The organism is Streptomyces sp. NPDC002209 (assembly GCF_042890265.1).
Classification (GTDB): Bacteria; Actinomycetota; Actinomycetes; order Streptomycetales; family Streptomycetaceae; genus Streptomyces.
In genome coordinates this window covers 794,149-842,501 of sequence record NZ_JBIARX010000001.1, presented here as the reverse complement: position 1 = coordinate 842,501, position 48,353 = coordinate 794,149, and the positions used below count along the sequence as shown (strand labels likewise).

Genomic DNA, 48,353 nt, shown 5'->3' with positions numbered 1-48,353 from the left:
TCGCCGTGACCTACACCCCCGGCGACCCCCCCCGGTCCCCGCCCCCCCCCCGGCGTGCTTTATCGCCCGTTCCCCCGCGCCGCGGGCCCCCGGGCCCCACGGCGATTTCGTTTCCGAGACCCATCGAGGAACACCGAGGAGCGCAGCCGTGCCCGAGGGGCATACGATCCACCGCCTCGCCCAGGACCACACCGAGCGCTTCGCCGGGCGGCCGGTCCGGGTGAGCAGCCCGCAGGGCCGCTTCGCCGAGAGCGCCGCCCTGCTCGACGGGCGCGAGCTGGAGAGCGCCGAGGCGCACGGCAAGCACCTGTTCCTGGAACTCGGCGACGCCTGGATCCACATCCACCTCGGCCTGTTCGGCAAGCTCGGCTTCGGCCCCGCCCCGGCGCCCCCGGCCACCGACACGGTCCGGCTGCGGCTGCTCAATGCGCAGCACTGGGCCGATCTGCGCGGCCCCACCGCCTGCGCACTGATCGGCGAGACCGAGAAGAAGGCGATACACGAGCGGCTCGGCCCCGACCCGCTGCGCCCGGCCGACGACCCGGACCGCGCCTGGAAGCGGATCTCCCGCTCCCGCACCACCGTCGCCGCCCTGCTCATGGACCAGAAGGTGATCGCGGGCGTCGGCAACGTCTACCGCGCCGAGGTCCTGTTCCGGCACGGCATCGACCCGTACCGGCTGGGCAAGGACCTCGCGCGCGGCGAGTGGGACGCCATGTGGGCGGACCTGGCGGTGCTGATGCGCGAGGGCGTACGGAACAACCGGATCGACACCGTCCGCGACGAGCACCTGCCCGAGGCCATGGGCCGCCCGCCGCGCGTGGACGACCACGGCGGCGAGGTGTACGTCTACCGCCGGGCGAACATGCCCTGCCACATCTGCGGGGCCGAGGTCCGCACCGCCGACCTGGCGGCGCGCAACCTCTTCTGGTGCCCGGGGTGCCAGACCCGCTAGCGCCCAGCCGGGCTGACGGGGCGGGCCCGCGGGCACACCGGCGCCGCCCGGGGCCCGGTTCCGCCGCCCGGCCGCAGTACCCGCGCCCGTGTCAGAACCCGTGCGGGAGCCAGGGAGCCACGTCGCCCGCGAAGGCCCGGGAGGCCTCCGCCAGCGCGCCCGGGCGCAGTTCGCGGACGAGGCCGGCCGCCGCCAGGGCGGTCAGTGCGACCCCGCCCAGGTACGCCGAGCCCAGCTCGCGCACCGACAGCTCCAGCTCCGCCGGCTCGTCCGAGCGGGTGCACGTGACGGGGCCCCCGGCCTCGGCCGTCAGGCGCCACCGGCCCTCGTTCCACGGGCAGAACGCGTCCTCGACCTGCATCACCACGTCCAGCCCGGTCCCGTACGCCCGCGCCCGCAGCGCCGCGGGCAGGTCCACCAGCCGTACGTGCAGGGCGTCGCGCTGCCGGGCCTGGATCCGCCGGATGTCACTGACCAGGTGCAGCACCGGATCGTCCACGGGCCGCCCGTACGCCTGCACCCGCCACGTCAGGTCGATGCCGAAGAAGTACCGCCACAGCGCCGCGTACGCAGCCGGCTCCAGCGCCTCCACCTGAAGGACGCTGACCGTGCCATCCGAACCGCTCTGGTCCCAGTCGGGCTTGACCCGGTAGCGCGCGTACCCGAGGACCTCGCCGTCCGCCCCCTCCGCGACCACGCACTTCAGCGGCGACGCGCCGCCCCGCATGGTCGGCGGGTCCAGCAGGCCCTGCCGCTCCCAGCCCGGCTGCCGGGCCGGCATCCCGGGCCGGCCCGCGACGAGCCCGGCGTACACCCGCTCGCAGTCGGGCAGCGCCTTCTGCGGATCGACGAGCCGCAGCCGTACGCCGTCCGTCCCCGCCGGCACGGAGAGCCGTACCCGCGTCGTGTCGATGTCCACGGCCATCGAATACGTCGCGGTGCCGTAGCCGAAACGCCCGTAGATCGCCGGATCCGAGGCCGTCAGCACGGCGATCGGTTCGCCACCCGCCCGGATGTCGTCCAATTGGCGGCGCATCATCGAGGTCAGCACCCCGCGCCGGCGGTGGGTGGGGGAGACGCCCACCGTCGTGACCCCGGCGGCCGGAACCAGTGCACCGCCCGGCACCGAGAGGCGGAAGGAAAAGGCCCCGGCCGAGCCCACACAGGTCTCGCCGTCCCAGACCCCGAGCGAACGTTCCGTCTCGATCAGCGACCTGTAGAGCTTGCGCTCCGCGGGGGAATCCGGCACCCCGCCGAACGCCAGTTCCAGGTGGTCGTACCAGACATCCCACTCATCAGCCAGCAATACGCGCATCTCAAGAGCCATACGGCCATCCTTACCAGGGCATTCCGTCACAGTCGAAGGGTTTTCGACCGGCCGGAGCCCCCGGGTCCGGGGGTCCCCCTGCGCATGCACAGCCAGGATGGATAGGGTCCCGAAGCAATGGCCGGAGCACGCGTGGAGACGCTCATGGCCCGGATGCGCATGCTGTCGCACCGGGCTCGCACCGCCCTGCGCAAATCCGCCGTCGACTACTTCCGCGGAGACGCCTCCGACTGGCTCGCCTTCGCCGGGCTGCTCGTGACCGTCCCCGCCATCGCCTGCGGCACGATCATGCTGCCGGTCTGGTTCTCGCCCTCCGCCCTCGTCCTGCCGATCGTCGCGGGCGGCCTGCTGCTGCGCCCCGCGAGCCTGCTCGCCCTGTACGCGGCCTCCGCCGCCGCCCTCATCGTCGAGGCCCTGGTCCTCGGGCCGTACACGCTCGGCCCCGCCCGGGTCACCCCCGGCACGGTCCTGGTCGTGGCCGCCTGCGGATTCTTCGGACTGGTCATCGCCCAGTTCCGCAGCCGCGTCGGCGTGCCCTGGCGGCGCGGCGGCACCATGCTCTTCGACCTGCGCGAACGCATCCGGGTCCAGAGCAAGCTGCCCGCCCTGCCGCGCGGCTGGCACCGCGAGATGGCCCTGCGCCCGGCCGGCGGCCAGTCGTTCTCCGGCGACTTCGTCGTCGCCGCCCGCACGAACGGCGGCCGGACCCTCGAGGTCGTCCTGACCGACGTTTCCGGCAAGGGCATGGAGGCCGGTTCCCGCGCGCTGCTCCTGTCCGGCGCGTTCGGCGGGCTGCTCGGCGCCCTGCCCCCGCACGGCTTCCTGCCGGCCGCCAACGGCTACCTGCTCCGCCAGGACTGGGACGAGGGCTTCGCCACCTCTATCCACCTCGTCCTGGACCTGGAGACCGGCGACTACGAACTGCTCTCCGCCGGCCACCTGCCCGCCCTCCAGCTCTCCGCGGGCACGGGCCGCTGGCAGGAGAAGTCCGGCGAGGGCCCGCTGCTCGGCGTCTACGACGGCGCCGAGTTCGAACCCGCCCGCGGCAACCTGCGCCGCGGCGACGTCCTCATGCTCTTCACCGACGGCCTCGTCGAGACCGCCGACCGCGACATCAGCGAGGGCATCGACCGCCTCACCGGCGAAGCCGACCGCTACGTCGCCGCCGGCTGGGACGGCGCGGCCTGGCACCTGATCGAAAAGGTCGCCAAGGACGTCAACGACGACCGCGCGCTGCTCCTGATCCGCCGCTCGCCCTGAGCACCGGTCGACCGGCAGGACCTTCCCGGGGGTGGGGTTTTCCCCACCAGTGATCCGCCTGGCTGCGCCATGTCCGCCCCCGTGCCTCCGTCCGTAGCGTCGGGACCACGATCACCGACGGACACGGAAGGCGGCACACCATGGGGCTCCGGCGGAGCAGGCGGCAGCGCGAGACGGGGCGGACGGCGTCCGGCACGGAGTCCGGCACGGCGTACGAGACGCCGGCCGGGACGGCGTACGGGACGCCGTACGACAGCGCCGCCGCCGTCGAGCTGCGCGGCGTACGGCGCCAGTACGGGCGGGGGGCCGCCACCGTGCACGCCCTGCGCGGGATCGACCTCGCCCTGCCGCGCGGCAGCTTCACCGCCGTGATGGGGCCCTCCGGCTCCGGCAAGTCCACCTTCCTGCAGTGCGCGGCCGGGCTCGACCTGCCCACCGCCGGCTCCGTCCGCCTCGGCGGCACCGAGATCACCGGCATGAACGAGAACGAGCTCACCGAGCTGCGCCGCAGCCGCCTCGGCTTCGTCTTCCAGGCCTTCAACCTGCTGCCCTCCCTCACCGTGGAGCAGAACGTGCTCCTCCCGATGCGGCTCGCCGGCGGCGGATCCTCGCGGCAGGACCGGGAGCGGGCCGCCGACCTGCTCGCCCGCGTCGGCCTCGAGGGCAAGGGCCGGCGCCGCCCCGCCGAGCTCTCCGGCGGCCAGCAGCAGCGCGTCGCCATCGCACGGGCCCTGGTCACCCGGCCCGACGTCGTCTTCGCCGACGAGCCCACCGGCGCCCTCGACACCACCACCGCCGCAGAGGTCCTCGGGCTGCTCCGGGCCGCCGTCGACTCCATGGGCGCCACCATCGTCATGGTCACCCACGACCCGGCTGCCGCCGCCCACGCCGACCAGGTGCTCTTCCTCGCCGACGGGCTGATCGCGGACCGGCTGCCGCACAGCTCCGCCGCGACCATCGCCGACCGGATGACCGTCCTCACCGCCCCGGCGTACGCGGGAGCGGCCGCCTGATGCTGCTCCGCCCCAACGGCCTGGCCCGGGCAGCGGTCCGCTTCCGCCCCGCCGCCTTCGCCGGCACCTTCATCGCCCTGCTCATGACCGTCGCCATCGTCTCCGCATGCGGGATCCTCCTGGAGAGCGGGGCCCGGGCGAGCATCCCGCCGACCCGGTACGCGCAGGCCCCCGTGGTCGTCGCCGCCGACCAGCAGATCCGCTGGCAGGCGGGCAGCGGCGAAGGCGCCTACGAGGAATCCGTGCGGGTCCCGGAGCGGGCCCGGGTCGACGCCGCCCTGCTGGAGCGGCTGGCTCCGCTCGGCCGGGCCGTCCCCGACGTGGTCTTCCCCGTACGGGGCGACGCGGGCTCCGCGGAGGCCTCGGGCTGGGGGGCATCGGCCTTCACCGGTGCGGCGCTCGCGGCCGGCCGGGCCCCGGAGGCCGTCGGGGAGGTCGTGCTGGGTACGGGCACGGGGTTCGCGGGGGACCGGGTGGCGCTCGACACCCCCGTCGGGAAGCGGGAGTTCCGCGTCGTGGGACGGGCCGGAGGCACCGGAGTCTGGTTCTCCGACGCCGAGGCCCGCGCCCTGTCCGGACACCCCGGAGCGCTCGACGCCGTCGTCCTGTTCGACGCCGACCCGGAGCGGGTGCGGGCCGCCGTCGAGGGCCGCGCCCAGGTGCTGACCGGCGCCGCCCGCGCCGTGGACCCGCGGCTCGCGGGCGCCAGGGAACTGCTGATGGGCCTCGGCGGCTCCTTCGGAGGCACCGCCACCCTCGTCGCCGTCTTCACCGCGGCCGGTACGGTCGCACTCTCCGTCGGGCAGCGCTCCCGTGAGTTCGCCCTGCTGCGCGCCGTCGGAGCCACCCCGCGGCAGATCCGCCGCATCGTCGCCACCGAAGCCCTGCTCGTCGCGCCCGCCGCGGGGGTGCTGGGCTGCGTACCCGGCATCGGCCTCGCCGCCTGGTGGTTCGGGCAGCTCCAGGCCAAGGGCGCCATCCCGGGCGGTGTCGAGCTCGCCGTTTCCTGGATCCCGCTCGTCTCCGCCGCCGGCACCGGCCTCGTCACCGCGCTGCTCGCGGGCTGGGCCGCCGCCCGCCGGCCCGCCCGGATCCGGCCCGGCCAGGCGCTGGCCGCAGCCGCCGTGGAACGCCTCCGGCCGGGCTGGATCCGCACGCCCCTGGGCATCGCCGCGCTGGCCGGCGGGGCCGCCTGCGCGGGCCTGGCCGCCACCTCCGGCGGGGACGACGCCGCCAACGCCGCCCTCGGCGTGGTCATGCTCTTCATGCTGGCCGTGGCCCTGCTCGGGCCGCTGATCGCCCGCGCCTGCGCCGCCGTACTCGGCCTCCCGCTGCGCGCCGGCGGCGCCTCCGGCTCGCTCGCCGCCGCCAACTCTTGGGCCCACGCCCGCCGGCTGGCCTCCGCGATCACGCCGATCGTGCTCGCCATGGCCTTCTCCTCGACCCTGGTCTTCCTGCACACCAGTGAGGAACGGGCCGTCCGGCAGCAGCAGGAGGCCGGACTGCTCGCCGACCACGTGATCACCGACCCGCCGAGCGACGCGCGCGGGGGAGTCGCGGTCACCCGCACCTCGGTCCTCGCGATGTTCGGCAAGGGGCCCGAGCGGCGGTTCCAGTCCGTCTCGGCGCAGGGCGTCGCGGGCGACGTCACCACCGTCCAGGACCTCGGCGTACGCGAGGGCAGCCTCGCCGCGCTGCGCCCCGGCGCGGTCGCCGTGGACCGCAGCCTCGCGGAGTCCGCCCGCCTCGGGGTCGGCGACCGCGTCGAACTCCGCCTCCCCGACGGGTCCCCGGCGACCTCCGAGATCGTGGCCGTCTACACCCGGGGTCTCGGCCTCGGCCAGGTCACCCTCCCGGCAGCCGACCTCACCGGCCACACCACCGCCGGGCGCGCCACCGAGCTGCTGATCCGCGGCCCGGTCCCGGCGGCCCTGGGGGCCGCGATGTCCACCGCGGAGTGGACCACCGCCCAGAACACGGACCGCGAGGTCAACGCCTGGGCCAACACCGTCATGGCGGCCGTACTCGGCGGCTTCGCGGCCGTCGCCGCCGCCAACACCCTGGTGATGACCGTCCTCGACCGCCGCCACGAGCTGCGGATGCTGCGCCTCGTCGGCTCCACCCGCCGCCAGGTGTTCCGCATGCTGCGCTGGGAGGCCCTCCTGATCGGCGGCGCGGGCGTCACCCTCGGCAGCGCGATCGCCCTGGCCACGCTGTTCCCGCTGACCAAGGCCCTGACCGGGGCGCCCCCGCACATCCCGCCGATGCTCTACGCCTCCTTCGCGGCGGCCGCCCTGACCCTGGGCCTGACCGCCACCACCCTCCCGGCCCGCTGGGCCCTCCGCCGAGGCGGCACCCCCTAGTCGAACCGGATGTGCCGGACACCGACGAGCACGCGCCGCAGCCTCCCGCGGAGCGGCCCGTCGGTGTCCGGGGCGGCCCGCAGCCCGGTCATGGCCGCGATCCGGCTCGCCACCTGGGACACCGTGAGGTGGTCGGTGACCAGGTGGTCGGCGAACTCCGGCCCGCGCAGCGCCTCCAGACATCCGTCGAGCCTGGCCACCGCGAAGCTCTCCCGTTTCAGCCCGCGCCCGAGCCCGCGCTCACGGAGCCTGCGCAGTACGGTCGCCCGCTCGGCCATCAGCGCGAAGTGCCGTACGTCGTGGCCCGCTGCGCGCAGCCGCCCGACCGTCTCGGCGAAGTACCGCGGCTCGGTCACCGTCATCGGCACCAGGACGGGCCCCGCGTGCCGTTCGGCGGCCAGGTCCAGCACCTCGAACACGCCCTGCCGCCACGCCGGCAGGTCCTGGAAGTCCCCGCGCAGCTCCGGCGGCATCATGCGGTGCAGCCCGAACCCGAGGTGCTCCGGATCGCACACGACGCTGCCGGGCAGCCGCCGGTGCAGCTCGTACGCGGTCTGCGTCTTCCCGCCCCCGAAGGGCCCGTTGAGCCAGATGATCACCGGCCCGTCGCCTTCCAGGGGCTGATCCCGAGCTTCCCGGTGTTCCCGAGGTCGACGGAGTGGCGGAGCTCCAGCTCCACCCGGGGCGCACCGGCCCGCGGGGTCACGTCCAGCACCCACCCCTCGGCGGCGGGCACGGCGGAGTCGGTCACCAGGTTCCGCCACACCATGCCGAGGGAGGCGGTCTGGCCGGGGCGGAGCTCGATCCGCTGCGGGGCACCCTCCGCGCCGCTCGGCGCGCCGGTGATCCCGTCCGCTCCGTGGACGACGGTCACCTCGACCGGTGCCCGCTTGCGGTCCAGCAGCCGGATCTCCGGATAGCCCTCGAGTACGTACGGCTGCGTACCGCAGTTGACCAGCTGGATGTCGGCGACGCGCAGCCCCATGGCGGCGTCCCCGGCCCCTTCGAGCAGCCGCACCCCGCCCTCGGGGCACGCGGACGCCCCGGCCGGGGGAGGGGAGTCCGTGACGGTGGGAGGGGAGGCCGTGACGGTGGGAGGGGAGGCCGTGACGGTGGGCGCGGGGGGCCTCGGCGCACTGGGCCCGGGCGCGGCGGCAGGCGCGGGTGGCACATCACACCCCGCCACCGCTCCCGCCACGACCACCACTCCGGCAACCCCCACCGCCCACCGAGTCATCCCACGACCCTACGCCCCCCCCAACTCCCGCCCCGCGGGCTCAAGGCCCGGCCGCGCCGTCCTGTTCCAGCCCCGCCGACGTTTGGGGCGGGCGGAGCTCCGTGCAGCCGGGAAGCCGGGCCAATCACCCCCGATTGGCCGGTCCGCCGCGCCCGGCGGATCCCTACCGTGCCCCCATGGACCGCACGCTCGCCGCCGACCTCGCCCGCCTCCCCGACCTCCTGGAGGCCACCCGCCGCACCGCCGCCGAGTCCCTCGGAGCCCTGGACGCCCGTCCCGTCGTACCGCCCGCCGGGCCTCCGCGGGACCCAGAACCCCTGCCGGAGCGCGCCGCCGGGGCGGACGCGGCCCTCGCCGCCTTCCGGGACCGGTGGGAGCCCCGCCTCTCCGCCTCCGCCGGCCCCCGCTACCTCGGCTTCGTCACCGGCGGCGCCACCCCCGCCGCCCTCGCCGGGGACTGGCTGACCGCCGTCCACGACCAGAACTCCAACTCCGCCCTGGACGGCGCCGGCCAGGACCTCGAACGCGAGACCGTCACCTGGCTCCGCGACCTCTTCGGCCTCTCCGACGCCCACACCGGCACCTTCGTCAGCGGCGCCACCATGTCCAACACCACCGGCCTCGCGATCGCCCGCGAGTGGCTCGGCGAACGCCTCGGCGTCTCCCCGTCCGAGGACGGCGCGGCAGCCCTCGGCCCCGTCCGCGTGCTCTCCGCAGCCCCGCACTCCTCCATCGCCAAGGCCCTCTCCGTCCTCGGCCTCGGCCGCAGCTCCCTCATCGCCGTCCCCACCCTCCCCGGCCGCGAGGCCGTCGACCCCGCCGCCCTCGACCGAGCCCTCGCCGACACCCCCGGCCCGGCCGTCGTCGTCGCCAACGCCGGCACCGTCAACACCGTGGACTTCGACGACCTCCGCGCCATCGCCGCCCTCCGCGAACGCCACGCGTTCTGGCTCCACACCGACGCCGCCTTCGGCGCCTTCGCCGCGCTCTCCCCGGAGCACGCCCACCTCGCCGACGGCCTCGACGCCTCCGACTCCCTCTGCATCGACCTGCACAAGTGGCTGAACGTCCCCTACGACAGCGCCGTCCAGTTCACCCGCCGCCAAGACCTCCAGGCCCGCGTCTTCCAGAACGCCGCCGCCTACCTCGGACCCCTCGGCGACCGCCCCGACCTGGTCCACCTCACCCCCGAGAACTCGCACCGGCTGCGCGCCCTCGCGGCCTGGTTCACCCTCCGCGCCTACGGCCGCGAGGGCCACCGCGAGGTCGTCGAGCGGGACATCGCCTGCGCCCGGTCCCTCGGCGCCGCACTCGAGCAGGACCCGGCCTTCCGCCTCCTCGCCCCGGTCCGCCTGAACGTCGTCTGCTTCACCCTCGCCGAGGACCCCACCCCGGCCCGCCTGACCGCCGTCCGGGAGGCGGTGCAGGAGGAGGTCTTCGTCACCCCGACCGTCTACGCGGGAACTCCCGCCCTGCGCGCAGCGTTCTCCAACTGGCGCACCACGCAGGCGGATGTACGCCGGGCCGCACAGGCCCTGCGTACGGCGGCGAAGGGGACGGTATGACGCAACGGCAGCAGCAACCGCTGACCCTGCTCGAGGTCGAGGCCTTGGCGCGCTCCGCGCACGAGGGCCAGACCGACAAGGCCGGCCGGCCGTACGCCGAGCACCTCGCGGCCGTCGCGGAGGGAGTCCGCGCCCGTGGCGGCAGCGCGGAGCAGCAGGCGGCGGCCTGGCTGCACGACTCCGTCGAGGACGACGCGCTCAGCCGGGAGTGGCTGGATTCCGCCGCCCTGCCCCAGCCGGTGAAGGACATGGTCCTTGCGGTCACCAAGCGCCCCGGCGAACCGGTGGAGGAGTACGCGGCCCGGATCCTCGCCACCCCGGGCGCCCTCCTGGTCAAGGAGGCCGACCTGGCGCACAACGCAGACCCCGTACGGCTCTCCGTACTGGACGGCCCCACCCGCGAACGGCTGTCCGCGAAGTACGCATATGTCCGCTCCCTCCTCGGTCTCGCGGCGCCGTGACACCGGCCCTGCGCCCGAAATATGCCCGGTGCACGAGCGGTTGGCGGGAAAGCGGCGACGCCGATTCGCCACGGGGCGGATAGCCGGGGCCCGTTGGTGGGAGGATGGTCCATGTGGGGGCGCGCGCGGCCGTGCGCCCCGGGCCGACCAGGGGACGACCGAAGGTGTGATCAGTAGTGGCCATTTCGCTGTCAGTGGTGGTTCTGTTGGCGGTCATCCTGGTGGTGCTCGTCCGCGGGAACCACATCAAGGCCGGCCCCGCGATCGTCGCGGTCCTCTTCGGCTTCTTCCTGGCGTCCAGCTCCATCGCCCCGGACGTCAACCGCTTCCTCAACTCCCTCGCCGACACCATCGCGGGAATCAAGCTCTAGGGGGAGCTCAGGGAGTGCCGGCCGCCCGCCGGTACTCCAGGTCCGCGTTCACCTGGCCGCCCGGCGTCATGACGTTGAGGGTGGCCGAATTCTCGTTGGCGATCGCCTTCTCCACCCGGGGCACGAGCCAACCTCCCCTCACCCCCGTCAAGGGCGAGGAACGGCCCCGGGAAGCCTGCGAGATGCCATGCGGCATATCGGGCGATAGGATGAAAACCGCCATCGACCTCATGTGTCCACGTGGGGCGACAGGAGCACGGCGTAACGGATCGAGACCTTCCCCTCGGCGTCCCGTGCGACCACTGCCGCGGGTATCGGAGCCGTCACGCCCCACCCGGCCGCACCGTCAGCGTCCAAGGCAGGTTGAATGATGAACCGGACACGTCGTCTTGCAGCACTCGCGCTCTTGGCGGCCCCCGCCCTCGCGCTGGGACCCGCCGTCGCCGCACACGCCTCGACCACCGCCGCGACGTGCAAGGTCGAAACGGATTCGGCCGGCAAGTACCACCTGTGGGGTGAGGGATTCCCCGGCGGCACGACGGTGACCTACTCCGGATCCACCTCGGGTTCCGTCCCCATCGACAAGTCGGGAAGGTTCGACCTCGGCGGTCTCAGCGGGAGCAAGTACGTCGTCAAGACAGCCGATGGCGCCACCGTCACCTGCACCGTGCTCCAACACTGACCCCACGCCGTCCGGGGCCGGGCGCAAGCCCCTCCTCCGCGTCCTCAAGAGGCGGTCGCGCCGCCATCGGCATGCGGCTGAGGATCTCGGCTGCGCTGCGAAGAACCTGCCCCGCAGATCTTCCGGGCTGCGCGAGCCAAGCGCGGGACCGGTCTGGCTGGCTGCACTCCGCGGGCCTACGCTTCGACCACGGGTTCAGGTGGCAGGGGGGGGACATTGTCGGGTCAGCTGTTCACGCTGATGGGCGTGCTCGTCGGTGCACTGGCCTCATACCTGGGCGCAACTCTGATGGAGAGATCGCGGTGGCGGCGGCAGCTTGCCACTCGGTGGGACGAGCGCCGCTTGGAGTCGTACATCCGGTATGCCGACGCCATCAAGAGGTTCGTTTCCGTGGCAGGCCGACTCGCGGCGGCGAAAGGACTCTTTGACCTTCCTCAGCCCCTCGGTGCAGAGGCTGGTCTGGAGTTGTTGGCCGAGGCGGAGCTGGAGCGTGGGTACGCGTTCGAAACCGTGCTTCTGATGGGAGACGCCGAGACGGTGTCGGCGGCCAGAGCTCTGCAGCGCCAGGCATGGGTGCTCGAGCAATTCGCTCGTGACCAGCGCTCGGGAACCGCAGAAGACTGGACGCGGGCGTTTCGCGAGTTCCAGGATCGGCGTGATGCGTTCTATGTCGCAGCGCGAAAGAGCCTGGGTGTCTCTGCGGAGTTTCGACTTCGCAGTGAGGACCCGGTCTTCCGCTCCCCTGATCCGCGGCGGCAGTCGTGAACGCGAGCGCGCCCGGCCTGCCGGCGCGCCCGGGAAGAGGGCCGTCTCCATCCCCGGGGATGATCTTCGGCACACGGGGAACACCCTGGCCGCGTCAACCGGAGCCGGTACCCGCAAGTTGATGGCCCGGACGGGGCGCGGCACCGCCCGTGCGGCGCTGATCCACCAGCACTCCAGCGCCGACCGGGACCGACTGATCGCCGACGCGCTGCGAGAGGGAGAGGGCCACGCAGGGGGCACGCAGGGCTGATCACGGACCCTGGGAACGACTAAGGGCCAGGCGGAGGAAAAATCCTCCGACCTGGCCCTTCGTACTTCAGAGCGGGCGACGGGAATCGAACCCGCGTAGCTAGTTTGGAAGACTAGGGCTCTACCATTGAGCTACGCCCGCAACGCGTGCGCCGCAGGTCCGGGGACCGCGGCACGGACAGCATCCTAGCGGGTCGGGCCGGGGGAGTGCACACCGCATTACGCGCCCGCGGTGCGCGTCCGGAATCGTTCGCTCAAAACCCCGCGCATCAGAGGGTCTCCGGCCATGTACCCTACGTGTCGCACCGACGGGGTGTGGCGCAGCTTGGTAGCGCGTCCGCTTTGGGAGCGGAAGGTCGTCGGTTCGAATCCGGCCACCCCGACCACCAGCACCGCCATCAGCAAGATCGCGTTGTGGGCTGATTGCCGCTTGCGGTTACTATGCAAGCTGCGTGCCCGTGTGTCTGATCTACCGGGCCGAATCCGCCGAACCGCTGAATCGCAGCGCGGACGCAGAACCCCAAGCAGTCAGCCACAAGGAGACCGAACCGTGAAGAGCGCCGTGGAGACCCTGAACCCGACTCGGGTTCGGCTCACTGTTGAGGTGCCCTTCGAGGAGCTCAAGGACAGCCTCGACGCGGCGTACAAGAAGATCAACCAGCAGGTCACGGTGAAGGGCTTCCGCAAGGGCAAGATCCCCGCCCGGGTCATCGACCAGCGCTTCGGTCGCGGTGCGGTGCTGGAGGAGGCCGTCAACGACGCCCTCCCGAAGTTCTACACCGAGGCCGTCAACGAGGCCGACCTGAACCCGCTGGGCCAGCCCGAGGTCGACATCACGGAGCTGAAGGACGGCGAGCTGCTGGCCTTCACCGCCGAGGTCGACGTCCGCCCCGAGATCGAGATCCCGGACTACTCCGGCATCGAGGTCGAGGTCGACGCGGTCGAGGTCTCCGACGAGGACGTCGAGAAGTCGGTCGAGCAGCTGCGCGGCCGCTTCGCGTCCACCAAGGACGTCGAGCGCGCGGCCGAGGACGGCGACGTCGTCACCATCGACCTCGAGGCCAAGGTCGACGGCGAGGTGCTGCCGGACGGCGTCGCCTCCGACGTCTCCTACACCATCGGCTCGGGCGAGCTCCTCGACGGCATCGACGACGCCGTCAAGGGCCTGGAGGCCGGTGGCGAGGCCACCTTCACCTCCCAGCTGAAGGGCGGCTCCGCCGAGGGCAAGGACGCCGAGGTCACCGTCAAGGTCACCAAGGTCTCCGCCAAGGAGCTCCCGGAGCTGGACGACGAGTTCGCGCAGATGGCGAGCGAGTTCGACACCCTCGAGGACCTCAAGGCGGACAGCCGCAAGCGCCTCGAGAACATGAAGCAGTACGACCAGGCCACGCAGGCCCAGGAGCGCGTCCTGGAGAAGCTGCTGGAGCTCGTCGAGGTCCCGATCCCCGAGAAGCTGCTCGAGGACGAGGTCAACACCCGCAAGCACAACCTGGAGCACCACCAGCTCGGCCAGATGGGTCTGACCATCGAGAAGTACCTGGAGTTCCAGGGCAAGACGGTCGAGGAGTTCGACGCCGAGACCAAGGACCAGGCGATCAAGGGCATCAAGACCCAGTTCGTCCTGGACGCGCTCGTCAACAAGGAGAAGCTGGGCGTCGACCAGGAGGAGCTCACCGAGCACCTCATGCGCCGTGCGGCTTCCTCCGGCATGTCCCCCGACCAGTTCGCCCAGGCCGTCGTCGAGGGTGGCCAGGTGCCGATGCTCGTCGGCGAGGTCGCCCGCGGCAAGGCCCTCGCGGTCGTCGTCGAGGCCGCCAAGGTCGTCGACACCAACGGTGAGGTCGTCGACCTCTCCGACGACGAGGACGAGGTCGAGACGGCCGCCGAGACCGTCGAGGCCGCTGTCGAGGGTGACGCCCCCGAGGCCCAGGCCGACGAGGCCAAGTAACACCCTGGGCGCCGCCCCGCGCGGCGCCCGCTGAGCAGCACCCCGAAGGGCCCGTACGCAGCCGTGTACGGGCCCTTCGCGCACTCCCCGCCCCCGGGCTCCGCAGGGCCTTCGCCCGGTCCCCGAAGGGTCCACGGAGCTTGCGCTCCGAGCGAACAGTTCGGGAAGCGGGATGGCGTTGTCCGACCTGCGCGTTAGGGTCCATGAATACGAGGGCACGGGAGTACCCGGAAGCGGCGGCCACCGCCGCCCCGACCGGTCCGCGCCCCAGAACGAGACGCTGAGACGGCATGTGGCCGTCGGAGACGAGCAGGTGGATACGTGACGAATCTGAAGCCTTACGCCGCGGGTGAGCCGTCCATCGGTGGCGGCCTCGGCGACCATGTCTACAACCGGCTGCTCGGCGAGCGCATCATCTTCCTCGGCCAGCAGGTCGACGACGACATCGCCAACAAGATCACGGCGCAGCTCCTCCTCCTGGCCGCGGAGCCGGAGAAGGACATCTACCTGTACATCAACAGCCCGGGCGGCTCGGTGACGGCCGGCATGGCGGTGTACGACACCATGCAGTACATCCCGAACGACGTCGTCACCATCGGCATGGGCATGGCGGCCTCCATGGGCCAGTTCCTGCTCACCGGCGGTGCCCCGGGCAAGCGTTTCGCGCTCCCGAACACCGACATCCTGATGCACCAGGGTTCCGCCGGCATCGGTGGCACCGCCTCGGACATCAAGATCCAGGCCCAGTACCTGCTGCGCACGAAGCAGCGCATGGCCGAGATCACCGCCCACCACTCCGGCCAGACCGTGGAGGCGATCATCCGCGACGGCGACCGCGACCGCTGGTTCACCGCGGAGGAGGCCAAGGACTACGGCCTCATCGACGAGATCATCTCCGCCGCGTCGCTGGTCCCGGGCGGCGGCGGCACCGGGGCCTGATCCCGGCCCCGGCGCGCGGGGCCTCCCACGAGGCCCCGTACGCCCGCCCGCACCCGGCAAGCCCGAGCCCGCAGAACGCCACCAGGATGGTGAACACCCAGATGCACATGAACAACCTCTCTCCCGCGAGCGGCCTCTACACCGGCGCGCAGGTGGACAACCGCTACGTCGTCCCGCGCTTCGTCGAGCGCACCTCGCAGGGCGTGCGCGAGTACGACCCGTACGCGAAGCTCTTCGAGGAGCGCGTGATCTTCCTCGGCGTGCAGATCGACGACGCCTCCGCCAACGACGTCATGGCGCAGCTGCTGTGCCTGGAGTCGATGGACCCGGACCGCGACATCTCGATCTACATCAACAGCCCCGGCGGCTCCTTCACCGCGCTGACGGCCATCTACGACACGATGCAGTTCGTGAAGCCGGACATCCAGACGGTCTGCATGGGCCAGGCGGCCTCCGCCGCCGCGGTCCTGCTGGCGGCCGGCACGCCCGGCAAGCGCATGGCGCTGCCGAACGCCCGCGTGCTGATCCACCAGCCGTCCGGCGGCACCGGCCGCGAGCAGCTCTCCGACCTGGAGATCGCGGCCAACGAGATCCTGCGCATGCGCGACCAGCTGGAGACCATGCTGGCCAAGCACTCGACCACGCCGATCGAGAAGATCCGCGAGGACATCGAGCGCGACAAGATCCTGACGGCCGAGGACGCGCTCGCGTACGGCCTGATCGACCAGATCGTCTCGACCCGCAAGAACTCCCACTGATCCTTGCCGCCAGTTGGCGTGGGCACGTCGTCACATTCGGCGATGTGAACCACGTCAAGGGGGCCCCGTACGGGGCCCCCGGCAAGGTACCGTCGGATATGAGGCACCAGGAGCGCTGAACCAGGCGTCTCCCAGGCGAAGGGGAAGCACCTCGTGGCACGCATCGGTGACGGCGGCGACCTGCTCAAGTGCTCGTTCTGCGGAAAGAGCCAGAAGCAGGTGAAGAAGCTCATCGCAGGACCCGGTGTGTACATCTGCGACGAGTGCATCGACCTCTGCAACGAGATCATCGAGGAGGAGCTCGCCGAGACCTCCGAGGTCCGGTGGGAGGAACTCCCCAAGCCTCGTGAGATCTACGAGTTCCTGGAGAGCTACGTCGTCGGCCAGGAGCCGGCGAAGAAGGCCCTCTCGGTGGCGGTGTACAACCACTACAAGCGGGTCCAGGCCGGCGAGAACGGCGGCGCGCAGGGCCGGGACGACGCGATCGAGCTCGCGAAGTCCAACATCCTGCTGCTGGGCCCCACGGGCTCGGGCAAGACGCTCCTCGCCCAGACGCTCGCGCGCATGCTGAACGTCCCGTTCGCCATCGCCGACGCGACGGCGCTGACGGAGGCCGGGTACGTCGGCGAGGACGTCGAGAACATCCTGCTCAAGCTGATCCAGGCGGCCGACTACGACGTCAAGAAGGCCGAGACCGGGATCATCTACATCGACGAGATCGACAAGGTCGCCCGCAAGAGCGAGAACCCGTCGATCACGCGCGACGTGAGCGGCGAGGGCGTGCAGCAGGCCCTGCTGAAGATCCTCGAGGGCACGACGGCCTCGGTCCCGCCGCAGGGCGGCCGCAAGCACCCGCACCAGGAGTTCATCCAGATCGACACGACGAACGTGCTCTTCATCGTGGGCGGCGCCTTCGCCGGCCTCGAGAAGATCATCGAGTCGCGTGCGGGAGCCAAGGGCATCGGCTTCGGGGCGACGATCCGCTCGAAGCGCGAGATCGAGGCGAGCGACCAGTTCCAGGAGGTCATGCCGGAGGACCTGGTGAAGTTCGGGATGATCCCGGAGTTCATCGGCCGTCTGCCCGTGATCACCTCGGTCCACAACCTGGACCGCGAGGCGCTGCTGCAGATCCTGGTGGAGCCGCGGAACGCGCTGGTGAAGCAGTACCAGCGGCTGTTCGAACTCGACGGCGTCGAGCTGGACTTCGAGCGCGAGGCGCTGGAGGCCATCGCGGACCAGGCGATCCTGCGCCAGACGGGCGCGCGCGGCCTGCGCGCCATCATGGAAGAGGTCCTGATGTCGGTGATGTACGAGGTCCCGTCCCGCAAGGACGTGGCCCGCGTGGTCATCACCTCGGACGTGGTCCGCTCGAACGTGAACCCGACGCTGGTCCCCCGCATCGTCCCGAAGGACCAGGGCCCGCAGGAGAAGTCGGCCTAGCCGTCACGACGCACGCGAAGGGGCGCCCCGGACATCCGGGGCGCCCCTTCTGCGTGGTCCTGCGCCTGTTACTTCTTGACGCGGGAGGCCTTGTAGACCTTGGCCGCCAGGTCGGCGGTCTGCTCCAGGGTGGCGCCGGGCTTGCCGGCCAGGAGGGACGCGGCGTCGGACGCGCTGACCATGCCCAGGGTGCTGTAGTCACCCCAGATGCAGATCGGCACGGTGAACTCCTTCGGCCCCTTGGTCGCCGTGGAGGCCGTGAGGCTGATCTTCATCGCCTGGCACTTCAGCACGGCGCCGCTGAACCCGGACGGGGTGATCGCCTTCGGGCTGTCGAGCAACTCGACCGAGGCGGACTTGTCGTCGCCCGCCTTGAGCTTGGCGATGGCGAAGTAGGCGTCCACCGTCTTCTCGGGGTCCGCGAGGTCGCCGTAGATGCCCTGGAAGCTGAGGCTCTTCGTCGCCAACGGGTTCGCCGGGTCACCGGACTTGTAGTTCATCCCCACCTTGGTGGGGTTCTTGATGCCGATCCCCTCCAGCTCGGTTCGGTCCTTGTCGCTGAGCGTGTTCGACCCCTTGTAAGCGGGGTCCTTCTTGTAGTCGTCCACGCTCTCCGGGACCACCAGCTTGTAGCCCTTGGTGTCCGCGGCCACCGAGCCGGAGGCGCCGCCGCCCTGCGTGAAGTACCAGCCCGCGCCCGCGATCACGGCGACCGCGACGACCACCGCGATGATCACGCCGGCCTTGGACTTCTTCGGCTGCTGCACGCCGTACGGCGGCTGCGGGGGCATGCCCGGCTGCTGGTAGCCGTAGCCCGGCTGGGGCTGCTGCTGGGGGTAGCCCTGCGGGGGGATGCCCGGCGGCGGGGGCTGCTGCGGGTAGCCGTAGCCGGGCTGCGGCGCGGGCTGCCCGTACGGTCCCGGCTGCGGGCCCCCGTACGGCCCCGGCTGCTGCGGCGGCTGGGCCCCGTACGGTCCCGGCTGGTTGTAACTCATGCCCGCGTCCCCCTTCAGGAATCCTTTATCTGTTTCAGACATCCTGACGGAAGCCGAAGCCGCACACGGCGCCGGGCCCCTTGATTACCGGTTTCATGACTGGACTGTTACGGCCCTAAACTGTGCCTCGTGACCGAGAACACGCAGACACCCAGCAGCCCCGACTCCGAACTGCCGACCGCGTACGCTCCGGCCGAGGTAGAGGGGAAGCTCTACGAGCGCTGGGTAGAGCGTGGGTACTTCACGGCCGATGCCGCGAGCGAGAAGCCCGCTTACACGATCGTCATCCCGCCGCCGAACGTCACCGGCTCCCTGCACCTGGGGCACGCCTTCCAGCACACGCTCATGGACGCCCTGACCCGCCGCAAGCGCATGCAGGGCCACGAGTCCCTCTGGCTGCCGGGTATGGACCACGCCGGCATCGCCACCCAGAACAAGGTCGAGCAGCAGCTCGCCGAGGAGGGCAAGTCCCGCCACGACCTGGGCCGCGAGGAGTTCGTCGAGCGCGTCTGGCAGTGGAAGGAAGAGTACGGCGGCAAGATCCTCGGCCAGATGCGCCGCCTCGGCGACGGCGTCGACTGGTCGCGCGAGCGGTTCACCATGGACGAGGGCCTCTCCAAGGCCGTCCAGACGATCTTCAAGAAGCTCTACGACGACGAGCTGATCTACCGCGCCGAGCGCATCATCAACTGGTGCCCCCGCTGCCTGACGGCCATCTCCGACATCGAGGTGGAGTACCAGGAGGACGCGGGCGAGCTCGTCTCGATCAAGTACGGCGAGGGCGAGGACTCCCTCGTCGTCGCCACCACGCGCGCCGAGACGATGCTCGGTGACACCGCCGTGGCCGTCCACCCGGACGACGAGCGGTACGCGCACCTCATCGGCAAGCAGATCAAGCTGCCGCTGACCGACCGGAGCATCCCGGTCGTCGCCGACACGCACGTCGACCCGGAGTTCGGCACCGGTGCCGTCAAGGTGACCCCGGCGCACGACCCGAACGACTTCGCCATCGGGCAGCGCCACGGCCTGCCCAACATGACGATCATGGACGAGCACGGCGTCATCACCGTCCACGGCCCCTTCCTCGGCCTGGACCGCTTCGAGGCCCGTTCCGCGGTCGTCGGGGCGCTGCGCGAGCAGGGCCGGATCGTCGCCGAGAAGCGCCCCTACCTGCACTCCGTCGGGCACTGCTCCCGCTGCTCCACCACCGTCGAGCCGCGCCTGTCGCTGCAGTGGTGGGTCAAGGTCGAGACCCTCGCCAAGGCCGCCGGCGACGCGGTCCGCGACGACCGGGTCACGATCCACCCGAAGGAGATGGAGAAGCGCTACTTCGACTGGGTCGACAACCTCAACGACTGGTGCATCTCGCGCCAGCTGTGGTGGGGCCACCGGATCCCGGTCTGGTACGGCCCGGACGGCGAGATCGTCTGCCTCGGCCCGGACGACGAGGCGCCCACCGGCGAGGGCTGGCACCAGGACACGGACGTCCTGGACACCTGGTTCTCCTCCGGCCTGTGGCCGTTCTCCACGCTCGGCTGGCCGGAGAAGACCCCGGACCTGGCGAAGTTCTACTCCACCGACGTCCTGGTCACCGGCCACGACATCATCTTCTTCTGGGTCGCCCGGATGATGATGTTCGGCCTGTACGCCATGGACGGCGAGGTCCCCTTCAAGACCATCGCGCTGACCGGCCTGGTCCGCGACGAGCGCGGCAAGAAGATGTCGAAGTCCTTCGGCAACGTCGTCGACCCGCTGGACTGGATGGACAAGTACGGCTCCGACGCCGTCCGCTTCACCCTGGCCAAGGGCGCCAACCCCGGTACCGACGTGCCGATCGGCGAGGACTGGGTCCAGGCGTCCAGCAAGTTCGCCAACAAGATCTGGAACGCCACGCGCTTCGCGCTGATGAACGGCGCCACCATCGAGGGCGACCTGCCGCCGGTCGAGCAGCTGTCGGCCACCGACCGCTGGATCCTCTCCCGCCTGAACAAGACGGTGGCCCAGGTCGACGCGTACTACGAGGACTTCCAGTTCTCGAAGCTCAGCGAGGCGCTCTACCACTTCGCGTGGGACGAGGTCTTCGACTGGTACGTGGAGCTGTCGAAGACGACGTTCTTCGCGGGCGGCGAGCAGGCCAAGGTCTCCGGCCGCGTGCTCGGCGAGGTCATCGACGTCATGCTGCGGCTGCTGCACCCGGTGGTCCCCTTCGTCACCGAGACGCTGTGGACCACGCTGACCGGCCGCGAGTCGCTCGTCATCGCCGAGTGGCCCAAGGACAGCGGCTTCCGCGACGAGGCCGCCGAGGCGGAGATCGAGCGCGTCCAGGCCGTCGTCACCGAGGTCCGCCGCTTCCGCAAGGAGCAGGGCCTCCAGGACGGCCAGAAGGTCCCGGCCCGTCTGGACCTGACCGGTACGCCGCTGGCCGCGCACGAGGCGGCCATGCGCCAGCTGCTGCGCCTCCAGCCGGAGGGCGAGGCCTTCACGGCCACGGCCACCCTGCCGGTCGCCGGCGCCAGCGTCGCGCTCGACCTGTCGGGCACGATCGACGTGGCCGCCGAGCGCAAGCGCCTCTCCAAGGACCTCGCGGCCGCGGAGAAGGAGAAGCAGCAGGCCGAGGCGAAGCTCGGGAACGAGGCCTTCCTGGCCAAGGCCCCCGACAACGTCGTGGACAAGATCAAGGGCCGGCTGGCCAAGGCCGAGGCGGACATCGCCCGGATCCAGGCCCAGTTGGACGCGCTGCCCGCCGCGTAACACGTACAAACGGTGAACCACACGTACATACGGTGAACCTTCGGCCCCCGAGTGCATCGCTCGGGGGCCGACGCGTAGGGTGACAGCGGCCCCAGGGGTTCCGTGCATCCGGCAGGGGCCGTTGTCGGCCGGCTGTCGACCGAGGGGGGTCTCGGAATGTTGGGTCGTGACGTGCCGGGCCGCCCGGTCTTAGGCCGCGGGTTCAAGCGCCGCAATCTGCTCCTCGGAGCGGCGGCCACCGCGGCCACGGGCGGCGCCCTCGCCGGAGTGGCGGCCTTCAGCACCTCGCGCGCGCCCGCCGCCGGACTCCAGAAGGACCTGCTGTCGCGGGATCCCAAGGCCTCCGAAGCGGCCCGGTCCGTGTACCGGTTACTGGCCGGGCTGGAGGCGGACGCCCGGGCCGGCCGACGCCGCGGCACCCTCATCGGGCAGCACGCCGAGCTCCACAACGAGCGGTACAACCCGGAGTACGGCGACCACACCGGTCCGAAACCGCCCGGCTACTACTACCGCAAACCCCAGGACATCACGGGGAAGTTGCCGGCCTTCCTCGAACTGGACCTGGGCCCCGGCTACCAGCAGGACAGCTGGGGCGTGGGCGAGGCCCGGGACTACTCGCGCGCCGCCTGGCCCGCCCGCCGCGAGTTCTGGACCTACACCAACGACGTCGTCGACCTCGCCATGGGCGTCTGGCACGGACTGCCCCGCAAGGACGACGGCTCGTACAACCCGACCGGCACCGAACGCCTTTGGAACGGCGCCAAGACCGTGCTGCCGGCCAACGGGGGAGCGCCCGCGGGCCTGGTCGGGATGTCGTTCCACCAGCCGTGGCCGGGCAGCCCGGTCAAGAGCTACGAGCAGACACTGCGCCGCAACGCCCCCTCGGCGAAGGACCCGGGCTGGATCGACCGACTGCTCACCCCCGGTTCCGCCGAGCACGCGGCGCTCCTGCTCGACCTGTCGTTCCTCGCGGACCACCTCGGCTACCTGGCCGCGTACGACGTGCCCGTACTGCTGCGCCCGTACCACGAGATGAACTCGCTCGGCGGGGAGCAGAGCTTCTGGTGGGCGGGGCTGAAACCCCAGCAGTACACGGCCCTCTGGGCGTTGCTCTACCACTACCTGGTGGGCTCCCGCGGACTGCACAACCTGATCTTCGTGTGGGCCCCCACGGCCTGGGACGGCACCCACGGCAGCGAACCCTGGGACTTCTACCCGGGCGGCGAGTACGTGGACGTGGTCGGGGTCGACGACTACAGCGGAACGCCGGACCGGCCCTTCGACCCGGCCGCCTGGACCTCGACGTGGCACCGCGGCCTCGAGGACTACGGCAAGCCGCGGATCCTCGCCGAATCCTTCCACGTGCCACTGGGCGCGGCGCAGCGCACGACGCTCGACCAGGCCCCCTGGGTGCTGTGGACGGTGTGGGGCGACGGCCTCACCGCGAAGAACGCGAACGCCGATGTGCAGCACACGTACGACGACCCCAAAACGATCACCGGCGGCCGGGAATCCGGCCCCGCGGGAGTGCAATGGCTCGCCTTGCACGACGGTTCATCCGAAGAGGAGTGAAGTTGAGCGCGTCAACGCCACGTGGCCACCGCGTGGCCGCCTTCGTGGCCATGGGATGGGCAGGGATCCTGCTGCTCTGGGCCGTGTACAACTGCTTCTGGCAGGTCGGCGTCGCCGACTTCCTCCAGGGCATCGTGTACTACGGCACGGGCGACGGCTCCGGAACCGCAGAGACGTTCAACCTCAACTGGGGTGTCGTCTACGTGGCGGGCGGGCTGCTGGTCCTGCGCGGGAACACCCTCGGCCGGGGCATCGTCATCGGCGGTGCGGCCATCGAGGGTTACAACCGGGTGCGGAGCCTGTCGGGTGCGCTCTTCGACGAGAAGCAGGCCGAGTACTTCACCACGACCGTCCAGGGCGGGCTGAAGCTGGCGACGTTCGCCGCCGGGGTGCTGGTCACCGGCACCCTCATCGTCCTGCTGCTGCGGGACTTCGCCGCGTACGAACCGTGGCAGCCGCCGGTGAACCCGTGGACCCAGCAGGCCAACGAGGCCCGTCAGGCGCAGCAGCAGTCGCAGCAGGTGCCGCAGCAGCAATCGCCGCAGCCGCCGCACGGGTTCGGCGCTCCGCCGGCCTATCCGGCGCAGCCCGGGCCGCAGTTGCCGCAGACGGGCTATGCCCAGCCCCAGCCGCAGCCGCCGCAGCAGCCCTACCCGCCCGCCCGGCAGCCCCAACCCGGTTACGGGCCCGGTCCGTACGGCAGCCAGCCCGCCTGGCCTCAACAGCCCCAGCAGCCCCAGCCGCCTCAGCAGCCCCGGCAGTCGCCGCCGCAGCAACAGCAGTAGCAGGAACCCCGAAGGACCTCCTCCATGACCCTCGCCCCCGTACAAGACGTCGCGCCCACGTCGCGGCGCGATGCGCGACTGGTACAGCGCCTGGCCGACTGGAAGCCCGGCGTGTCGGCCTTCGTGCTGCCCTTCCTGCTCCTCGCCGGCTTCGGCCTCTGGTCGTTCAAGCCGAATCCGACCCCGCTCGGCTGGACGCTGTCGATCGTCTGGTCGCTGCCCGGCGTGGGCGTCATGGTCGGCCTCCAGGGTGCCCTGCTGATCCGCCGCAGGCTGCGCAAGGCGCACGAGATGGTCCCGCCGACGCCGGTGGAGGAGGACTTCCTCGTCGTGCTCGTGCCGACCATCGGCCGCCACGACACGTACCCGGCGCTGGAGCGCTCGGTCCTCAGCTACGTGGAGCACCTGCCCCCGTACTTCCCGCAGATGCGGGTCGACGTCCTCACGGAGGAGGGCTGCGAGGCGGCCGAGCAGATCGACGGCCTGGCCACGATGAACCCCCTGATCCGCGTGGTCACCGTGCCCAAGGCGTACGAGACGGCGAACGGGACCCGTTTCAAGGCCCGCGCCAACCACTACGCGCACGAGCTGCGGATCGTCGAGGGGGAGGCCCTCGACGACATCTGGGTGCTGCACATGGACGACGACACCGCTGTCGGCCCCGACACCGCCGCGTCCATGGCGCAGTTCGTCAACCGCCAGCGACGGGCCGGGGACGAGGGCAAGCACATGGCGCAGGGGATACTCGCCTACCCGCGCGAGAACGCCGTGAACCGCTTCACCTGGCTCGCCGACGCGGTCCGCCCCGCCGACGACATAGCCCGCTTCCGGGCCCTCACCGGTCTCGGCACCCCGGTCGCCGGCGTGCACGGGGAGCTGCTGCTGCTCCGCGCCTCCATCGAGGCGACGATCGGCTGGGACTTCGGCCCGAAGGCGATCGTCGAGGACGCGCAGCTGGCGCTGACGTTCTGCCGCCGGTACCCCGGCCGCAGCGACTGGTTCAACGGCCGCTGCTACGGCGCCTCGCCGGCCACCACCCGGGACTTCATCAAGCAGCGTGAGCGCTGGTCCTGGGGGCTGGTCGCGCTGTGCTTCAACCGCACGGTGCCGTTCCGCTACCGCTGGTTCCTGCTGCTCTGCGTGGCCACCTGGGTCTTCGGCCCGCTCCAGCACATCGCGACCGTGATCTTCGTGGCCTGGCTCATCGGGGACTTCAACACCTCGCCGGTGGCCCAGTCCGTCGTGATCATGTGGGCGCTCAACTTCGCGTACGTCATCTGGACGTACTGGGAAGGGCTGCGGCTCAACGCCCTGGTCTCGGCGAACGGCAGGCGGCGCTGGTGGGAGCCGATCGTCGTGCTCGCCCTCATCCCCGTGTTCTCCGTGATGGAAGGGCTCGGCGGGCTGCGCGGACTGATCAAGTTCATCAAGCGCGAAGAGAACAAGTTCGTCGTCATAGCCAAGCCCGCGTGAGAAAACGAGAGTCCCTCGTGAACACCGAGAAGAACCAGTCGAACGAGTCGAACCAGTCGAACCAGAAGAGCCGGGCCGAGAAGGGGAAGCGCTCCAAGGTCCCCCTGCTCGCGATCCTCCCGGTGACGGTGACCTGCCTGGTCGTCGGCCTCCCGTTCGTGGTCGGGGACCACCCGCTCCGCTGGAGGCCGGGCTCCCTCAAGCCGGTCCTGGTCCTGCACGACTCCACCCCCGCGGACGGCGGCGAGGACACCGGCCCCGCCGGCGGCGGGGCCGACGCGGCTGCGAAGAAGGAGGAGGAGGAACCGCCCGCCGGGCCCCCGCCGAAGGTGGACAAGCCCTGGAAGGCCGGCATGCCCGAGTGGGGCGTCCAGATCTTCTGGGAGGACAAGAAGGAACACAGCGCCGCGTACCTCGAGACGCAGGCGCGCAAACAGGCCGCCTACCTCGTGGGGCTGAAGGCCAACGCGGTCTCCGTCTCCTTCCCCTTCTACACGGAGGGCCGCACCTCGACGAAGCTCGCGGCCGGCAAGAGCACCCCGACGCCCGAGCACCTCGAGACGGTGCTGCGCGTCTTCCACGAGGCGGGACTGCGCACCACCGTCCGCCCGACCCTGGACGAAGCGGTGCTCGTCCCCCCGGAGGGCTGGCGCGGCAACATCAAGCCGACCGACAAAGAGGCCTGGTTCGACGCCTACGAGGCCCTGCTCGGCCCGTACCTCGACGCGGCCCAGCGCCAGCAGGCGGCGACGTTCGTGATCGGCACGGAGCTGAACTCGATGGAGGGCCACCCGGCCTGGAAGGGCCTGATCGCGGCGGCCGAGAAGCGGTTCAAGGGCGAGGTGTCCTACGACGCCAACTGGGACAACTACGTGGGCGGCCACATAGACGTGCCCGTCAAGCGGCTCGGCGTCGACGCGTACTTCCCCGTCAAGGTGCCCGACGACGCCCCGATCGACCAGCTCGTCGACGGCTGGAACACCTGGCTCGACAAGAAGGGCAAGGGCCCGCTGCCGCGGATCGTGCTCGCCGAGGCGGGCATCAGCGCCATGGACGGGGCCTACCACGCCCCCGGCGACTTCTACACGAAGCGCAAGCTGAATCCCGCGGTGCAGGCCACCTGGTACAAGGCGGTCTGCCAGGTCGTGCGGGAGCGGAAGATGGCGGGCGTCTACTGGTGGTCGGTCCACTTCGACTCCGACCCCAAGATCGCCCCCAGGGAGGACGAGTCCCGGCTCAACTTCGCGGGCCGCCCGGACACCGAGCGCGAGATCCGGTCCTGCTTCGGCTCCGACTACGCGGGCCCGGGCACCGATCCGGCACCCTGACGCATTGTGTCCCGAGTTGTCCGGAGTGTCGGACATCACGTTTTCGGCCCGGTCGGCTGATCCGATCCCCCTCGGCGAGCACGGATGATGGAGGGCATGCACGTCCCGCCCGTCCCCCCGGTGCTCCGCCGGGCCGCGGCCACCGGTCGCCGGCTCGCCGAGAGCTGGAGCGGGTCTCCCCGGGCGCTTGACGTGCTCACCGCAGTCAGCTGTCTCGCCCTGATGGCACTGGACCTGCCCGGCCTGGCCGCCGCGGACAACTCGCTCAGCGGCCCGATGGCGGCCGTCGTGCTCGCCGCCGGATGCTCGAGCCTGGTGGTGCGCCGCCGGGCGCCCTGGATCTCGTACCTCACGGCGCTGCTCTTCATCGGCTGGCTGCACGAGCTGACGCTGATCCAGTTCGCGCTCTACTCGGTCGGCCGCTTCCGGGGGCGCCGGCCCGCGGTCCTGGCCACCCTCGGGTACGTCGCCTTCGCGCTGATCGTCTTCAGCGTCCCGGGCTGGCCCGAACCGCGGGCCCAGACCCTCAGCTCGTTCCTGAGCCTGGTCGTGCCCATCGGGGTGCTCGCCTCGGCCGTCGGCATCGCCGCCTACCGGCACGACCTGGTGCGCGAGCTGGCCGCCCGGCGGGCCGAATCGGCCGTCCAGCAGGCGGTCCAGCAGGAGCGCACCTCGGTCGCCCGCGACGTCCACGACTTCGTCGGCCGGGAGCTGACGCTGCTGACGGTGCGCTCGGAGGTGCTGTCGGTGCGGGCCCGCGAGTCGGCGCACGCCAAGGACTTCGAGGAGCTGGCCGATACCGCGCGCCGGGCCCATCTGGTGCTCAACGAGATCATCGTGCAGCGCGGGGAGCGGGCCGCGACCCCGGGGGTGGACGGGCTGCCGGCCCTGGCGCAGGAGAGCGGGCGGGCCGGTTCGCCCGTACGGCTGGACCTGGATCCGCAGGTGCACGGGCTGTCACCGCTGCGGCAGGCCGCGGTCTACCGGGTCGTGCAGGAGTGCCTGACCAACGCGGCCAAGCACGCGTGCGGGGAGACCGTCGACGTGTCGATCGCGGCGGACGGCCCGCAGCTGCGGATCGCGGTCAGCAACGGCCTGCCGGCCCGTACGCCCCCGCACGCCCCCGTCTCGGCCGGCTCGGGCACGGCGAGCATGTCCGAGCGCGTGCGCAGCCTGGGCGGAACCCTGACGGCGACGCGCACGGAGGACTCGTACACGGTCGTGGCCACCCTTCCCCGGGGGTAGGGGGTGTCTTGTGGATCAGACCTTCGCCGGGACCAGCAGGCCGTTCAGGGTGTCCAGGTCCTCCACGCACCTGCCGGAGCCCAGGGCCACGCAGTCCAGCGGGGCGTCGGCGACGAACACGGGGATCCCCGTCGCGGAGGCGATCCGCAGGTCCAGGCCGGGCAGCAGTGCGCCGCCGCCGGTCAGGACGATGCCGTGCTCCATCACGTCGCCGGACAGCTCGGGCGGGCACTCCTCCAGGGTGGTGCGCACCGCGGCGATGATCGCCTCGACCGGCTCGTCGAGCGCGGCCCGTACGTCCGCGGCACCCAGGGAGAGGGTCTTCGGCATGCCGCCGACCCGCTCCCGGCCGCGGACCGTGAAGGTCCGGGTCTCCAGCTCCGGCCGGTCCGGCACCGGCCAGGCCGATCCGATGCCGACCTTGATGTCCTCGGCGCTGCGCTCGCCGATGAGCAGCCCGTGCTCCTTGCGTACGTAGTCCATGATCGCGGCGTCCAGCCGGTCCCCGCCGACCCGCAGGGACCGGGACGTGACGATCCCGCCGAGCGAGATGACGGCGACCTCGGTGGTGCCGCCGCCGATGTCCACCACCATCGAGCCGCGCGGCTCGGCCACCGGCAGGCCCGCGCCGATCGCCGCCGCCATCGGCTCCTCGATCAGGTGGACGGTCCTGGCCCCGGCCCGGGTCGAGGCGTGGACGATGGCCCGCCGCTCGACCGGGGTGACCCCGGAGGGCACGCAGATCACCATCCGGGTGCGCGGCCGGCGCCCGGGCACGGCCTTGCGGACGAAATGGCGGATCATCTCCTCGGCGGCCTCGTAGTCGCAGATCACCCCGTCCTTCAGGGGGCGGATCGCGGTGATGGAGCCGGGGGTGCGGCCGATGGTCTCCTTGGCCTCGGTCCCGACGGCCAGCGCGGTGGTGGTGCCCGCCCTCACGGCGACCACGGACGGCTCATTGAGGACGATTCCGTGCCCCCGGGCGTAGACCAGGGTGTTCGCGGTCCCCAGATCGATCCCTATGTCGCGGCTGGAAGCGGACGTGTTACTGCTGGCCTGCGGCATTTGTTCCCCTATCTCCTGCCCGCAAGGCTTGCATAACGATCCGGTCGCAACGGGCGCCGAACGTCCTGAAACGGCCGGGTCGAAAGTCCCCGGGCCCCCCGTCCGTAGACTGGCCCCGTGAGTGAGCAGCAGCCCGAGAGCAACGGACCCGACGACCGCGACGAGACCCTGGAGGTCTTCGACCGGATCGTGGCCGAAGAGTCCGACCGCGACCCCGACCTGGCGGTGATCGAGGCCGGCAGCCGCACCCTGCGCGCCCAGGCCGGACCGCCCCAGGGCGACCCGGTGCCCGCGCACCCCCTCGACCCGGAGGTGGCGAGGGCGCTGCAGGAGGTGGAGCAGGAGCTCGCCACCCGCTGGGGCGAGACCAAGCTGGAGCCGTCCGTCACCCGGATCGCCGCACTGATGGACGTCCTCGGCGAACCGCAGCGCGCGTACCCCTCCATCCACGTCACCGGCACCAACGGCAAGACCAGCACCGCCCGCATGATCGAGGCCCTGCTGAACGCCTTCGAGCTGCGCACCGGCCGCTACACCAGCCCGCACGTGGCGTCGGTCACCGAGCGGATCAGCCTGGACGGGGCGCCGATCAGCGCCGAGCGCTTCATCGAGACGTACTACGACATCAAGCCGTACGTGGAGATGGTCGACGCCGCCGAGGAGTTCCGGCTGTCCTTCTTCGAGGTGCTCACCGGTATGGCGTACGCGGCCTTCGCGGACGCCCCGGTCGACGCGGCCGTCGTCGAGGTCGGCATGGGCGGCACCTGGGACGCGACCAACGTGATCGACGGCTCGGTCGCGGTGATCACCCCGATCAGCCTGGACCACACCGACCGCCTCGGCACGACGCCCGGCGAGATCGCCCAGGAGAAGGGCGGCATCATCAAGCAGGACGCCACCGTGATCCTGGCGCAGCAGCCGGTGGACGCGGCCCAGGTGCTGCTGAAGAAGGCCGTCGAGGTCGATGCGACGGTGGCCCGCGAGGGCATGGAGTTCGGCGTCGTCGCGCGCGAGGTGGCGGTCGGCGGGCAGATGCTGACGCTGCGCGGCGTGGGCGGCGAGTACGACGGCATCTTCCTGCCGCTGTACGGGGCCCACATGGCGCACAACGCGGCGGTGGCGCTGGCGGCGGTCGAGGCCTTCTTCGGCGTCGGCGCGCAGCAGTCGCGGGAGCTGGACCTGGAGACCGTGCGCAGGGCCTTCGCCTCGGTGACCTCGCCGGGCCGGATGGAGGTCGTGCGGCGCAGCCCGACGGTGGTCCTGGACGCGGCGCACAACCCGGCGGGCGCGCAGGTCACGGCGGACGCGGTGACCGAGGCCTTCGGCTTCAGCCGGCTGATCGGCGTCGTGGCCGCGAGCGAGGGCAAGGACGTCAAGGGGGTCCTGGAGGCCTTCGAGCCGATCTTCGCGGAGGTCGTCGTCACGGAGAACTCCAGCCACCGGGCGCTGTCCGCGGACGAGCTCGCGGCGGTCGCGGTCGAGGTCTTCGGGCCGGACCGGGTGCAGGTGGAGCCGCGGCTGGACGACGCCCTGGAGGCGGCGATCACCCTTGCGGAGGAAGAGGCCGAGTACGGAGGGGCCGGGGTCCTGGTGACCGGGTCCGTGATCACGGTGGGCGAGGCCCGCCTGCTGCTGAAGAGGGGCTGAGGAATGCGCACGCTGTGTGCTTCGACGCTGATCGGCGAGTTCTTCGTGATCGGTTTCGCGGGGCTGGTCGCCATGAAGAACCCGGATCTGACCCAGGCCACGGTGTGGACGGTCTGCGGGATCGCCATGCTGCTGTCGGTGCTGCTGTGCGGGATGCTCTCGCGTCCCGGCGCGGTGCAGATCGGCTGGGCCCTGCAGATCGGCCTGATCCTGAGCGGGTTCGTCGTCCCGATGATGTTCTTCCTCGGCGCCGTGTTCGCGGGGCTGTGGTGGTGCTCGGTGCACTACGGCGGCAAGATCGACGCGATCAAGGCCCGCTGGGCCGCGCAGAGCGAGGCGCAGGCCTGACGGGTCCGTGCGCCGGCCGTGTCCAGCCCCTGTAGCCTCGGGTAACCGCACCCGTTTGCCGCAAGGAGTTACAACATGACCCAGCGCACGCTCGTCCTGCTCAAGCCGGACGCGGTCAGGCGTGGCCTGGTGGGCGAGATCATCGGTCGCATCGAGCGCAAGGCCGGCTGGAGCATCCCGGCGCTGGAGCTGCGTACGCTCGACCGGAGCATCCTGGAGCAGCACTACGCCGAGCACGTGGGGCGCCCGTTCTACGAGCCCCTCATGGGCTTCATGGCGAGCGGCCCGATCGTGGCCCTCGTGGTGGAAGGGGAACGCGTGATCGAGGGTGTCCGCCAGTTGGCCGGACCCACTGACCCGATCGCCGCGGCGCCCGGCTCCATCCGGGGGGACTTCGGCACGATCACCCGGGAGAACCTCATCCACGCCTCGGACTCCGAGGAGTCCGCCGAGCGTGAGCTGAAGCTGTTCTTCCCCACCCTGGGATGAGTCCTTCCTGACGTAACATCAGCCGAATAGCGCTCATGACCTGGGGCGACCGAAGTAATTTCGGTCGCCCTTCGGTATTGCCGGGCAGTTGCGGGAACGCATGGGCAGGACACGTCGTCACCACTAAGGGGGCGGGTTTCCGATCCGGCGGGATTGCCGGAGTCCCGTCGCGCGGTGTTCATACTTGCGGCACTACGATGGGGCCTCCACCCACACACCCACCTCGCCGACCTGACAGCAGCCGCTATCAACTGGAAGGCCAGACGCTCCTCATGGGGAACAAGGGGAACAACATGTCGTTCATCGGCCGTGACATGGCGATCGACCTCGGGACCGCCAACACGCTGGTGTACGTGAGGGGCCGGGGGATCGTCCTGAACGAGCCGTCCGTGGTCGCCATCAACACGAACACCGGTGGCATCCTGGCGGTCGGCTCCGAGGCGAAGAAGATGATCGGCCGGACGCCCGGCAACATCGTCGCCGTAAGGCCCCTCAAGGACGGCGTCATCGCCGACTTCGAGATCACCGAGCGCATGCTCCGGTACTTCATCCTCAAGATCCACAAGCGCCGCTACCTGGCCCGTCCGCGCGTCGTGGTCTGCGTACCCTCCGGCATCACGGGAGTGGAGCGGCGCGCCGTCATCGAGGCGTCCACGCAGGCCGGCGCCCGCCAGGTGCACATCATCGAGGAGCCCATGGCCGCCGCCATCGGCTCGGGCCTGCCCGTCCACGAGGCCACCGGCAACATGGTCGTGGACATCGGCGGCGGCACCACCGAGGTCGCCGTCATCTCCCTCGGAGGAATCGTCACGGCGCAGTCCATCCGGGTGGCCGGCGACGAGCTCGACAACGCGATCATCCAGCACATCAAGAAGGAGTACTCGCTCCTCCTCGGTGAGCGGACCGCCGAGCAGATCAAGATCACCATCGGGTCGGCCTACGACCTCGACAAGGACGAGCACACCGAGATCCGCGGCCGGGACCTGGTCTCGGGCCTGCCCAAGACGGTCGTGATCTCCGCAGCCGAGGTCCGCAAGGCCATCGAGGAGCCGGTCAACGCCATTGTCGACGCGGTCAAGACGACGCTCGACAAGTGCCCGCCGGAGCTCTCCGGCGACATCATGGACCGCGGCATCGTCCTGACCGGCGGCGGCGCCCTGCTGCGCGGGCTCGACGAGCGGCTGCGCCGTGAGACGGGCATGCCGATCCACATCGCCGAGGACCCGCTCGACTCCGTGGCGCTCGGCTCCGGCAAGTGCGTGGAGGAGTTCGAGGCGCTCCAGCAGGTCCTGGACGCCCAGCCCCGGCGCTGATACAGACCCCCGTCCGGGGGCCATGCGGAACACAAGGATCCGCCGTACGGGTGCTGCCGCGCCCGTGCGGCGGATCGTTGATATACAGACGAAGAACTCCGGTGCAAGCACCGGCTCCACCGGAGCCGGCTTCGCCGCCACGACACATGGGAAGGCACGGCCGCCGCACGTGAGGGACACACGAGAAAGCCGGCTGCTCCTGGTGCTCCTGATCGCCATCGCGTTCGCATTGATCACGGTGGACATCAGGGCAGGCGAGGAGTCACCGGTCGACGGCGCCCGGCAGGCCGCCGCAGCGGTCTTCGGCCCGGTCGAGGAAGGTGTGGCGACCGCGGTCGATCCGGTCGCCAACGCCATAGGGGCGGTACGGGACTCCGGCGAGCGCCACAACCGCATCGCCACGCTGGAGCGCGAGAACGCGGCGCTGAAGGCCCGGCTGGGCAGCGACGACCAGACCCGCAGCCGCATCCGCGAGCTCGACGAGATGCTCAAGCGGGCCGGCGCCGGACAGTACGGCATCAAGGGCGCCGAGGTCATCGCCATAGGAGCGGCCCAGGGCTTCTCCTGGACCGTCACCATCGACGCCGGCAGCAAGGACGGCATCGAACGCGACATGACCGTCCTCAACGGGGAAGGGCTCGTCGGCCGGGTCGCCACCGTCGGCCCCGACACCGCCACCGTCGTCCTCGCCAACGACCCCGACTTCACCGTGGGCACCCGCCTGGAGAAGACCGGCGAACTCGGCTTCGCCACCGGCCAGGGCGACCGCTCCCTGTCCGTCCAGATGCTCAACGGCAAGGCCAAGGTCAGCCCCGGCGACCGGCTCGTCACGTTCGGCTCCCGCGGCAACAAGCCGTTCGTGCCCGGCGTCCCGATCGGCGAAGTGGTCAAGGTCGACCCCTCGCGCGGCGACCTGACCCGCACCATCTGGGTCCGCCCGTTCGTCGGGTTCTCGCGCCTGGACATCGTCGGCGTCGTCGTCATGCCGCCGCGCGAGGACCCGCGCGACGCCGTCCTGCCCCCCAAGCCCGAGGTGAAGCCCACCCCGACGGTCACCGTCACGGTCACCCCGTCGCCGTCCGCCAGTGTGCCCGCCAAGCCGGCCGACGAGTAGGAGCCCACCGTCATGCGCTTCAACCGGATCCTCCTTTCGGCCACGCTCGTCGTGGTCGCCCTCGTCGTCCAGGTCTCCGTCCTGGGCCGGCTGCAACTGCCCGGCGCCGTACCCGACCTGGTCCTGCTCACCGTCGTCGCCCTCGCCCTCGTGTACGGGCACCTCAGCGGTGCGCTCATCGGCTTCGCCGCCGGACTCCTGGCCGACCTGGCCCCGCCCGCCGACCACGCCGCCGGGCGGTACGCGCTCGTGCTCTGCGTCATCGGGTACGCCGCCGGGCTGGCCCGCCCCGACTCCGGGCGGTTCCGCTCCGCCTGGGGGCCGATGCTGACCGTCGTCGCCGCCGCGATCGGCTCCACCCTGCTCTACGCCGGGGTGGGCGCCCTCGTCGGCGACACCGCCGCCCGCCACGTGGGCCTGACCGGGCTGCTGTTCACCGCGACCCTCTACGACCTGCTGCTCGCCCCGTTCACCGTGCCGTTCATCATGGCGCTGGCCCGGCGCGCCGAGAACGACCCGATGGCCGTCGAGGCGAACGGCGGACAGGCCAAGGCCGCCGACGTGTCCTCCGGCTGGCTCTCCGGCGGCACCGGCCTGCGCATCGGCAGCCAGCGCGGCGGCCTGCGACTCAAGACGGCCCGCAGCCGCGCCAACAAGGCCGGCCGGATAAAGGGCGTCAAGGGAATCAAGAGTGTGAAGAGCGTCAAGAAGCTGTGAGGGGGGAGATCCCGTGAGCAACGTCCCCGAGACCGGCCGCACCTCCCGGGTGCAGATCCGTCTCGTCATCCTCCAGGTGCTCGTCTTCTCCTTCCTCTTCACCCTCGGCGGGCGCCTGTGGTACCTCCAGGTCCGCAACGGCGCCGAGTACTACCACGAGGCCAAGAGCAACCACGTCCAGCAGGTCGTCCAGCCGGCCGTCCGCGGTTCGATCCTGGACGCCCGCGGAGTCCCCCTCGCCGACAACGAGACCCGTCTGGTCGTCTCCGCCAGCCGCACGGCGCTGATGAAGATGAAGGACAAGGGCAAGGACGTCCTGACCAGGCTCTCCGACGTACTGGACATGAAGCCGCAGGACATCATGAACAAGGTCCGCATCTGCGACTCCCAGACCCCCAAGCCCTGCTGGAACGGTTCCCCCTACCAGCCCATCCCGGTCACCACCGAGGCCACCACCCAGCAGGCCCTGCAGATCCGCGAGCGCCCCGAGGAGTTCCCCGGCATCACCGCCGAGCCGACCGCCGTACGCCGTTACCCCGCGCCCGGCGGCGCCAACACCGGCCAGGTGCTCGGCTACCTCTCCCCGGTCACCGACGACGAGATCCAGAAGGCCAAGAACACCAACTCGCCGCTGCTGCGCTCCGACCAGGTCGGCCGCTTCGGCCTGGAACGCACGTACGACCGGACCCTGCGCGGCAAGTCCGGCGTCACCCGCTACGAGGTCGACAACCTCGGTCGCGTCATGGGCCAGGCCAAGAACGACCCGTCCATCCCCGGCGCCCACCTCGTGACCAGCATCGACGCCCGCGTCCAGGGCGTCGCCGAGTTCGAGCTGAACGCGGCCATGATCGAGGCCCGCAAGCAGATCGACCGCAACACCGGCGTCCCCTACAAGGCCGACGCCGGCGCCATCGTCGTCCTCGAGTCCAAGACGGGCCGCGTCGTGGCCATGGCCTCCAACCCGACGTACGACCCGAACATCTGGGTCGGCGGCATCTCCGGCAAGGACTACGCGAGGCTCACCGCCAAGGAGTCCAACGTCCCGCTGATGAACCGGGCGATCCAGGGCCAGGCCGCCCCGGGCTCCATCTTCAAGGTCATCCCGACCGCGGCCGCGGTCAACGCCGGGTACGACTTCGACGGGAGCTACCCCTGCCCGAGCTCCTACGCCATCGGCGGCCAGGTCTTCAAGAACTTCGAGTCCCAGGGCCACGGCTCCATCACCCTCGGCCGGGCCCTCGAAGTCTCCTGCGACACCGTGTTCTACGCCCTCGGCCACCAGCAGTGGATCAAGGACGGCGGGCTCCATCCGAAGAAGACCCCGGCCGAGATCTTCTACAAGACCGCCCACCAGTTCGGCCTCGGCGCCGAGACCCACGTCGACCTGCCGGGCGAGGAGAAGGGCCGGGTCCCCGACCGCCGGTGGAAGCAGAAGTTCTGGGAAGCCAACAAGGACATGTGGTGCAAGACCGGGAAGAAGGGCGGCACCTACGTCGAGCTGCTGTCCTACGAGAACTGCCTCGAAGGCAACCTCATGCGCGCCGGTGACGCCATCAACTACTCCATCGGCCAGGGCGACACCCTGGTCACCCCGATCCAGATGGCCACCATCTACGCCGCCATCTCCAACGGCGGCACCATGTGGAACCCGACCATCGGCAAGGCCGTCATCAGCGCCGACGGCAAGCACGTCGAGCCGATCCCGCCGCAGGCCCACGGCAAGCTGCCCATGACCGAGGTCACCCGCCGCAAGATCGGCGCCGCCCTGGAGGGCGTCGCCACCCGCGGCACCGCCGCCTGGCGCTTCGGCGGCTGGCCGCAGAAGCAGATCCCGATGCACGCCAAGACCGGTACCGCCGAGGTCTACGGCAAGCAGACCACCTCGTGGTTCGCCACGTACACCGAGGACTTCACGATCGTGATGACGATCTCCCAGGGCGGTACCGGTTCGGGTGCCTCCGGACCCGCCGTCCGCAACGTCTACAACGCCATCTACGGTCTCGACATGGCCGGCAAACAGGACGTCGCCAAGGCCTTTCTGCTCAAGCCGGAGGCCAAGCTGCCCACCATCCAGCCCGACGGCTCCATCGTCGCCCCCGACATCAAGCCGTACGTGCCCCCGTCCCCGGAGGAACCGGTGCCCGCGCTCGCCGGTCCCCCCGCCCCGCCCGTCGCGCGGCAGGACTGAGACCCGATGCAGACCGCCAACAAGTTCTCCGTATCCCGGTACGCGCCCGAGCGCGGCGCGATGGCCAAACTGACCTCGCGCGACTCGGTGCTGCGCCGGCTCGACTGGCCGATACTCCTGTCGGCGCTCGCCCTGTCCTTCATCGGCGCCCTGCTGGTGTGGTCGGCGACCCGCAACCGCACCCAGCTCAACCAGGGCGACCCGTACTACTTCCTGGTCCGCCACGCCCTGAACACCGGCATCGGGCTCGTCCTGATGATCGGCACCATCTGGCTCGGCCACCGCACCCTGCGCGGCGCCGTGCCGATCCTGTACGGGCTCTCCCTGGTGCTCATCCTCGCCGTGCTCACCCCGCTCGGCGCGACCATCAACGGCGCCCACGCGTGGATCGTGATCGGCGGCGGCTTCTCGCTCCAGCCCTCCGAGTTCGTGAAGATCACGATCATCCTGGTCATGGCCATGCTGCTGGCCACCCGGGTGGACGCGGGCGACCTCGCCCACCCCGACCACCGCACCGTGGTCAAGGCGCTGTGCCTGGCCGCCGCACCTATGGGCATCGTCATGCTGATGCCCGACCTCGGCTCCGTCATGGTCATGGTCATCATCGTGCTCGGCGTGCTGCTCGCCTCCGGCGCCTCCAACCGCTGGGTGCTGGGGCTGATGGGCTCCGGCGCGGCCGGGGCCATCCTGATCTGGCAGCTCGGCGTGCTCGACGAGTACCAGATCAACCGCTTCGCGGCCTTCGCCAACCCCGACCTCGACCCCGCCGGCGTCGGCTACAACACCAACCAGGCGCGCATCGCCATCGGCTCCGGCGGACTGACCGGCTCCGGGCTCTTCAAGGGCTCGCAGACCACCGGACAGTTCGTGCCCGAACAGCAGACCGACTTCGTCTTCACGGTGGCGGGGGAGGAGCTGGGCTTCGTCGGCGCCGGGCTGATCCTCGTCCTGCTCGGCATCGTGCTGTGGCGGGCGTGCATGATCGCCCGCGAGACCACCGAGCTGTACGGGACGATCGTGTGCGCCGGGATCATCGCCTGGTTCTCCTTCCAGGCGTTCGAGAACATCGGGATGACCCTCGGGATCATGCCGGTGGCGGGGCTGCCGCTGCCGTTCGTCTCCTACGGGGGCTCGTCCATGTTCGCGGTGTGGGTGGCGGTCGGACTGCTCCAGTCGATCAGGGTGCAACGGCCGATGTCGGCCTAGCGGGGGCCGATCTTCGGCCGCATTCCGCCGTGGATTCCCCGTTCACCCTGCCGTCGTGATCCGTTCAGGACTAAGTTCGATCCATGGCGGACACGAAACGCGAGATCGAGCGCAAATTCGAGTTCACGACGAGCAAGGCCGCGCGCCGCGGAGTCCCGGACCTGACCGGCACGGCCGCGATCGCGGCCGTCGCCGACCGGGGCACCGTCGACCTCGACGCGGTCTACTACGACACCCCCGACCAGCGGCTCGCCGCAGACGGCCTCACCCTCAGACGCCGCACCGGCGGGGCCGACGCCGGCTGGCACCTCAAACTCCCCGTCTCCCCGGGCGTCCGCGACGAGGTCGCCGCCCCCCTCAGCGACACCGTCCCCCGCTCCCTCGCCGCCCTCGTCCGCTCCCGCGTCCGCGACACCCCCCTGGAACCCCAGGTCCGGCTGCTCTCCTCGCGCCGCGTCACCCACCTCCTCGACGCCGACGGCACCCTCCTCGCCGAACTCTCCACCGACGACGTCCGCGCCGAGCGCGACGATGCCGCCGCAGCCTGGACCGAGGTCGAGGTGGAACTCGCCGACGGGGTCGACCCGGCCCTCCTCGACGCCGTCGAGAAGAAGTTCCGCAAAGCCGGGCTCCACGTCTCCGACGCCCCCTCCAAACTCGCCCGCGCCCTCACCGAGACCGCCGCCGCGCCGCCTCCACGGCCCGAGCCCGACCTCCCCGAGGACACCGCGGGCGCGCACGTCCTCGCGTACCTGCGCGAACAGCGCGACGCCCTCGTCGCCCAGGACCCCGCCGTGCGCCGCAACCTGCCCGACTCCGTCCACCAGATGCGGGTCGCCTGCCGCCGCATGCGCAGCGCCTTCAAGACCCACCGCAAGGTCCTCGACCGCACCGCCACCGACCCGCTCGGCGAAGAGCTGCGCTGGCTGGCCGCCGAGCTCGGCCTCGACCGCGACCAGGAAGTCCTCTCCGAGCGCATCCAGACCCGCATCACCGAGCTCCCCCGCACCCTCCTGCTCGGACCCGTCCGCGGCCGCCTGCGGGTCTGGAACAACGCCCGCCGCTCGGGAACCCGCCGCCGCGCCCTCGCCGCCCTCGACGCCAAGCGGTACGCCGCCCTGCTCGACGCCCTCGATGCCCTGCTCGCCGACCCGCCCCTGCTCCCCGGCGCGGCCAAGCCCGCCGCCCGGGCCCTGTCCAAGGCCGCCCTGCGCGACTACGGGCGGCTCGCCACCCGCGTCGCGGGCGCCCTCGACCTGGAACCGGGCCACGAGCGCGACCTGGCACTGCACGAGGCCCGCAAGGCCGCCAAACGCGCCCGCTACGCGGCGGAGGCCGCCGCACCCGCGCTCGGAAAACCGGCAAAACAGCTGGCCAAGGCGATGAAATCGGTCCAGACCCTGCTCGGCGACCACCAGGACAGCGTCGTCGCCCGCGAAGCCCTGCACGGCCTCGGTGTCCAAGCGGCCGGAGCAGGGGAGTCCGCTTTCACCTGGGGCGTGCTCTACGCCCGCGAGGAAGCCCTGGCCGAGCGGCGTGAACGGGAACTTCCGGACGTATGGGCGCAGGCCTGCGACCCCGCGCTCCGGGCGGACCTCGCCACCTAGGCGGTGATCTTGGCGGCGGGTGGCGGCTGCGCCTCGGGTTACGCTTGAGAGTCGCCCCCTGCCCGCTTCACGAAAGTCGCGTGATGTCCGAGTCGGTCTTCCCACAGCTCGAAGCTCTGCTCCCGCATGTGCAGAAGCCCATCCAGTACGTCGGTGGTGAGCTCAACTCCACCGTCAAGCCGTGGGATTCGTGTGACGTCCGCTGGGCGCTCATGTACCCGGACGCGTACGAGGTCGGGCTGCCCAACCAGGGCGTCATGATCCTGTACGAGGTGCTGAACGAGCGCGAAGGCGTGCTTGCGGAGCGCACCTACAGCGTGTGGCCCGACCTCGAAGAACTGATGCGCGAGCACAAGGTGCCGCAGTTCACCGTGGACAGCCACCGCCCCGTGGGCGCCTTCGACGTGTTCGGCCTGTCCTTCTCCACGGAGCTGGGCTACACGAACATGCTCACGGCCCTGGACCTGGCGGGCATCCCGCTCGAGGCCAGGAACCGTACGGTCGACCACCCCATCGTCCTCGCGGGCGGCCACGCGGCCTTCAACCCCGAGCCGATCGCGGAATTCATCGACTGCGCGGTCATCGGCGACGGCGAGCAGGCCGTTCTCGACATGACCGAGATCATCCGCACGTGGAAGGCCGAGGGCCGTCCGGGCGGGCGCGAGGAGGTCCTCTTCCGCCTGGCCAGGACCGGCCAGGTCTACGTGCCGGGCTTCTACGACGTCGACTACCTGCCCGACGGGCGCATCGCGCGCGTCGCGCCGAACAAGTCGGGCGTCCCGTACCGCGTGTCCAAGCACACGGTCATGGACCTCGACGAGTGGCCGTACCCGAAGCAGCCGCTGGTCCCGCTCGCCGAGACCGTCCACGAGCGGATGTCCGTCGAGATCTTCCGCGGTTGCACCCGCGGCTGCCGTTTCTGCCAGGCCGGCATGATCACGCGCCCCGTGCGGGAGCGAAGCATCACCGGCATCGGCGAGATGGTCGAGAAGGGTCTGAAGGCGACCGGCTTCGAGGAGGTCGGCCTCCTGTCGCTCTCCTCGGCGGACCACACCGAGATCGCGGACATCGCCAAGGGCCTCGCGGACCGCTACACGGACGACAAGGTGGGCCTGTCCCTGCCGTCGACCCGTGTGGACGCGTTCAACGTGGACCTGGCGAACGAGCTGACCCGCAACGGGCGCCGCTCCGGTCTGACCTTCGCCCCCGAGGGCGGCTCCGAGCGCATGCGCAAGGTCATCAACAAGATGGTCTCGGAAGAGGACCTGATCCGGACGGTGGCCACCGCCTACGGCAACGGCTGGCGCCAGGTGAAGCTGTACTTCATGTGCGGCCTGCCGACCGAGACCGACGAGGACGTGCTCCAGATCGGCGACATGGCGGTCAACGTCATCGCCAAGGGCCGCGAGGTCTCCGGCCAGAACGACATCCGCTGCACGGTGTCGATCGGCGGATTCGTGCCGAAGCCGCACACCCCGTTCCAGTGGGCGCCGCAGCTGTCGGCCGAGGAGACGGACGCCCGCCTGGGCAAGCTCCGCGACAAGATCCGCGCCGACAAGAAGTACGGCCGCTCGATCGGCTTCCGCTACCACGACGGCAAGCCGGGCATCGTCGAGGGCCTCCTCTCGCGCGGCGACCGCCGCATCGGCGACGTGATCCGCGCCGTGTACGAGTCGGGCGGCCGCTTCGACGGCTGGCGCGAGCACTTCTCGTACGACCGCTGGATGGAGGCCGCGGAGAAGACGCTGCCGGCCTACGGCGTGGACGTCGCCTGGTACACGACCCGCGAGCGCACCTACGAGGAGGTCCTGCCCTGGGACCACCTGGACTCCGGTCTCGACAAGGACTGGCTCTGGGAGGACTGGCAGGACGCCCTCGACGAGACGGAGGTCGAGGACTGCCGCTGGACCCCGTGCTTCGACTGCGGCGTGTGCCCGCAGATGGACACGCACATCCAGATCGGCCCCACGGGCCAGAAGCTGCTGCCGCTGTCGGTCGTGAAGTGACCCCCGGCTGACGCGGCGCGCGTCCCGAACATGCCCCTCACCGGGAACGGTGGGGGGCATATTCATTCGGTCGCCGGTTGAAGGTTTCAGCAGATACGTCTCGCGGATATCCTTGAGGCGAGCGTGGAGCAATACTCCACCCCAGCTGCCAGGAGGTGGCCGGCATGGCCAAGACCGTGATCGACATCAACGAGGAAGCGCTCGCGCTGGCCGCGGAGGTCCTCGGCACCACGACGAAGAAGGACACGGTCAACGCCGCGCTCGCAGAAATAGGAGCACGGCTGCGCCGGGAGCGAGCGCTGGCAGCACTCATCAAGCTCGATGAGGAAGGCGCCTTCGACAAGGGGCGGGAACCCGGATTCAAGGAAGAGGTGCGGGGGCCGTGGGGGAGCTGACCGAGGGGGCGTTCCTCATCGACACCTCCGCCGCGCACCGCATCACGCTCCCGGGGCCGTTCTCCACGTGGCGGTCGGCGCTCGCTGCCGGACGCATCGGCATGTGCGCGGCGACGCAGGCCGAGGCACTGTACTCGGCCCGGTCGGCCGCCCAATACGTCGCGATGCGGCAGGCGTTCGCGGACCTCTACGTGTGGCAGGGGATCCCGGACGACGTGTGGGTCCGCGTCGGGGCCGTGCAGCAGGCCCTGGCCGAGGCCGGCTGCGTGCGCTCGGCGGGAGTGGTGGACCTTGTGGTCGCGGTCACTGCGGCGAGGCACCGCCTGACGGTGCTCCACTACGACCGGGATTTCGAGACTCTCGCCAAGCACATCGACCTCCGCACCCGGTGGCTGGCCGAGCCGGGGTCCATCGACTGACCGGGGGTCTGCCCGCCGCAACGGTTGGGGGGTTCCGGGTGTCCTTACGGGTATGGAACGTGAGAAGCCGGGGGGCGGGGGGAGTGGCGAGGGCTGCCTCGTGGGGGTCGTGCGGATACCCGTCAAGATCGTGGCCCTGATCGTCGTACTGCCCGTACGGGTGGTTTGGGATCTGCTCGTCGCGTTCGGGCAGGCCGTCCAGCGGCGTGTGCTGGGGCCGTTCTCCGTGTACGTCCTCCAGCCGGTGCTGCGCGGTATCGGCCGGGTGCTGACCGTGCTGATCAAGCTGGTGTTCGTCTGGCCCTGGGCGGGGCTGTGGCGGTACGTGGTCCGGCCCGTGCACGAGTTTCTCCTCGCTCCCGCCGGGCGGGTTCTGTACGCGTACCTCCTGCGTCCGCTCGGTGTGGCGCTGGCCTGGGTGGGGCGCGGCGGGCTGCGGTACGTGGTCGCCCCGCTGGTCAAGGGCTTGACGTGGCTGGTGTGGGCGCTCTGCATGACCCTGTTCGTCTGGCCCTGGGTGGGGCTGTGGCGGTACGTGCTCGCGCCCGTCGGGCGGGGGCTGGCCCGGGTGGGTGCCGTCTTCCACCGGTACGTGCTCACCCCGGTCGGGCACGGACTGGCCGTGATCGGCTCCGTGGTCTACCGGTATCTGCTGCGGCCCGTGGCGGTCGGGGCGTACGCGTACCTGCTCGTGCCCCTCGGGCAGGTGCTCGTCTGGGCCTGGCACGTCGCCGGGCGGATCGTGCGGGCCGTGTGGCGGGGGGTCCGGCTGGTCGGCTGGGTGCTCGTGGGCCGGCCCGTGGCGCAGGTGTACCGGCACGTGCTGACGCCGGTCGGACATGTCGTACGGGAGGTGTGGCGCACCGTCCGGGCCACCGTCCGCGAGGTCCGGGCCGACGTGCGAAAGGTGCTGTTCGGGGGCCCCGGCCGGGAACCGGCGAGGTCACGGGCGCGTACTCTGGGTAGTACGACAGCCGCAGGCAAGAACGCGCCCGCCCCCGAGATCTCCCTGCACGAACAGAAGCAGGGGTGAGCCGGAGGGCACGGCGTGGCCGGCAGGCTCACCAGACCTCAGGGCGACGCGCGAGCCGCGGAGCCCCGCACAAGGAGAAGAACCACTGGGCAAGCGACAGCCCGAAGGCCCACCCCCCGCACCGGTGGTGCAGCGCATCCGACTGCGCTACACCAAGCGCGGCCGCCTCCGGTTCACCAGCCACCGAGACTTCCAGCGCGCGTTCGAGCGGGCCCTGCGCCGCGCCGAGGTGCCCATGGCGTACTCGGCGGGCTTCACCCCGCACCCCCGCGTCTCGTACGCGAACGCCGCGCCGACCGGCACCGGCAGCGAGGCCGAGTACCTCGAGATCGCCCTTGCCGAGCCCCGCGACCCCGAGAAGCTCCGCGAGCTCCTCGACGAGTCGATGCCGGTCGGGCTCGACATCATCGAGGCCGTCGAGGCCCGCACCTCCGGGCTCGCCGACCGGCTGACGGCCTCCGTGTGGGAGCTGCGGCTGGAGGGCGTGGAGGTCGCCGAAGCCGAGCGCGCGGTCGAGGCCTTCCTCGCCGCCGAGGCGGTCGAGGTGCAGCGCCGCACCAAGAACGGCATGCGCAGCTTCGACACCCGCGGGGCTGTGGTCAGCCTCGAGGCGGTTCCTGCCCCGGCTGATAGGCCGCTGGACAATGCCTGTGCGATACTGCGGCTGGTTGTTCGGCATCTGACACCTGCCGTGCGACCCGACGACGTCCTGTCCGGTCTCCGAGCTGTGGCCGACCTGGCGCCGCCGGTCCCCGCAGCGGTGACCAGGCTGGCGCAGGGGCTCTTCGACGAGGAGTCCGGCACGGTGACCGACCCGCTCGCGCCCGACCGCGAGGCTGTCACGGCCGCCCCACCCACGGCCTCCGTAGCCGCCGACGCGAAGGCGCCGGAAGGTCCCGCCGCGTAGGGATCGTCGTCGTCGCGCAGCCCTGGCACTCGGGAGCCACCTGGGTCGGGCCGCGCACAGACCTGAAGACTTCCGCCAGGCCGTACGGACAAGACGTACGGAACCGGCGGCCATGGACTACAGCTCCCGTGTGGCGAACGCGCCCCGGAGGCCGGTTCCGCGCTGATCGCGCGGGGCCGTGCCGGACCGGAAGTCAGCCGCGGCGCCCGGGAGCGTGACGGGAGAACCGCCCGCATGCTCAACAACGAAACCAACAACACCACCGGTGGCGCCGACAGCGGCAGCCCGAGCGACAACCTGCCTCCGCGCAGGCGTCGCCGTGCCGCGTCGCGGCCCGCCGGCCCGCCCGGTGCGACCGCGACCCCGGCCGCCGAGGTGACCGAGGCCGCTCCGGCCGCCCCCGCCGCCGCCGTCGAGGAGGCTGCCCCGGCCGCCGCCCCGGCCCGCACCCGCCGCCGCGCGACCCGCGCCGTGGCCGCCACCGAGGCTCCTGTCGCCGAGGTCGTCGTAGAGGCTGCCGCTGCGGCTGCTCCGGCCGCCGAGGAGGCACCGGCGCCGCGTGCCCGTCGTCGTGCGACGCGCGCCGTCGCCGCTCCCGAGGCTCCGGCCGCCGCCGAGGCCGCCGTCGAGGCTGCCGCCCCGGCTGCTCCGGTCGTCGAGGAGGCTGCGGCTCCGGCGCCGCGTGTCCGCCGTCGTGCGACCCGTGCCGTGGCTGCTCCCGAGGCGCCTGCTGCCGAGGTCGTCGTAGAGGCTGCCGCTCCGGCTGCTCCGGTCGTCGAGGAGGCTGCGGCTCCCGCGCCGCGTGCCCGTCGTCGTGCGACCCGTGCCGTGGCCGCCCCCGAGGCGCCTGCTGCCGAGGTCGTCGTCGAGGCTGCCGCTCCGGCTGCTCCGGCTGCTCCGGTTGTCGAGGAGGCTGCGGCTCCCGCGCCGCGTGCCCGTCGTCGTGCGACCCGCGCCGTCGCCGCCCCCGAGACGCCCGCCGCCGAGACCGTCGTGGAGGAGGCCGCTCCCAAGGCCACCGTGACCGTCGCCGACGCCGTCGACTCCCCCAAGCGCGGCGGCCGCCGCCGCGCCACCCGCTCCGCGGCTCCGGCCGCCCAGGCCGCGCCGGTGGAGCCCGCCGTCGAGGAGGAGCCCGCCGCCCCGGCTCGTGGCCGCCGCGCCGCGCGCCCCGCCGTGGCCGTCTTCCAGGCGCCGGTCTTCACCGAGCCCATGTTCCAGACCCCGGAGACCGCCGCCATGGCCGCCGCGGCCGCCGCCGCAGCCGCCCCGGCCGAAGAGGTCGAGGAGGAGGACGAGCTCGAGGCCGAGGCCGAGACCGTCCAGGCCCCCGCCCCGCAGCCGGCCGGCCGTCGCCGCCGCCGTGGCCGCGGTGCGGTCGAGGCCGCCCCGGTCGCGGAGTCCGCGCCGGTGTCGCTGGCCGACGTGGAGCGCGCCGAGGACGAGGCCGCCGAGCTCGACGAAGAGGCTGCCGAGTTCGAAGAGGGCGACGAGACGGGCGAGCGCCCGTCCCGCCGCCGCCGCCGTGGCGGCCGCCGCCGTCGCCGCGGCGAGGCCGCCGACCTGGACGAGTCCGCCGAGGACGAGGCCGAGGCGGAGGCCGCCGAGCAGGAGGCGGGAGAGGAAGAGGACTCCGCCGAGGAGGACGACGAGACCGGCGCCCTGGGCTCCAGCTCCAGCCGTCGCCGCCGTCGCCGTCGCCGCCGCAGCGGTGAGCCCGCCGACGTCACGGCCGAGGGCGAAGCGGGCGAGGAGGACGGCGTACGCACCGTCGTCAAGGTCCGCGAGCCGCGCCCGGCGCGCGAGAAGGCCGAGCCGTCCGACGAGGTGCAGTCCATCAAGGGCTCGACCCGTCTGGAGGCGAAGAAGCAGCGCCGCCGCGAGGGCCGCGAGCAGGGCCGCCGCCGCGTGCCGATCATCACCGAGGCCGAGTTCCTGGCCCGCCGTGAGGCCGTCGAGCGCGTGATGGTCGTCCGCCAGGCCGGCGAGCGCACCCAGATCGGCGTCCTCGAGGACAACGTGCTCGTCGAGCACTACGTCAACAAGGAAGAAGCCACCTCGTACGTCGGCAACGTCTACCTGGGCAAGGTCCAGAACGTGCTGCCGTCGATGGAGGCCGCCTTCATCGACATCGGCAAGGGCCGCAACGCCGTCCTGTACGCCGGCGAGGTCAACTTCGAGGCGCTCGGCATGGCCAACGGGCCGCGCCGCATCGAGTCCGCCCTGAAGTCCGGCCAGTCGGTCCTGGTGCAGGTCACCAAGGACCCGATCGGCCACAAGGGCGCCCGTCTCACCAGCCAGGTCTCGCTGCCCGGCCGCTACCTGGTCTACGTGCCCGAGGGCTCGATGACCGGTATCAGCCGCAAGCTGCCCGACACCGAGCGCGCGCGTCTGAAGACCATCCTCAAGAAGATCGTCCCCGAGGACGCGGGCGTCATCGTGCGCACCGCCGCCGAGGGGGCGAGCGAGGACGAGCTGCGTCGCGACGTCGAGCGTCTGCAGGCCCAGTGGGAGGACATCCAGAAGAAGTCGAAGCAGATCTCGACCTCTTCGCCGAGCCTGCTGTACGGCGAGCCGGACATGACCGTCCGCGTCGTGCGCGACATCTTCAACGAGGACTTCTCGAAGGTCATCGTCAGCGGTGACAGCGCCTGGGAGACCATCCACGGCTACGTCTCGCACGTCGCCCCGGACCTGGCCGACCGGCTGTCGCGCTGGACCTCCGAGGTGGACGTCTTCGCGACGTACCGGATCGACGAGCAGCTCGCCAAGGCGCTCGACCGCAAGGTGTGGCTGCCCTCGGGCGGTTCCCTCGTGATCGACAAGACCGAGGCGATGATCGTCATCGACGTCAACACCGGCAAGTTCACCGGTCAGGGCGGCAACCTCGAGGAGACCGTCACCAGGAACAACCTGGAGGCGGCCGAGGAGATCGTGCGCCAGCTGCGGCTGCGCGACCTCGGCGGCATCGTCGTCATCGACTTCATCGACATGGTCCTGGAGTCGAACCGCGACCTGGTCCTGCGGCGCATGCTGGAGTGCCTGGGCCGCGACCGTACGAAGCACCAGGTCGCCGAGGTGACCTCGCTGGGCCTGGTCCAGATGACCCGCAAGCGGGTGGGCCAGGGCCTGCTGGAGTCCTTCTCCGAGACCTGTGTCCACTGCAACGGGCGCGGTGTGATCGTGCACATGGAGACGCCGACCGCGGTCGGCGGCGGTGGCAACGGCAAGCGGGCGAAGCGTCGCGGCGGCCGTGGCCACGAGCACGACCACGAGATCGAGGGCGCTGCGAGCGTCGAGCTCGAGGCGCTCGAGGCCGAGACCGAGACCGAGGCCGAGGTGGCCGCCGAGCTCGCGGCGCCGGTGGCGCTGCCCGAGCCGGCGTTCGTCGCGGACGAGGAGCTCTACAGCAGCCCGGCGGAGGCGGAGGCCGCGGCCGGCCTGAGCGGCCGTCGCAACCGCCGCCGTGCCACCCGCAAGGCGACCGCTCCGGCGGGTGCCCCGCGCGGTGCGGCCGCCCAGGCGGCTCCGGCCGTCCCGGCCGCGGCCCCCGTGGCCGAGGCCGAGCCCGTCGCCGCTCCGGCGGCGGAGCCGGTGGTCGAGGCCGAGCCGGTGACCGAGGCGGCCGACACGGTGCTCGAGCCGGCCTCCGAGGTCGTCGCCGAGGCCGTGGAAGCCGCCGAGCCGGTCGAGGTCGCCCCCAAGGGCCGCACGCGTCGCCGTGCCACCCGCAAGGCCACGGCCCCGGCGGGCGCCCCGGCTGCGGCCGAGGCCGCCCCGGAGCCCGAGCCGGCCGCCGAGGCCGCCCCGGAGCCCGTCGCCCCGGCGGAGGCCGAGCCCGAGCCCGTCGCCGAGGCGCCGGCCGCGGAGGCCTCCGTGGCGGAGGCCGCACCGGCCCGTCCGCGTCGGCGCGCCACCCGCAAGGCCACCGCACCCGCCGGTTCCCCGGCAGGCGCGGCGGAGGCTGCCGTACTGGTCGTCGAGACCCCCGCCGCCGAGCCCGAGGCCGCCCCGGCCCCGGCCGAGGCAGCGGAGGCCGCAGAGGGCGAGGAGGCCGCCCCGGCCGAGAAGCCGGCCAAGAAGGCGGTCCGCAAGACGGCTGCCAAGAAGGCCCCGGCGAAGAAGGCCACCGCCGCCAAGAAGGCGACGGCCGCCAAGAAGACCGTCGCGAAGAAGGCGACGGCCAAGAAGACCGTGGCGAAGCGCGCGACGAAGAAGACCGCGGCGGCCGAGCAGCAGTCGCAGCCGTCCGTCTCGGCTCCGACCGAAGCCTGATCCGCTGCACGGCCGTGGGGGCCCCCCCCCGGGGGGGGCCCCCCCCCCCCCGGGGCCCGGGGGGGCCCCCCCCCCCCCCCCCCGCCCCCCCCCCCCCCCCCGGCGGGGCGGGGGGTGGTGGGGTGGGCGGGGGGCGGCCGCG

The 48,353-nt window shown here is 71.6% G+C and carries 40 protein-coding genes and 2 tRNA genes; 36 read left to right on the top strand and 6 right to left on the bottom strand.

The window, feature by feature from the left end:
- The first annotated feature begins 148 nt into the window (after positions 1-148).
- Positions 149-955 (top strand): Fpg/Nei family DNA glycosylase, encoded by an 807-nt coding sequence (locus ACFYXK_RS03930; RefSeq protein ID WP_389409674.1) that lies wholly within the window; start codon positions 149-151, stop codon positions 953-955.
- Between the two features lie 91 nt (positions 956-1,046).
- Here the strand turns inward: ACFYXK_RS03930 and ACFYXK_RS03925 are convergent, their stop codons facing one another.
- Positions 1,047-2,282, bottom strand: coding sequence for a GNAT family N-acetyltransferase (locus tag ACFYXK_RS03925; RefSeq protein WP_389409673.1), 1,236 nt, complete (start codon positions 2,280-2,282; stop codon positions 1,047-1,049).
- Positions 2,283-2,399: 117 nt separating this feature from the next.
- Between ACFYXK_RS03925 and ACFYXK_RS03920 the strand changes: the two genes are divergently transcribed.
- From ACFYXK_RS03920 to ACFYXK_RS03910, 3 genes are all read left to right on the top strand, one after another.
- Positions 2,400-3,542, top strand: coding sequence for a PP2C family protein-serine/threonine phosphatase (locus ACFYXK_RS03920; protein ID WP_389409672.1), 1,143 nt, complete (start codon positions 2,400-2,402; stop codon positions 3,540-3,542).
- A 140-nt stretch (positions 3,543-3,682) separates the two neighbouring features.
- A complete protein-coding gene (locus ACFYXK_RS03915) occupies positions 3,683-4,555 on the top strand; it encodes an ABC transporter ATP-binding protein (RefSeq protein WP_389409671.1) in 873 nt (290 codons plus the stop codon).
- Positions 4,555-6,918 carry an FtsX-like permease family protein gene (locus ACFYXK_RS03910; RefSeq protein WP_389409670.1) on the top strand — a complete coding sequence of 788 codons (2,364 nt, stop codon included), beginning with the start codon at positions 4,555-4,557 and terminating at the stop codon, positions 6,916-6,918. The genes ACFYXK_RS03915 and ACFYXK_RS03910 overlap by 1 nt, the downstream gene beginning before the upstream one ends.
- Here ACFYXK_RS03910 and ACFYXK_RS03905 read toward each other — a convergent pair.
- The gene (locus ACFYXK_RS03905; RefSeq protein WP_389409669.1) at positions 6,915-7,517 is read right to left on the bottom strand and encodes an AAA family ATPase; all 603 of its coding nucleotides are present in this window, start codon (positions 7,515-7,517) and stop codon (positions 6,915-6,917) included. The genes ACFYXK_RS03910 and ACFYXK_RS03905 overlap by 4 nt on opposite strands.
- Positions 7,514-8,155 (bottom strand): DUF4232 domain-containing protein, encoded by a 642-nt coding sequence (locus ACFYXK_RS03900; RefSeq protein WP_389409668.1) that lies wholly within the window; start codon positions 8,153-8,155, stop codon positions 7,514-7,516. Before ACFYXK_RS03900 ends, ACFYXK_RS03905 begins: the two co-directional genes overlap by 4 nt.
- A 176-nt stretch (positions 8,156-8,331) precedes the next feature.
- Here ACFYXK_RS03900 and ACFYXK_RS03895 point away from each other — a divergent pair, with 176 nt between their 5' ends.
- The 6 genes from ACFYXK_RS03895 to ACFYXK_RS03870 all read left to right on the top strand — a co-directional run bounded on the left by ACFYXK_RS03895 (position 8,332) and on the right by ACFYXK_RS03870 (position 12,249).
- Positions 8,332-9,720: a pyridoxal phosphate-dependent decarboxylase family protein gene (locus ACFYXK_RS03895; RefSeq protein WP_389409667.1), complete on the top strand. Its 1,389-nt coding sequence runs from the start codon at positions 8,332-8,334 to the stop codon at positions 9,718-9,720.
- Positions 9,717-10,181 carry an HD domain-containing protein gene (locus ACFYXK_RS03890; protein WP_389409666.1) on the top strand — a complete coding sequence of 155 codons (465 nt, stop codon included), beginning with the start codon at positions 9,717-9,719 and terminating at the stop codon, positions 10,179-10,181. Before ACFYXK_RS03895 ends, ACFYXK_RS03890 begins: the two co-directional genes overlap by 4 nt.
- Positions 10,182-10,357: 176 nt before the next feature.
- Positions 10,358-10,552, top strand: a complete 195-nt coding sequence (locus tag ACFYXK_RS03885; protein WP_030297273.1) for a hypothetical protein — start codon at positions 10,358-10,360, stop codon at positions 10,550-10,552.
- Positions 10,553-10,922: 370 nt separating this feature from the next.
- Positions 10,923-11,234, top strand: coding sequence for a hypothetical protein (locus ACFYXK_RS03880; RefSeq protein WP_389409665.1), 312 nt, complete (start codon positions 10,923-10,925; stop codon positions 11,232-11,234).
- Positions 11,235-11,480: 246 nt separating this feature from the next.
- Positions 11,481-11,999 carry a hypothetical protein gene (locus tag ACFYXK_RS03875; RefSeq protein WP_389409664.1) on the top strand — a complete coding sequence of 173 codons (519 nt, stop codon included), beginning with the start codon at positions 11,481-11,483 and terminating at the stop codon, positions 11,997-11,999.
- 121 nt (positions 12,000-12,120) lie between these two features.
- Positions 12,121-12,249 carry an integrase gene (locus ACFYXK_RS03870; RefSeq protein ID WP_389409663.1) on the top strand — a complete coding sequence of 43 codons (129 nt, stop codon included), beginning with the start codon at positions 12,121-12,123 and terminating at the stop codon, positions 12,247-12,249.
- 70 nt (positions 12,250-12,319) lie between these two features.
- Here ACFYXK_RS03870 and ACFYXK_RS03865 read toward each other — a convergent pair.
- Positions 12,320-12,390 (bottom strand) — tRNA-Gly (locus tag ACFYXK_RS03865).
- Positions 12,391-12,557: 167 nt separating this feature from the next.
- Between ACFYXK_RS03865 and ACFYXK_RS03860 the strand changes: the two genes are divergently transcribed.
- The 5 genes from ACFYXK_RS03860 to clpX all read left to right on the top strand — a co-directional run bounded on the left by ACFYXK_RS03860 (position 12,558) and on the right by clpX (position 17,333).
- Positions 12,558-12,634: transfer RNA gene (locus tag ACFYXK_RS03860), tRNA-Pro, on the top strand.
- Between the two features lie 164 nt (positions 12,635-12,798).
- The gene (gene tig, locus ACFYXK_RS03855) at positions 12,799-14,196 is read left to right on the top strand and encodes a trigger factor (RefSeq protein ID WP_389409662.1); all 1,398 of its coding nucleotides are present in this window, start codon (positions 12,799-12,801) and stop codon (positions 14,194-14,196) included.
- A gap of 321 nt (positions 14,197-14,517) precedes the next feature.
- Positions 14,518-15,135 carry an ATP-dependent Clp protease proteolytic subunit gene (locus ACFYXK_RS03850; RefSeq protein WP_053786842.1) on the top strand — a complete coding sequence of 206 codons (618 nt, stop codon included), beginning with the start codon at positions 14,518-14,520 and terminating at the stop codon, positions 15,133-15,135.
- 86 nt (positions 15,136-15,221) lie between these two features.
- Positions 15,222-15,893, top strand: a complete 672-nt coding sequence (locus tag ACFYXK_RS03845) for an ATP-dependent Clp protease proteolytic subunit (protein WP_030297267.1) — start codon at positions 15,222-15,224, stop codon at positions 15,891-15,893.
- Between the two features lie 153 nt (positions 15,894-16,046).
- Positions 16,047-17,333: an ATP-dependent Clp protease ATP-binding subunit ClpX gene (gene clpX, locus ACFYXK_RS03840; protein WP_030159377.1), complete on the top strand. Its 1,287-nt coding sequence runs from the start codon at positions 16,047-16,049 to the stop codon at positions 17,331-17,333.
- A 68-nt stretch (positions 17,334-17,401) separates the two neighbouring features.
- Here the strand turns inward: clpX and ACFYXK_RS03835 are convergent, their stop codons facing one another.
- A complete protein-coding gene (locus ACFYXK_RS03835; RefSeq protein WP_389409661.1) occupies positions 17,402-18,328 on the bottom strand; it encodes a hypothetical protein in 927 nt (308 codons plus the stop codon).
- Between the two features lie 129 nt (positions 18,329-18,457).
- Here ACFYXK_RS03835 and ACFYXK_RS03830 point away from each other — a divergent pair, with 129 nt between their 5' ends.
- From ACFYXK_RS03830 to ACFYXK_RS03805, 6 genes are all read left to right on the top strand, one after another.
- Positions 18,458-21,079, top strand: a complete 2,622-nt coding sequence (locus ACFYXK_RS03830) for a valine--tRNA ligase (protein WP_389409660.1) — start codon at positions 18,458-18,460, stop codon at positions 21,077-21,079.
- Positions 21,080-21,235: 156 nt separating this feature from the next.
- The gene (locus tag ACFYXK_RS03825; RefSeq protein WP_389409659.1) at positions 21,236-22,651 is read left to right on the top strand and encodes a glycoside hydrolase family 26 protein; all 1,416 of its coding nucleotides are present in this window, start codon (positions 21,236-21,238) and stop codon (positions 22,649-22,651) included.
- A 2-nt stretch (positions 22,652-22,653) separates the two neighbouring features.
- Positions 22,654-23,436 (top strand): hypothetical protein, encoded by a 783-nt coding sequence (locus tag ACFYXK_RS03820; RefSeq protein ID WP_389409658.1) that lies wholly within the window; start codon positions 22,654-22,656, stop codon positions 23,434-23,436.
- 24 nt (positions 23,437-23,460) lie between these two features.
- Positions 23,461-24,909: a glycosyltransferase family 2 protein gene (locus tag ACFYXK_RS03815; RefSeq protein WP_389409657.1), complete on the top strand. Its 1,449-nt coding sequence runs from the start codon at positions 23,461-23,463 to the stop codon at positions 24,907-24,909.
- 17 nt (positions 24,910-24,926) lie between these two features.
- Positions 24,927-26,237, top strand: coding sequence for a glycoside hydrolase family 113 (locus tag ACFYXK_RS03810; protein ID WP_389409656.1), 1,311 nt, complete (start codon positions 24,927-24,929; stop codon positions 26,235-26,237).
- Between the two features lie 96 nt (positions 26,238-26,333).
- The gene (locus tag ACFYXK_RS03805; protein ID WP_389409655.1) at positions 26,334-27,482 is read left to right on the top strand and encodes a sensor histidine kinase; all 1,149 of its coding nucleotides are present in this window, start codon (positions 26,334-26,336) and stop codon (positions 27,480-27,482) included.
- 15 nt (positions 27,483-27,497) lie between these two features.
- Here ACFYXK_RS03805 and ACFYXK_RS03800 read toward each other — a convergent pair whose 3' ends face one another.
- Positions 27,498-28,547: a rod shape-determining protein gene (locus ACFYXK_RS03800; protein WP_389409654.1), complete on the bottom strand. Its 1,050-nt coding sequence runs from the start codon at positions 28,545-28,547 to the stop codon at positions 27,498-27,500.
- Between the two features lie 117 nt (positions 28,548-28,664).
- On the opposite strand from ACFYXK_RS03800, the gene ACFYXK_RS03795 reads away from it, so the two are divergent.
- From ACFYXK_RS03795 to ACFYXK_RS03725, 15 genes are all read left to right on the top strand, one after another.
- Positions 28,665-30,194, top strand: coding sequence for a bifunctional folylpolyglutamate synthase/dihydrofolate synthase (locus tag ACFYXK_RS03795; RefSeq protein ID WP_383515575.1), 1,530 nt, complete (start codon positions 28,665-28,667; stop codon positions 30,192-30,194).
- Positions 30,195-30,197: 3 nt separating this feature from the next.
- Positions 30,198-30,542, top strand: a complete 345-nt coding sequence (locus ACFYXK_RS03790) for a DUF4233 domain-containing protein (protein WP_385189330.1) — start codon at positions 30,198-30,200, stop codon at positions 30,540-30,542.
- Positions 30,543-30,617: 75 nt separating this feature from the next.
- Positions 30,618-31,031, top strand: a complete 414-nt coding sequence (gene ndk, locus ACFYXK_RS03785; protein WP_266629291.1) for a nucleoside-diphosphate kinase — start codon at positions 30,618-30,620, stop codon at positions 31,029-31,031.
- A 293-nt stretch (positions 31,032-31,324) separates the two neighbouring features.
- The gene (locus tag ACFYXK_RS03780) at positions 31,325-32,344 is read left to right on the top strand and encodes a rod shape-determining protein (protein ID WP_008738981.1); all 1,020 of its coding nucleotides are present in this window, start codon (positions 31,325-31,327) and stop codon (positions 32,342-32,344) included.
- A gap of 169 nt (positions 32,345-32,513) precedes the next feature.
- Positions 32,514-33,458: a rod shape-determining protein MreC gene (gene mreC / locus ACFYXK_RS03775; RefSeq protein ID WP_389409653.1), complete on the top strand. Its 945-nt coding sequence runs from the start codon at positions 32,514-32,516 to the stop codon at positions 33,456-33,458.
- A gap of 12 nt (positions 33,459-33,470) precedes the next feature.
- Positions 33,471-34,175 (top strand): rod shape-determining protein MreD, encoded by a 705-nt coding sequence (gene mreD / locus ACFYXK_RS03770; RefSeq protein ID WP_389409652.1) that lies wholly within the window; start codon positions 33,471-33,473, stop codon positions 34,173-34,175.
- A 13-nt stretch (positions 34,176-34,188) separates the two neighbouring features.
- On the top strand, positions 34,189-36,363 hold the full coding sequence (gene mrdA, locus ACFYXK_RS03765) for a penicillin-binding protein 2 (protein WP_389409651.1): 2,175 nt from the start codon (positions 34,189-34,191) through the stop codon (positions 36,361-36,363).
- 6 nt (positions 36,364-36,369) lie between these two features.
- The gene (gene rodA, locus ACFYXK_RS03760; protein WP_389409650.1) at positions 36,370-37,569 is read left to right on the top strand and encodes a rod shape-determining protein RodA; all 1,200 of its coding nucleotides are present in this window, start codon (positions 36,370-36,372) and stop codon (positions 37,567-37,569) included.
- 83 nt (positions 37,570-37,652) lie between these two features.
- Complete coding sequence (locus ACFYXK_RS03755) at positions 37,653-39,176, top strand: CHAD domain-containing protein (RefSeq protein ID WP_389409649.1); 1,524 nt, start codon at positions 37,653-37,655, stop codon at positions 39,174-39,176.
- An 80-nt stretch (positions 39,177-39,256) separates the two neighbouring features.
- On the top strand, positions 39,257-41,182 hold the full coding sequence (locus ACFYXK_RS03750; protein ID WP_383515594.1) for a TIGR03960 family B12-binding radical SAM protein: 1,926 nt from the start codon (positions 39,257-39,259) through the stop codon (positions 41,180-41,182).
- Positions 41,183-41,346: 164 nt separating this feature from the next.
- Positions 41,347-41,577: a type II toxin-antitoxin system VapB family antitoxin gene (locus tag ACFYXK_RS03745; RefSeq protein WP_383515596.1), complete on the top strand. Its 231-nt coding sequence runs from the start codon at positions 41,347-41,349 to the stop codon at positions 41,575-41,577.
- The gene (locus ACFYXK_RS03740) at positions 41,565-41,996 is read left to right on the top strand and encodes a PIN domain-containing protein (protein WP_389409648.1); all 432 of its coding nucleotides are present in this window, start codon (positions 41,565-41,567) and stop codon (positions 41,994-41,996) included. Before ACFYXK_RS03745 ends, ACFYXK_RS03740 begins: the two co-directional genes overlap by 13 nt.
- A gap of 52 nt (positions 41,997-42,048) precedes the next feature.
- Positions 42,049-43,029, top strand: a complete 981-nt coding sequence (locus ACFYXK_RS03735) for a hypothetical protein (protein WP_389409647.1) — start codon at positions 42,049-42,051, stop codon at positions 43,027-43,029.
- A gap of 127 nt (positions 43,030-43,156) precedes the next feature.
- On the top strand, positions 43,157-43,936 hold the full coding sequence (locus tag ACFYXK_RS03730) for a TIGR03936 family radical SAM-associated protein (protein ID WP_389409844.1): 780 nt from the start codon (positions 43,157-43,159) through the stop codon (positions 43,934-43,936).
- A 234-nt stretch (positions 43,937-44,170) separates the two neighbouring features.
- Entirely contained in the window at positions 44,171-48,211 is a 4,041-nt protein-coding gene (locus tag ACFYXK_RS03725; RefSeq protein ID WP_389409646.1) for a ribonuclease E/G, read from the top strand.
- Positions 48,212-48,353: the final 142 nt, after the last annotated feature.

Excerpts from the sequence above, each read along its gene's own strand:
- ACFYXK_RS03925 (WP_389409673.1), bottom strand. The coding sequence starts at position 2,282 with ATGGCTCTTGAGATGCGCGTATTGCTGGCTGATGAGTGGGATGTCTGG.
- ACFYXK_RS03920 (WP_389409672.1), top strand. The coding sequence starts at position 2,400 with ATGGCCGGAGCACGCGTGGAGACGCTCATGGCCCGGATGCGCATGCTG.
- ACFYXK_RS03915 (WP_389409671.1), top strand. The coding sequence starts at position 3,683 with ATGGGGCTCCGGCGGAGCAGGCGGCAGCGCGAGACGGGGCGGACGGCG.
- ACFYXK_RS03910 (WP_389409670.1), top strand. The coding sequence starts at position 4,555 with ATGCTGCTCCGCCCCAACGGCCTGGCCCGGGCAGCGGTCCGCTTCCGC.
- ACFYXK_RS03900 (WP_389409668.1), bottom strand. The coding sequence starts at position 8,155 with ATGACTCGGTGGGCGGTGGGGGTTGCCGGAGTGGTGGTCGTGGCGGGA.
- ACFYXK_RS03895 (WP_389409667.1), top strand. The coding sequence starts at position 8,332 with ATGGACCGCACGCTCGCCGCCGACCTCGCCCGCCTCCCCGACCTCCTG.
- ACFYXK_RS03890 (WP_389409666.1), top strand. The coding sequence starts at position 9,717 with ATGACGCAACGGCAGCAGCAACCGCTGACCCTGCTCGAGGTCGAGGCC.
- ACFYXK_RS03880 (WP_389409665.1), top strand. The coding sequence starts at position 10,923 with ATGAACCGGACACGTCGTCTTGCAGCACTCGCGCTCTTGGCGGCCCCC.
- ACFYXK_RS03870 (WP_389409663.1), top strand. The coding sequence starts at position 12,121 with ATGGCCCGGACGGGGCGCGGCACCGCCCGTGCGGCGCTGATCCACCAG.
- ACFYXK_RS03845 (WP_030297267.1), top strand. The coding sequence starts at position 15,222 with ATGGTGAACACCCAGATGCACATGAACAACCTCTCTCCCGCGAGCGGC.
- ACFYXK_RS03835 (WP_389409661.1), bottom strand. The coding sequence starts at position 18,328 with ATGAGTTACAACCAGCCGGGACCGTACGGGGCCCAGCCGCCGCAGCAG.
- ACFYXK_RS03825 (WP_389409659.1), top strand. The coding sequence starts at position 21,236 with ATGTTGGGTCGTGACGTGCCGGGCCGCCCGGTCTTAGGCCGCGGGTTC.
- ACFYXK_RS03815 (WP_389409657.1), top strand. The coding sequence starts at position 23,461 with ATGACCCTCGCCCCCGTACAAGACGTCGCGCCCACGTCGCGGCGCGAT.
- ACFYXK_RS03805 (WP_389409655.1), top strand. The coding sequence starts at position 26,334 with ATGCACGTCCCGCCCGTCCCCCCGGTGCTCCGCCGGGCCGCGGCCACC.
- ACFYXK_RS03800 (WP_389409654.1), bottom strand. The coding sequence starts at position 28,547 with ATGCCGCAGGCCAGCAGTAACACGTCCGCTTCCAGCCGCGACATAGGG.
- ACFYXK_RS03790 (WP_385189330.1), top strand. The coding sequence starts at position 30,198 with ATGCGCACGCTGTGTGCTTCGACGCTGATCGGCGAGTTCTTCGTGATC.
- ndk (WP_266629291.1), top strand. The coding sequence starts at position 30,618 with ATGACCCAGCGCACGCTCGTCCTGCTCAAGCCGGACGCGGTCAGGCGT.
- ACFYXK_RS03780 (WP_008738981.1), top strand. The coding sequence starts at position 31,325 with ATGTCGTTCATCGGCCGTGACATGGCGATCGACCTCGGGACCGCCAAC.
- mreD (WP_389409652.1), top strand. The coding sequence starts at position 33,471 with ATGCGCTTCAACCGGATCCTCCTTTCGGCCACGCTCGTCGTGGTCGCC.
- rodA (WP_389409650.1), top strand. The coding sequence starts at position 36,370 with ATGCAGACCGCCAACAAGTTCTCCGTATCCCGGTACGCGCCCGAGCGC.
- ACFYXK_RS03755 (WP_389409649.1), top strand. The coding sequence starts at position 37,653 with ATGGCGGACACGAAACGCGAGATCGAGCGCAAATTCGAGTTCACGACG.
- ACFYXK_RS03745 (WP_383515596.1), top strand. The coding sequence starts at position 41,347 with ATGGCCAAGACCGTGATCGACATCAACGAGGAAGCGCTCGCGCTGGCC.
- ACFYXK_RS03735 (WP_389409647.1), top strand. The coding sequence starts at position 42,049 with ATGGAACGTGAGAAGCCGGGGGGCGGGGGGAGTGGCGAGGGCTGCCTC.
- ACFYXK_RS03725 (WP_389409646.1), top strand. The coding sequence starts at position 44,171 with ATGCTCAACAACGAAACCAACAACACCACCGGTGGCGCCGACAGCGGC.